Below are 57,671 nucleotides of genomic sequence, written 5' to 3' on the forward strand. Positions count from 1 at the left end.
AACGCTCATTGGTCATCGTTTCAGTGACCAATGGTAAGAGGTGGCAATGCATTGTTTTCATTACTAACGGTTAAATTGACCGCCTGAAACCTTGTAGTAACCTTAGTGTTAGTTTCCATTTCCTAAAGTGCGTTTTCACTGGAAACCATTGTGGAAACCTCACCGTAATCTCACCGTTATCGGCTTAATCCTCCCCGTAACATCCCCGTTTAACCTTACCGTAACCTTACCGTTCAATCACATTATACGGGCCGTAATAGGACCGTTATTTTAGCTTTAGTCATTCATGTTCAGAGTAGATAACCTATTGATTTACTAAGTAACGCATATTTGCGTCACGGTAACTTATTAGCATCTACAGATTGCAACAAAATATCATTTAATGAATATGGGCGACTAATCACCCATATTGCCAATGAGGTATCAAGCAAACCTATTTATTTTTACTTTTTTTCCAAATTATAAAATGAATAATCCCTAAACCACCGTGACCATAAATATAAATCTCAATTAAAATTGTGAGTGATTTATGAATACTTCTAGCCTCTAAAGCAAGTGGTGACTGCTGTAACCATAGAATAAACCATGCAATACCAGACAAAATAACAATTGATAAAGCACCTAACCCTAACCCTTGAACTGTCGCGGCAAGCCCTTTAGGTGAGCTGTCTGGTAGCTTTTTAGCTAAAAGAGAGTTTATATCTTCTTTGATTTGCTTAAAGTCCCCCCAGAGATAGGGATAAAAATATCTAAACCCTCGCTGGTTAAAACATAACACGACTAAAAAGAACGTTAAGAAAAAAAGCACAAAACCTGAAACGATATGAATCCAAGTGAATAAATAAGTCTCGTCAAAAAACGGAACAACTACTGACTTAGTTCCCGTCATCCAATTACTCACAATGATTTGTGATATTACCAAAAGTAGAATTAACGCATGTAAAATTCTTATTTTTTTAGTCTGATAAAGCCCAAAAAAATCCCAAATCGATTTTAATATGCTCACAATGCTTCACCTTTTTTATAATATTTCTCACAGACACAATTTAATAGCTTATAACACTCTTGTTTATGGCTTTAAGTCCTAAGCGTAGAATATTTTATATGAAATATAGTTCACATCTACCAATTAATTACGACCATCCTTTTAAGATGATTACATTTATCGTTATGAGATGTTTTTATTATCAGTATGAAATTAATATTCAGAGGACAAAATTGTCCTGTGGGTATCGCAATGCTTATTTGCATTGTGGTTACTTTTGGTGGTTACCAAAGTGGTTACTTTTATCTCATGGCCATGATTAGAATATTGCCAGCCAGTGACGAGCCTCCAATTTCAGAGCCTCATGACTCCTTAATCTCAAGGAGTCCTATTTAACCGCCTTAAGTACCCTTGATATCAAGGCAACCTATTATCGTTTTGGTGCTGGCTTAGTCCATTGGTAGGTTGGTGCTGTCATTCTCCGTCTGTGACGCTCTTTAGCCTGTATTGTCTGTGCTACACCTGTTCTAATGGCTAACCTATCGCGTCCGTTGAGTGATTGCCCTGCTGGTGAGCTAACTCCATCATAACAGCTTCTATTGCTTCACGTTGTAACATGGCTTTACCTCAAAGGTGTTGTGATTATCGCTATACCTTGATTGTGCTGAATTGGAACAATCAAAGCCCATCATTCCACTAGCATAAAACATGCTGTTTTGCTGCGTACCATTCTGCGTACTTTCCCACAACATCATGATTTTATTTGATTATAACGAAATGCGAGAATTAAACGCATACCTACTGCGTACCTATTTAATTTTGGACGGACTTATAAATTTGTTTGGCGTGATGACAAGTTTTGACAAGTTTTCGACCACAACAATTAACAACATTTACTTTGTTCTCATGTCTGGTTTTGTCAGGTTCTGATGTCAACAATTATCAACATTCAGCGGATAGAGTATCCAGTAAAATATAGCCTTTTCGGTGGATACCAAAACGGATACCTTACAATCACTATAACAACACCATAGTACCACCGTGGTTTATATTAGTACCATTTCGGTACGTTATTACCGTGATTCTTTTTGATGCCAAAATAGCTATACCGTGTTTTTATAGGTTAGCTGTACTGGCTAATATTTAGCTACTATGGCTAAAGGCACTAATTTGTGGTTTTGATATGAGAGCTTCATTTCAAGCCGTCCTCAGCACCAAGGGTAGCATTTCAACTGTCACCCTTTCCGACTATGGCCATAATCACAATCGTTAACCCTCCTCAATTTTGAGGGCACTGTTTCTATTGATAAATACAGGTTCAAAAATGAGCTGATTGATTCTATTGGTAAAATTAGACTGTGCTCAAATTTGAGCTTTGCCATGTATTCAGCTAGTTACAAGGCGCAATAATACGCTTTGCTTGTTTTACAGTAAGTTACTCTAACTTTAAGTTATAGAATTAATCATTAAATCCACCAGCAATTTTACATTTTCTAATCTGTATAACAGTGTTATACACTGATATAATAAGCACTCAATGAATTAATAACGGACTATTATCATGAGTAAATCTAATCTTATTGCCTTTCGTTTACCTGCTGAACTGCAAGCACTGTTTAATGATGCTGTATCGAACTCTGGTACTGATAAAACAGCGTGGATAGTCTCAGCTATCAAAGAGAAGCTAAACCGCCCAGACAGTAATCCTGACGCTCGTATGCTATCGCTAGTAGAACGCCTAGAATCGTCTGTAGCGTCTTTAATTGCTGGTAAGGCAGATATCCCACCGTATACCTATAATGAGTCTGCTGTCGTTTCTGTGGTTAATTTGGTGCTATCAGAGGGCATAGATAACGGGCGGATTATCGCAGAACGAATTAACGAGGCTGGATATCAAACTAAAGGCGGTAAAGCGTGGGATAAGGATATTTATTCAGCGTGGAAGCGTCACAAAGATATTGCAGGTAAGCTAAATTCAATTTAATCATCCTTACCTAAGAATCATAATTAGGTGGCTCAGAGAGTTTAGCTAACTAGTGCTCTTGTTTAGTACGAAATAAAATGACGTGGTAAAGCAAAGAAAAATCAGATGCAAGGTAAGGAAGGCACTTAAACGCTAACTTCCTTGCACACTGTTTGTGACTATAAAATTTCAAAAGACTTCAAAACTTAAGCTCTTCTATATCCTTATATAGAGTTATATCAGAATTATTACCGAGAAGATGATCCCTTATCATTACAGTTATTTCATAAGTATTTTTAATAGCAATAGCCGCTCTATGGTGATTTAAATTAATAGTTAATTGCTTCTGAGTTGGGACTGGGAAACCAGGACGAGCAGATAAGCGTTTATTAGTCATCGAATCAATAACAGAAATAGTACCGTCTATAGCAGAATAAAATTGCTCTTTAGATAAACCATTGTAATAGACAACAAATTCATAAGAAGGATTGGACATAGAAGATACCTATACTGTCATAATACCAGAAATAAAATAGAGCCGTTGTTAATGAAACTCTTTATAATATAATCTGTCCATCACTAAAATGCTAATCATCACCGTACAGAATATAGAGTTCCCAGTATGTACAAAAATTTGTGTTATCGACCCTTGCTAATATTTGTGCATTTCTTTTATTTATTTCGTTTTGCAGAGTGCTCTAGTATTCACTAGTAGTTCATGCTCAAAAAAGAGGTGGCACTGCCTGAAATACGTTAGCAAATGTTAGCATCTGAACGTTATCAAATGTTATCATTCGACCAGTAATAATCTTAGGATTTCTTAAGATTTTGGCATTAGAAAAACGTTAAGAATTACTTGCGCGTTTAGCATCACCCATTGCTTTCTTAATTGCTGGTATTGCGTCTTCATAATTAAAATAGCCGCTAGATGGATGATACAAATAGGCTACTTTAACATTATCATTTAACGCAGGACCCCATTCACCTAACATAGAGCCTAACACTATAACTACATCGGGTTTCAATGATTCTACAACGGCTAAAAACGGTTTTTCTGCTGCTTCCCACATTTCAGCTGTTGGCCTAATTCGCCCTGACTCTCCAACAATACCCTGTACATAATTGTAGAAAGCTACATGTTCCCAAAAATTAGAACGTGTATCTTCTGATAGTTCATCTTCACTATATAGCCCTAATACAGCTTTAGTAATTTTAGTAAAAAACGCATTGGGATGATCTTGGGCGTTATGTTTTACAACATGTTGAGTCCAATCACTATCTGGCTCATCATCATTTTCAGCGTAATGAGACTCACCAAGTATGAGTATTTTTATACCAAACATACTATTTTCGTAATTAGCACCAACCCAAGGATAGAAATTTACATTTTCCATTTTATTTATCACCCTAAAATCAAATAATTCTATCTACATTAGCACTCTCTACGATGTACATAAATCATCATTCCTAACGTGCCCGAAAATCATCATTCTTAGCGTGTCACTAAATCGTCAAAGGTTTATAGTCTCGCACGCGCACGTACTGTTGCATAAATCATCAAAGTTCACGCTGTAGCTTCTCAATGATTGCTTGCCTCACAAACTCCGCACGATTGCCCCTCGTCACTCTATCGGCTCTAATGTGAATATCTACCATATCAATCACTGACTGCTCACACGTCACGATTAGGCGCGTTGTCGGCACATCATTAAAATAACGGTTGGTTTTCTTTTTGATTGTTTTCTGCATATTTCCCCTCGCGCGTACTGGTATCTAAATCATCAAAGTTAACGCTTCAATTCTTCCTGAATATACTTAGCTAAATTGGGTAACGTTTCCTCTACACCTTTTTTCAGGAACTCTTTTTTAGCCGTTGGGCGTTTAAACTTCTGCTTAACTTTCGGGTCATGCACATACGCGGCATAGCTGGCGGAGTAACCAATACGCCCCGTTACTCGTGTGCCATTAACGGTGACTGTTCGAAACTGGCTGTTAATCAATGTTGAGGTATCGATAGGCGTATAGACTGCGGCCTGTGCTCCAGCATCGATAAGAAACCGCTGCATAGCTAAAGACACTCTTTGCTGAACATGGCTAACATAGCGGTCAAAACCACGGCTTCCACCTTTCTTAACAACTTTCATTTTTATCATTGCGGTACTCCAATAAAACTAAAGGGCAGAAATCTGCCCCATTAAAATTAAAAGCTGCCTCTTGCCTTTCTGCCTAACCCATAAGCATGACGTAAAGCATCATCTAATTTCCCACCGTTCATCACTTCATGAATAATTTCATCAAGCGTGATCGTGTTTGTCCTTGGGTCATATTTTGGCTGTCCAAATTCAACCTGAGCACTCGCAACGGTGTTATTCACATTGATAACAACATTAGGCACGCCACCGCCCCCAATATCACGATTAGGAATAACCTTGCCGCCTTCTCCTGGTAAAAGGTAATTTCTCCCTGCGGCTTGAAATATTTCAGGCTTACCACCTTCACCAAATCGATACATTTTATTCGCATCGACCGCGCCACCGTTATAACGTCCACCACCAAAGCCAATCATTGACATCGACGTAGCTTTTCCTGCGGCCTGTGCGGTTGTATAGGCTGATAATCCCGTTCCTGATGCTGCTCCACCTGTTGCGATAGATGCCGCTATTGCTGCAGGTGTCCATGCTGCTAATGCTGCCGCGCCTCCTGCTGTCGCTGCCGCTGCGTTCGCTGCCTGTGAAGCAACGCCAATTGTTTTAGTCAAGATGAAGTTTTTAAGCATCTCCACGCCAACCTGAGCAATGGAATTTACGACACTGTTTAGCATCGTATTGCCTAACGAGCGCAACGCCTCTGACGCATCCATTGAGCCAGTAATTAACCCTGTCAGGACGTTTGAAGCATTACCCGCCAGAGAATCAACCGCTGAAGCCAACATCTCATAGCCTAAGTTTTGCTGTCTCATTAGCTCCCATTGTGCCGCTAATTGCTGCTGTTGATACTCTTTCTCTGCTGCGGTTCTGAGTAGCTGGTATTGCGCATCGGTTGCCGCTTTGGATGCGGTGAACTGGTCATGGCTAATCTGTTGTTTTGCATAGGCTTCATTGAGTATTTGTAGCTCTTGCGCCTTGTATTCTTTCATCATGGCTAACTTCTGAGTATGCTCATTAGCTAATGCCTGAATCGGGTCAAATTTAGCGCGATTTTCCTCAACGTAATTCACTGAGGCATTAATTTTGATATCGGTCATTCCCTGATTAAATGACACCATTGCCTCACGCCCCATACGCTCAAAATCTTCCTTGTTGATGAAGTCCTCATCTAACAAACGTTTGAGGGTTTTCACTTCCTCACCAAAGGTATGCGCCAGTTTTAATTCTGGGGTGATTTCCTGAGCCGCAATAAAATCATTCACGCGCTGATTGAGGTCAAACAGTTCCGCAGCCTCTTTCGAAATAGCCGCTTTTTGTTTCTCTGTTGCCTGTGCCCCTAGTCGCTGAACAGCTTCATAGATTGCCATTTCACGATTAACATCGGCTACGCCACTTTCCAGTAATCCATAACGTTTTTTCAACGTAGCTAACTGCTCACTCTGGCGTTTTATCGCTTCATTCGCTTGGTTGGCGGCTTTAGCGGATTTATTGCCTTTTGATTTACTGCTTAGTGCGGCTTCTTGGGCTTCACGTAATTTGCGTATGGCTTCAATGGCTTTCGGGAGTTCGGCATTGTAGGCGGCAGAACCTTGTTTTAATCCCATTTGCATCAGAAGTAACGAGGAGTTGTATTCATCCAGTGCCGGCTTACCGTCGTTCATGCCAATCGTGAGGGCTTTGGTGCGCTGCTCAATCTCAGTGAGAGAGTTAGCAAGGTTCAAGCTGACTGTTTTATCAAACTCATCCGTTAACTCTTGGATTTTCTGTTTAAATATTTCAGAGTCTTTCACAAAGCCGTCAGCAATTAACGCCTTTTCTAGCTCTTTGATAGCCTGTTCTTTCTTAACGGCTGCCTCGCTGCCTAATTCCAGTGATCGGGCTACTTGTTGGTTAGCATCAATCACGCCTTTAGCTTGGCGTTGGTAAATTAAATCGGCTCTGGTCAGTTCGTCTGTTTGTTGCGCTCTAACCTTAGCAATATCAGCGGCTTTTCTTTGCGATACCGTCCAGCGTCGAATGTTTTGCTCACCTTCTGAAATAAGTAGCTCATACTGCTGCTGTTTCTTTGTGAGTTTTTCAATTTCCTTAACGAAATCATCTAACGAGTATGATGGGCTAACTTCTCCATCTTGCTTTTTAAGATCCTGAATTCCTTTTTCAATTCTGCCAAGTTCTTCTCTATGATTTCGTAGCTTTTCGTTTACAGCTTCAAGACTTTTTTTCTGTCCATCTAGCTCTGTGGTTGTTTCCGCTATCTTCTCGCCTAAGCGGTTAGCGACAACACGAGCCTGTTTTGCTGACAGTTCGTCAATTTTATCAATCCACTGATCTACCCTGTCGTTAAACTCTTTAGTGGCGGTGTCATCGTTCATGGCGTTATATAATGCGTAAACACCTGCGGCAGCTAAAAAGAATACGCCAGTAGGGCCACCTAATAACCCAACCGCGCCCCGTAACCCTTGCATAGCCATAGACTGAGTTTTAGCGGCTTGGGCTGCGCGGTTATTGGCTGCGGTCACTGCGTCCGTTGTGGTCGCTAGTGTGGCTTTCGCTTTTTGCTCTAATGCTAATGCCGCATTTAATTTATGGGTTGCGTTGGCTTCAACTTCTTTCGCTTTAGCGACTTGAGCCTCAACACGCGCAATTTCTTTCCCTGTTGTGGCTAAATGCGTTTTGATTTTGGTTTCTGTGGCGTGTAGGGCGTTGCTGGCTTTGGTGACGCGTTGTAGATTTTCCTCACTCGCTGCCATTTGATAGGTTATTTCGGCATCCTTGAGCTGTACCGCCTGTCGTGCCCTCAGTGACTCTAAATCACGTTGCTTGGCATCATTAGCCGCTTCTAGTGAATAAACGTGCTCTAACGCTGCCTGAGCCGCTTTTAACTCGGCTTGTGCGGATACTGTCAGATTTCTAGCGTTAATGACTTCTTGGGAGGCTGCGGCTTGTAATGCCTGTGCTTTCATTTGAATAGCGCGAGTATGTGAAACCTCGGCTTGTGTGGCGTTAATCGCCCCTTGAGTATGTTGTAAGAGTGAAGAGGTCGCACTGCCAATATTAGAAATATACCCCGCACCTAATAACCCAGAGACATTACTAATTACACCTGTAAAACGCGCATTCGCGCTAGTTGCTCTGTCTGTAGCGGCTGTCGCTGCGCCAATTTGCCCCGTTAACTCGCTCATTTGACGTGATAATCGGTTAATTTCAGGCATTTTTAACGCACTGGAAACGGCCATTGCTGTTTTATCAAAACGGTAAAAGGCTTTCGACGTATCATCAGCCTGTTTACCCATTTCAGCCATTTTCCGCTTTGTTTCTCTAATCGCTTTATTCGCTTCAAGCAAGCTCTCAGTCTCACCATGTATGTCTATTGTATAACCTTCACCGTGATACGTCATAATTGTTCCCTCTAATTAATGCACGGCTGATAAGCCACTGACATTACCGTCACGTAATGCAAAACGTGTCATTTCGCCAATCACGTAAATACACTGATCTGTGATGGAGTATGGCTTAGTGAATACATTCAAATACGGGAGCAATAAATCACAGGCCTTACTCTCAACGTCGAACGACTCACCGCGAGACTTAACGATCGATACCGCATTATCAAATAGCCCTGCCGCCAGCAATTCAGGGATCACCTCGCCTGTAATGCCGTTATAAGTCACTAATGTTGTTCCCGTTTCCGCTTTTAGCCCATCAACATAAATCTGGGCTATGGTACTTGCTAACTGCTGTAACTTTTCCATTAGAACCCCTCACGCTGTAAGGCATCACTTAATAGCCCTTGAATCAATTGGCTAATAGGCGCTCGTTGAATGAAAACATCTTTTTCACCCTGTTTTTCTTTAAATTTTTTAACGCGATCTACTATGTTGCTTTCAATTGACACTGCTTTGAAGGTTCTTTTTGGCTTATCCATGATTATTTATCCACCCTGTTGTTATATACACTACAATTATAATCTAGAGCAAAAAATAAACAATAACATATTGCTATAAATAATTATGAATATAGAAATATTTTCTACTTATATTGATTTTTATGAAATTAAGACAACAAAAAACCGACTCAAGGTCGGCTTTTATTATAGGTAAGAGTTCTAGTTTTTGGGTTTTAGATAATTGGTAAGAATAGCTAATTTTTTATCTTTATTTCTTATCCCAACAGATACAGATGCTTTATAACCGTTATTATCATATTCTGCGGATATATCACTACATCCAATTTTATCTAAACAATCAAAGAAATTATTTTCATCATCAACTCTGGCTGTCTCAGCAGTAGGCTCACCATATATCAACTTTAAGTTATTAGTGACTTTAGTAAACTTATCAATCACATCTTTTTTATCGGTTCTTTCCAGTTCCTCAGAATGTAAGATTTGCACCAGTCCAGCATCAGGTGCAAATATTAAAAATGTAATTCCATCAGTGTTATCTGGCGTATTTTCTAACGTACAAGTAGCTAAACTACATCCTTCACCATCTAAGTTTAACTTTTGGATATCCTCCACCAACTGCCCCCACTTAAAGCCGTAAGGTGCTGGTGGACTGTTATCACATCCCGATAGAAACAAAGCCAATAGAGCCGTTATCATGATTTTTTTCATTTGGTGATCCCTTTAGTTGATAAGGCCAATTATACATAACCGCCTCGGCTTATGCTTTGGCGGCATTTTTCATAATAATTAAATATCTATTTTGTTTTAAATAAAGATAGGACATTGCCAAGTAGAGACGCAAAAAAATCGAACCCTAATGGTATTGCGGCTATTGAAGAATTAGCAGCACCAAAAGAACCAGACGATAAACTCATATCTTTCATCTTTTCTCTCAACTCACTAATATCGCTAATATCATTTTCTTTCATAATGTTATCAAAATCATTCATTGCCATGTTGTAGGCTTTTCGTTTGATTCCAGCATTAACTGGTAATTTATATCTCAACTCTCTTTCAGCTATATGTGGATATACTTTATCTCCAAATTCAGCTAAAAGTGTCCCTCCAATTTGAGCGCCTCTCTCTATCTTGCATGTGGTAAATAGTGTTGTTATGACCGCGACAATTTCACACAAAGTCTCTTTGTCTTGTTTATTCGATGAGTTAATAGCTAAAAAAATCTCTTCACTTTCACTTCGTTTACTTACCTTGCCTAAGTTAACTTGAAGAAAATCCATAACACTTTTCCCATTTTCCTCAAATTTACCTCTTAATACCTCATCGTTCGCTAAGTTTGTGATTATTCGTTCAAACAACTTTAACCCCAACGCACCAAAAGCCATATTAACCATATAAACTCCATTTATGTAATTTCAATCTATTAGATGCATACTGACATGAGTGTAACTTAATTCAAATTTTAACCTATTATTTATTGCTCCATTCCGCCAGCGTTTTCTCTGCTATGGCTTGCTGTTCTGGCGTGATTTCTCCGTTAGGTTGCCCGTACATATCAAACCGATTGCCACCCAAGATAAGAGCTTTTAAATATACCTTACGATTGATATAAGCGTGTAGCCCTTGTTTTATTTGCCCCTCTGGGATATCCAGCCCTCTATCTTTAGCCTCAGCAATCATAGCTTCCTTGATGCCAATCATTAGCGGCTTGGCTTCTGGCTCACTGAATAGCGTCCAATGCTTCGCTATACGGTCGATGCGGTGTTGTTTCTTCTTCGCGTGAACATCTGCCTTATTTTTCTTCTTCGGTTGCTGTGGGGCTTCCTGTGGCGTTTTACGCATTAGCGTTAATGTTGCTCTCTGATCCATGATTACAGCCTCTCTGATATTGTCGATTCTAAGCGTTCTAGTTCAGTGGCTACACTTCGCAGCTCTCGAATAAGCAAAAAAGCGATTGCCTCCTCGCTGCTGAGGCCTTCGGCTTTCAAGCCAGCCAGTGAAGTAATGTAATTTTGTTTCGCTATTTCCGATTGATTTGTCATTTTTTATGCTCTTAATTATTTTTCGTTGCAAGGTGTGAAAAGTTTTATGAGCTAACTGTTCATGTGTTCATAAAAAGTTATTTTCCATATATAACAATTAATTAAGCATGAACACTTCAATGAACACCTATGAAGACTTATGTAGAGTCTACATATCAACAATGAACACTCATGAACACTTAATGAATACTTAAATTTCAAGTGTTCATAAATTACTTATTGATATTTATACCTATTTTTCACTTATGAACACTATGAACAGTTTTACTTAAAACTTTACTTTTACGTTATTTTGTCGGTACTCGTGGTAGCCAGTCCTCGGCTTCCAATTCGTTTAATTCGAGGTTTGTTCTGACCCCCTGAGTAAAGCGATCTTTAATGTATTTTTTTCCTAACTCTTTGAGCGCACCATCGATAGAACGCCCAAAGGTTGTGAGTGTTAATGGGTTCCTGTTGCCGTTCCCTTGCATATAGGCCATATACGCATGATAAAGATACTTTCTCGGTGCAGGTGGTGAGATATTCGCATTCCCCATAAACATGCCTTCAACCCTTTCGAGTGCGACAAGATAGGCGCAAAAATCAATCAATGAGTCAGTTTCACGTTTCACATCAACCGCCTCACCAGAGCCTCTTTGTTCAATCAGTAATTTGTTGGCCGTCTCAGGGTTTGGAAACTCGCGCAGCAAGTCACGGATAATGACAGGAATTTCCGCCTGTATCTTTTCTGGCAGGTTCTTATCTTTTTTATCCTCACTCACCGTTTCATTGAAATGAAAAATAACCCGTCGACGCCCAACGCCATTACTACGCTCAGTAAATTGCATGGGTCTATTACCCGTCATGAATACAACGGATTTCATCACCATAGAAAATTGCTTTTCGTATTTGGGATCAATACCAACTGGATCACCACCCGTAATCGCCTTTAACCCTGCTCCATCCCCAACATATTTAGGCTGGTCAGGGAGTAAAATCAGTTTCTTACCCACAAATTGCGCTCGGCCTCTCGCGTCGTCCAGGGCCTTTAAATCACCGCTTGATGTGTTGTGTTTCCCTGCTAACAACTCAGCGATATGTGCGAATACGCTTTTACCACTGCCGCCTACGCCTGTTGCCTCGATAAACAATTGCCAGTCATGACGATTAGCGAAAACCATATACAATCCAGCCTTGATACGTCTTGCTTTTGCCTCATCTCCTCCCGATACATGAGATAACCATGCGGTAAAGTTTGGCGCGTTATCTTTCAGGTTTTCACCTGCTGCTGGTTCGGTATAGGTGATCCCATTTTGATGTAATAACCAATCGTTAGCGTTGTGAGGTCTAAATTCATGGGTTTTCGTGTTCAATACGCCATTAGTGAAACCGATTAAATCAATGTCAGACTCGCCCATGGGTTCAGCAATGACTTTCAATACATCAATGACACCAGTGATCCGTCTCATACTAAAGTGGGTTTCATTCTCAATAAAAAAGTCAGCCATTTCGCGAGAAAGCTCACTATCTTTAATTGGCTCCCACATCACCCCGCTATAGGTGTATACCGTCAATGACTCTGTGTTAACGGCTAATTGTCCGTATCGCTCAATCAGCAACATAGCCAATTGATTCGGAGCTAATTTGGCAATATCGGTATCAGTATCAATACCGCGCTTTTTCTTTTTAGCCTTAGTGGTATTAATGATGACTGTGTTTGCTTCCTGCATGGCGTTAATCCCCTCATTAAATGCCTGTCTTGATGCCTCAATGCCGTGTGATAGGCGGTAATCATCCCAATCAGCTTTATCCTCGGTAGGAGGTAAAACCGTAATACCATTGACTGCCTTAGCTGCCTTTTCTGCCGCCAGCTTTCCTGTGTTTGATTGGTCGGGTTTAACATCGTTATCCCCTGCAATGATAATTTGGCTCTCTGGGTACTTTGTCCGCATCACCTTAGCCACATGGGTTAAGTTACCCGCATCAATTGCCGCTACGGTGTGCGCTTCTGGTTGGATTAACTGGCATGTCATGGCGGTTGCCAATCCCTCAGCGATAATCACCGTAGAAACGTTTACAGGCTCATTAATGGGGTAATAGCTGCCATTCTTCGCACTATCGAGTAATAGCCGTTTCTCGCCATTAGGTTTAATGGTCTGTGCGGCTGTGATTGTGCCGTCAGCGTCCATCAATGGAATAATTAGCGATCCATCGGCTAACAGGGTCACGGTGGTACTATCAAATCCTTTCGCCTTGAGATACTCAGATTTGCCCTGTTTAGCATTGGCAATAGTGCGGCTGTATCGCGCTGTAAAGCGTTTATGCTTCTCTATCTGCTCGTTAGCTTGGTTCTGGGCTTGCTGTGCTTTCAATGCGTCCTGTTGCGCTTTTACCTCATGGCTACGGTAGGCTGGTGGATTATCTGAACGGGTATCAATTCCAATCATGCCAGCCACTTCATACGCTGCCTCAGTCACGCTGCCACCCAGAACACGCTGAACTAAGTCCAACCCATCCCCCGAGCCGCACTGACTACAAATAAACGTGCCGTTGCCGCCTTTGTCGTCAAATCTAAAACGGTCTTTACCGCCACAATGAGGGCAAGCGGTGTGCGTGTTTAGGGGCACTTCTGCCCCAAGGTTAGATAATATGTTTTGCCATTGGCCATTCGCTTTCAGCTTCACATCACGGATAACATCAATCGGTTTCATCGTCTGCGCCTCCTGCTGGTTCAGCCATTTCATGAGACACACTTAAAATAGACTGATATAACGCTTCACCCTCCAGAGTAAGACGCCCACAATCTACCGCTTTGGTTAATGCTTCCAGTGCGGCCGTTTCGTATTCTTCAAACTGGTCTATTAACGGCTCAATAAAACAAACCTCAGTTAAAAAACAAAGGTACTCAATCGGTGAAATTTGTTGCTTGTTAGTACGGCCTTGGCATGTTTCCGTGTAGGTGTAACATTCCTCAAAGTCATTAGGGCGGCTTTTAAATACAGCAAAAGCAAAGGCTTTCAGCGCATCATCAAGCGAGTTCGCTTTGGTCTTGAATGGAATAATGTTGCTCATTTATTTACCTCCTACCGCTTCGTTCATTTCATCCCTAATCGAATAAACAACAATCAACACCGCCCAGATCATGTTTCTGGTTTCGCCACACTCTTCAGCTTCCAGCCACGTAGAAAGTAAAGTAATTAGCATTAATACTTTTGCTTTGTGCGGCTCTAGTAACATTTCCACTTCGCGTTTCTGTTCCTGATTCATCACTTCACCTCACGCACATAGTTAATTAGGATATCGGTTAAACCGTCACGTTGCGCTTCTCGCATCACTTGCGATTGTGCGTCTTTCTGGGTGGCAGATATCACACGCTTGCTAATACCTAGCGTTAACCCTTTCGGTGTTGTGCCATACCCTGCGATTTGAAACGTTCTCATGAGCGATAATCCCCCATATCCTGAATGTGTAGCTGTGAGGCTTGCTCAATGGCAATTACCATTGGTTTAAGTGCTTTTTTCTCCTTACGACGTAGGTTCATGGCATAACTACCGCGCCTACCGTGACCTTGATAAGAGTCAGCTTCTAAACGGCTAATCAAGTTCTGAGCCTCACCAATTGGCATGGCTTCAAGTTCCGCCAGCGTGGGTATTTGAATGTGTTTAATTTCGGGAAACTCAGAGAATCGGAAATAACTGTTAACCATTGAACGCTGAACCTGCCACGACAAATCATCGGTAAATGGCTTAACCAACATGAGATAACCAGATTCAGCCAATACCATTATTTCAGGCGTGTACTTGGTGATATTTTCATCAAGGTGTGGACGTAATACGTCCTGACCTAACAAAAAGTAATCAACTCCATCAATGAAATGGCGTTTATGCTTGGTGAATGTACGCCTTGCTGTACCTTTCGGGCGTTGGTGTACCTCGTCAATCATGGCAAAGGTGACTACTCGCTTACCTTGATACATGAATGGGCTTAAGCTGGTGGCATTGATAGTGACTTGTCTCATTTCAGCACCTCCGCAAGCCTAGTGATTTCTTTCCCTTGAGCACATACAAGGCGATTAACTGCTCTCAGTAGAAAATGTGTATCTGTATCAGCCTCATTCTCTACAGCCGTTAACAGTGGGATTAACAACGCTTGGAGTTCTTCGTTGATATGCTCGACTTCTTCCAATGTAGATAAGTGACCAACTTTTAATTTAATTGTTTTCATTTGGTCGCCTCCTCGAGGGATTCGCATATTTCTGCGTTGAAGTCATACGCAATAGAAACGAGGTCGATTAACTCACGCGAACAATCGCTACTCACTTGCTCCAAGATAACGGCAAGCAATGAATTGTTTTGCTGTGCCTTATATGCGGCTCTGTCTAATGGAATAGGCTTGCTCATGAGTTCGCCTCCAGTACCACAATTTCCTCTTGAAGAAATGCGCAGACGTCACCGGATAACTTCGCCATAAGAGAAGCTAAAGTAGATATTTCACTGCTTTGTAACTGGTGCGGGTGCGATTCAATGAGTAGATTAATTAACTCAACCTGATGAGCTTTTTCAGCCGCTTGGTGAATAGTGATATCTGCGCTCATACTTCCCCCTCTAATTTTGCGTCTACGGCTTCTGCGTCACTAATACGGTTAATAGCTTCCAACCAGTAATAGAGTTCTTGTTTTTTTGGATCATCAATCTGAGGGAATACCTCACAAAGAATATGAGCCATACCTTTTCGAACCCTAAGTAAACGGTCACGGCTGCGTTCTTCTGAGTGTAAAGGGGTGTTATTGCCTAACATGTCCGTTATTTCAGCTTGAATACGCTGATAGTTATCAGGATATAAACGACTCATAATTAAGCCCTCCCTGCATAGGTGTATTCGTTGCTGAACTGGCTTAATGGAACAATGACAGGACTATCAAAGCCGTCTCGCTGAAAGGTCACACGGTTGAATTGAACCGATAGAACTTTGACGGTTTCGCCATTATTTTTGTGAGTGTAGAAATCATTAGATTGAGGGTTACGCATGATGTTTACCTCCAATAGCAGGTAAGCGACCAGCGAATATCAGCATGTAATCACGTACAAGCATCAGTCTTGCACTGTTCTCGTTCGGTGCTGTAACAGCAATACGGCAAGGTTTAGCGGTGTAATCGCTACGGTTTAACGCGAGGAATAACCATCTGTACGATTGGTTAGGGGTGAGACTAGTCCGCCCTGTGACGGGTGTGTTATGCTTACTCATAGTTACCTCGATAGCTTCGTTATCGGTGGTGATTAGATGCCCCGTTAGTGTTCCACCACTGCGGGGCATTGTTTTTATATAACACTTACCTTTATACTGGTTCGCACCATATACATATAAACTATCATAGTGGTTCGAACCAATGCAAGATGAAAAAGACAAAAAACCATACGACCGTGCAAACAGCACAAGAAGAACAATCCGATTTGATGATGATTTGCTCAAACAAATAGACTCAGTTATTGGTAATGAGCCATTTAGTTCATGGGTTAAGACAGCCTGTCGTAACGAGCTGGAAAGATTAGGTGTTAAGCCTAAAAACTGATATTTGCCATACCAGAGAAGTAAGCTAATATTAATATTCTCACTTGCTCGGTATTTAATATCGACGTTTCCAAGGGTAGCCGATTGGCTGCCCTTTTTTATGGACTCCAAAAACTCAATTATTTTGCCTTTTATGGACTCGCAAAACTCAATTTCTTCATTTTTTGAGATGAACGAATTCAAATAGCGGGATTTCCCGACTTTAGAAAGGTGAGAAAAATCACCTTTAGCAAATGGTGTAAATTCTCCACGTTTTGAGTGACTCAAATTTGAGTAGCGCAAAATATCAGCGGATTTATAACCTGAGAAATATTCCCCAGATTGATTTCCCGTAAATTTTGGTGGTTGATTGGCGTAAATTTTCGCTGATACATCGGCTAAAGTTTTAGCCAGTTGCTGAGCAAATGATTTTGCCGAGCACTGAGCCAAAATATTGACCGAGTAACCAGACGAAAGTTTGTCTGATTGATTGCCAGTAATACCGTAGTTTAAAGCTACAGTATTATTAAGGGTGTAAGTTGAACTTACGTTATTACCTGCCAGTAGGGAATCATTCACTTGGTAGGCAATCATTGCTCCACCTCTACACGTTGTGCTAACCATTTCTGAGACAAGCCGATTAACTTGTCTTTGCGTGCGTGATAGTCCATGCCTAGCTCAATTAACGTTGTATTGGTCTGCTCAAGGTATGAAAGATGCTCTAATTGTGTTTCGCTCATAGCATCACGAGGATTGCCAATAATACCGTTCTGTTTCGCCCATGCCTTAGCCGTAAGCCCACCTAATACAATACGGTTCAGCATGTTTGACTCAGTCGTGTAATGGTGTGGTAGTGTGTTTTTACCTTGCTCCATGCGTGCCAGCTCTAACGCTGAACACATCGGCTTAAAGTAACTAGCCACTTTGAGGCGTGATTTAAGTTGATGGCGTAATTGCTTGGTGATAGTTGGCGCGACTTTGTGTAGTGCTTCCTCACACTTGATAAAGTATTGACGGATTAAGCGGCCTTGTTCGGTACGCTCAACCATTGCTAATTCTTTAGCTGTATTTGTGGTAATCCAGTAATCAGACTCAGGGCGACCAACTTTATTAATTTCCACCCGTTCGGGTGTTAATTGGTCATTAATTGAACCATCACAATTAAAGTAATCAGTATTTTCTATAAATGTATATTGAGCCGTTCTGGATTTAAACCAGCTTGAAAATACACGTCCAACTCCTAACGCTTCATGTAATGAACGAGCACTAACTACGCTAGAAGATAATCCGCCTACTTTAATATGTGAAATAGGTAATAATTCAGCAAAAGATAATTCCTTAATATCGCTAGAGTGGTTTTCAGGGTGAGCGAATCCCTGACCCATTACGGTCATTTTATTTTTCATATTGTTATTTCCTTATTATTCGGTAGGGTACTTCGACAAAATTAATTCAGATTGTGATTTCGATATACCTTCATATCCGCCAGCATTGGCGCGTTGGTTGATGAGGTTAATTACCTTTTGCGCGTCTTTCTGACTGCGAATGCGATAACGGTAATGTGATCCAATGCCGTCTGGGTTCGGTTCGTCAGTACGCTCTAAATTAATATCCAGCTTTCTTTCAAGTTCTGAAAAATAATTACGACCTGATGATAAGCGACAATATTTTAAAATATCGTTTTCGGTAGAACCGTTATAAGCAGATAAAAAATATTTCCATGCTTTGATTTTTTTCGGTGAGTTCTTTGATAGAATAGATGCTGTCGCGTTATCCTGAGAAGCCACCTGTAGCGGGTGGTTTTTCTTTTGCATTAAGCCACCTCTCCAGTACGTGATTCAGCAATCTTATTTGCAATCCATTCATCTACTTCAGATTCAACGAAAGCAACAGAGCGAGTACCTATTTTTACTTGCTGTGGAAAGTCATTTTCTTTAATTAATCTATAAATCCATGCCTTGCTGTAACCTGTGCGTCGCAAAACCTCTGAAAGCCTAATCAGATTATTCATAGAATTTTCCTTAATGTGATATGAAAAGACATGCGAAAACGCCCTATACATAAATGTATAAGGTAGATAACGCATATTATGGTTTATATTTTAGGGTGTTTTAGGGTAGCAACCATATTGTTTAATACGAAATATTATCAACAATAAGTTAACTTTGCGCACACGATGCATGTGCTATGTATGATTATAAAAGAGCGGAACTACAACTACACTCCACAAAGGCGGAGACTTAAATTTCAAAGAACAATTTACTAATTTGAATAGTTACAATTATATTATTCAAGTTAGCTGATTGCCATTAACGACCTGAACTACATACATTTAGTAAACAGCGAAAAATAATTAAGTTATTTACTAAAAGCTCCCGTTTGCAAGGAGCGCAGGTCATTTTTTAAAGAACAAGTAGCTATCCGTACAAATTTTGCTACAAATATTATTTATGTTGAGAAGTCATCAACATGCTAATGAGGTTATCATTAGCCCCCTCAAGACAGCCTAAGGGGAAAATCCATATTTTAAAGAGCTGACAATCTGATATAAAGACTATCAATAAAACTTAAATGCTCTGAGAAGCTCCTCTGAGCGGCTTCACGTTCAGTACAAGCAGGATGTTTACTACATTCTTTAGTTGAAAATATACACCTATGGCGTCTTAGAATGTTTAAACTGCCCTGAGAAGTTGCTCTGGGCATAACCTTGTATGTAAAAGAGCGGCGCACTTTTTCAGCGCAGAGATGTTAAAGAACCAAGTCCACAATGATCTACTGCGGTACTACTAGGTATATTATACTGTAATAATAAACAGTCAAGCTTAAGAAACGAGCAAAGTTTATCACCGCAATTTCATGTGGTCTATTGACGTCTACTATAGTGTACTTTCATTAGATATTAAGATTTATCCTACTAGGATTAAGCCTGAGGAAATTTACAGGTTTAAAAACAAATCACCCACTAGTGGTTATTTTAGACACAAAAAAACCAGACCTTTTATTGTCTGGTTATGTATGTGGCTGCTGGCGGATTAAGCACGTTTAAAATTGCCGTGGACAACATTATCCCCGTTCTCTAATGCCCCCATGTAATCAGCGTACCATTGAAGCATTTCTCTACGGCCATCAATATACTGAGCATGGTTATACGTTCCACGGATAGAGTTTTTATCAACGTGCGCTAACTGTGTCTCAATCCATGCAGTGTTATAGCCTTGTTCGTGTAGGATGGTGCTCATTGTGTGCCTGAATCCGTGACCTGTGGCTCTACCACTGTAGCCCATGCGCCTAATCATCGTATTCAGTGCCATATCTGATATGTGCTTTCTATAATCGATGCGGCTAGGAAATATATATTGATAGCTGCCACTGATTGGATGTATCTGTTTCAGTAAATCAATAACCTGCTCTGATAGTGGCACAATATGCGGTCGGCACATTTTCATTTTTTCAGCTGGTATTTCCCATACCCCAGTATCAAAGTTAATTTCTGACCATTCCGCCTTTCTCAATTCGCCTGGTCGAACTCCAGTTAATATAAGCACCCTTAATGCCACTCTTACAATCTGGCTTCCCATGTACTTATCTATAGAAGAAAGAAACTCTGGTAATTCACTAACTGAAAGATGGGCGTAGTGCTCACGCTTATGTGGTACAAAGGCACTGGCTAAATCTGGCGCAGGGTTATACTCTGCCCTACCAGTAATAATGGCGTACTTCCACACCTCACTGCAACGTTGACGCACTTTCTTTAGCTTCTCGGTTGCTCCGCGCTTTTCCATAATAGAGAGTACTTCGAGTAGTTCCATGGGTTTGATTTCAGCAATCGGGCGATTACCTATATAAGGAAAAACGTCTTTCTCAAATGCGTCCATCATGTCATCACGATAACCAACAGACCAGCGATCCTTTCTTCCCTCATACCATTCAAGGGCAATATTTTTAAAGGTGTTTACACTGTCAATCTTTGAGGCTTGCTTTTGTTCTTTGCGTTGTTGGTTTGGGTCAATTCCATCCGCCAGCAATCTCTTTGCATCATCACGCTTTCTTCTGGCATCAGCTAGTGTAACGGTTGGATAAATTCCAATAGCTAAAAGTTTCTCTTTGCCATCAATTCGGTATTTTAACCGCCAATACTTTCCGCCATTAGTTTTAACCAATAGATACAGTCCACCACCATCAGATAGTTTGTAGTCTTTTTCTTTAGGCTTACTGGAATCAATTTGTTTAACTGTTAGCTTCATTTGGGGGTACTCAAATCATGAGGTATAAATATACCCCCATATGTACCACCTAAAGGGGGTAGTTTTCAATAGACGTTAGTAGACGTTGGAATAATGGGATTTATTTAGAATGCTTGATTTACTTGGGATTAGAAGACTTTGGAAGACGTTACTAGAAGTGAAGATGGCGGAGGAGGAGAGATTCGAACTCTCGGATGGTTTCCCATCGGCGGTTTTCAAGACCGCTGCCTTCAGCCGCTCGGCCACCCCTCCGCAATGACGTGCACTATAAACATCCTCTCATTGGATGTAAACCCCTAATTTGATCATTCGCTTTAAAAATATACGCCTTTCATACTGTTGGGTGAAAATATCGACATTCTAACGACTTTACTTGGGTTATATCTCGATTTTTGCTAAATTTACGTTCTAATTTTATTTGGGTTGAAAAGAGTATGTTGGTTTTTAATAATCAAGAGATAGAAACAGACGCGCAAGGTTACCTGCTTGATAGCCAACAATGGAGCGAAGAATTAATTCCTTTGCTAGCGCAGCAAGAAGATATTGAAATTACCAATGAACACCTAGAGATTATCCGTTTCGTCAGGAACTTCTATTTGGAATTTAATACCTCACCTGCTATTCGCATGTTGGTTAAAGCAGTTTCTCAACAATTTGGCGAAGAAAAAGGCAATAGCCGCTATCTATACCGGCTATTTCCAAAAGGGCCAGCTAAGCAAGCCACTAAACTTGCTGGCCTGCCAAAACCGGTGAAATGTATTTAATTTTTCACTAATAGCGGACACTAAAGTCCGCTATTGGCTCGGTCTTCCAGTTTTCTGTGAAAAAATGGTCTACTTTTGCTCCCGGTGGTCCCCCAGCTTTTAGCCACTCATCAACAAATTCAATATCTTGCTCTGTTCCGTAAACGGCTAGCTTAACACTGCCATCATCTCGGTTACACACAAAACCTTTTATGCCGTTCTGATTAGCCCAATGATAGGTTTGGTAACGAAACCCAACCCCTTGAACACGACCATAAATATAAAAATATCGACCTGATGCAGTCATGTGAGCCTCCGTTGTCAGAGCATAATGTATTGATACCTTCTTTTTAACAGTTGTTTTTTATTCATTGAACAGATAATCTGCTAAATGAGGCACTGCTTTTCATAGTTGCGTATAAAGACAGTGTATTGCGTTATTAATAATTGTCCATATATTAGCTTGAAAACGCGTAGCACTGCCCATATATAGTTTGAAGTATAAGCAAGGCTTTTAGGAGGTCGCTATGATGATCACCAGTAAATATGGAATCGGGCAACAAGTTAGGCACAAACTTCTCGGCTACTTAGGCGTCGTTGTAGATGTTGACGCTGAGTATTCGCTCGAACAACCACATGATGATGATATTGCCGCTAACAGCACACTACGCGATCTACCTTGGTATCATGTTGTTATGGAAGATGACAATGGGGATGCAGTTCATACATATTTGGCTGAAGCTCAAATTACTTATGAAACCGTAGAAGACCATCCAGAACAACCATCAATGGATGAACTAGCGGAATCCATAAGGTCTCAGTTGCAAGCTCCTCGCCTTCGCAACTAACCTTCAAATATCTATATTGTTATTTATGAACGCAACCGTAAAGCAGCTCACTAGCTGCTTTACTTTTTAACGCTAGAAATACTTTATTTTTCAAGACCTAAAGCGGGTATTTCTTGTTTTGGGCATTTATCCATAACAAACTGTAAACCAGCCTGCAAAGCGATTTGCTGTGCTTCTTCGCTAATCACTCCTTTTTGTAACCACAAAACTTTAGCTTTAATTTCCACGGCTTCTCTGGCCACTCCTACCGCAGCTTCTGCATTACGAAACACATCGACCATATCAATAGGCCCTGGTATATCACTAAGCTTTTCGTATACTAGCTGCCCTAACAAAGTTTGACCTGCCAATTTAGGGCTGACAGGAATAACGGTATAGCCTTGATGTAAAAGATATTCCATGACTTCATAACTCGGCCTATTTGCCTTATCACTCGCTCCCACTAAAGCGATTGTCCGGACACGCTTTAAAATTTCAGCAATTTCTTGATCTCTCATCAAAATATCTCCCAAAACCTATAAACTATTCATTAGCATTATGATATATGTTGTATATCTTTGCTCATTCAATTTTTAAAGATGTCTATCTCGCATCTTATTTAAGGGAACATCATGGAATCAACTACCCGTAAAATTACAGCCTCAAAAAATATTGCTTTGGTTGCCCATGACCACTGTAAACCTTCATTATTATCTTGGACTAAGAAAAATAATGAACGGCTTCAAGCTCACAATTTATACGCAACAGGAACTACAGGCAATTTAATCCACCAGCACACTGGGTTGCCTGTTACGAGTATGCTAAGTGGCCCAATGGGGGGAGACCAACAAATAGGCTCAATGATTGCGGAGCAAAAAATTGACCTATTAATTTTCTTCTGGGACCCTCTTAATGCTGTGCCTCATGACCCAGATGTTAAAGCACTACTACGTTTAGCCACCGTTTGGAATATTCCTGTCGCAACCAACTCTGCAACCGCAGATTTTTTAATCACCTCACCCTATTTTGATAATACGATAGACGTCGTTATTCCTGATTACGAAAGCTATTTAACCAAACGAACTAACTAATTCTATCTCTATTAAGCGCCAGAGTATTCTGGCACTTAATAGATCATAATATAGCTTTAAGGTTTCTTTTGTTTTGGAACGCCCAATTGCTTGAGTTCATCGACAAATTCTGACGGTTTTTCTGGGTGATAAAGCAACCAAACTTGCTGCTTAGCCCGTGTTAATGCGACATATAGCAAACGCCTTTCTTCTGCATGGTCAAAATCTTCGGGCTTAGGCAATAATGCTTGCTCAATAACTGATTCGCGCGCAGGCGCAGGGAAACCATCCTTTCCGCTATTCAGACCACAAATTATCACATGATCTGCTTGCTGCCCTTTTGATGCATGAATAGTCATAAACTGAATATTTAATTTTGGCCAACGAGTTTTGGCTTTATCTAAAATATTAGGTTTTAAATAATGGTAGCGGGCTAGTACTAATATCGTTTCATCATCAAGGACATAACCACTCATTTTATCCAATAAGCGTTCCAAGGCATCTTCATAAAGAAGAATAACAGATTTTTTATTCCCTTTAGTTAAACTATTCAATGGCTTATCTAACTGCATAGGGTTTTGTAAAATAAACTGATTTGCAACCTCACCAATGCGTTGGTTAAAACGATAAGTCGTGTCTAAAGCGCAAAGTTCCCCAATACCAAAGTTATGTTCAAACGATGTCGTTAAGTCTAATTCTGCACCACTAAACCGGTAAATGGCTTGCCAATCATCTCCAACCGCAAATAATGTGGTTTGCTTATTCTGCTGACGTAGTGCTTGCAGTAACTTCGCCCTGAGAGGTGAAATATCTTGAAACTCATCAACTAAAATATGTTTCCATGGGCTAATAAAACGTCCTTTTTCTAAAATATTAATGGCTTGATGAATTAATCCAGAAAAATCAATTGCACCTTCATCTTTCAAAGCGCTTTTCCATACTTTCAATAGCGGCGCCATTAAACGAATACGTTTTTGAAAAAGATCTCTTATTTCTTCCGACGTATTATCAATCATGTCCTTCTGGCTACCGCCATGCATACGCATTAAACTTAGCCAACGGTCTAAACGGGCAGTGACTTTAGTGCTAATTTTTTCGTCTTTCCAGAATTCACCGTCTGGAATTTCCCATTGCAACTCTTCAGAAAGCCATTCTCGCCATCCTTTTGCCTGCGCTTTCTTTGCTGAACATTGTTCTCGCCATTCGTTTAATAACAGTGTTTGTCGTTTTTGAGTGTCTGTTTCTAACTCGCTAATCACTGGCGATTTTTTGCTACCTTCACGAATGATATGTAGAGCAAGCGCATGGAAAGTTTTAGCTTCAATATCTTGTTGTAAACGTAAATGAATACGCTCATTCATTTCATCTGCAGCTTTACGGCCAAAAGCCAACAAAAGAATTTGTTCTGGTTTTGCCAAACCTCGCAAGATTAGCCAACCCGCTCTTGCAACTAGGACTGATGTTTTACCACTTCCAGCCCCCGCCAGTACTAATACATTATCCTCACCATTAATCACAGATAAGGACTGTGAATAATTGAGTGGTGATGTTTCTACTTGCTGGAAAAAATCGTGATAACGAACTAATACAGACTCACACCAGTGATCGTTAATTTGTTTTCGGCATTCTTGACCGCTATTCAGCCAATTCAGACATTCGTGATATTGTGCTGCACAATTTTCATATAATGAAATGCGCACCAAAGGCATAGGCAGAGACGAAAAGTTTTGTGATATTTTATCTTTTATTTCAGATAGATGACGTAATGTTAGCCACCTGTCTTGTTGTGTCAATTGTTCAATCGAATTAACTAATTCAGTCAATACACTAGCACTGACTTGACTCATTTCAGTGCTCCATTGTTGCCATTTTTCATTCAAATAATGGTAAAAGCGCTGAGTTTGCTTCCATTCAGTACCATGTAAACGAACAACTTGTTCATTCACAATTTCAAATTCTAACTCCCCCCAAACAATCCCTCTCTTACAACGAAGATCGATAAGTTCATTAAATGGGATAAGATATTGGTGGTTTTCACCACTCACTTCAATACCTGCGTTGAGTAAGCGAACCCGATTGTAGGGATGCTGAGCCAGACGCTGTCCAATCTGTGTTGATTTCAGTTCCATACGTCCTGCACCTGAGAAAATCAATGACAAAAATACGGTTGGCTTGATTCCAAACGGTTTTTTATTCCTTGCAAACAAGCTATCCTATATAGATTAGGGCTTGTCTTACCTTTGAGGTACTTTGTGTTAACACTGCTTACCAGTTATCGTCGTGTGCTATATAACAGCCATTTTTTATATTATATCCGAATATTTATAGCCCTGACAGGCGCAACCTTAGTGCCGTGGTTGTTAAACCAAGAGCCTAAAATCACCATCCCACTGACATTGGGTGTGGTTGCTGCAGCACTAACTGACTTAGATGATAGGCTAACTGGCAGAATAAAAAATTTAATTATTACACTTTTTTGTTTTTTTATTGCATCAGTTTCTATTGAACTACTTTTTCCCTATCCTTTATTTTTCTTTTTTGGCCTCGCATTTTCTACCTGTGGCTTTATTCTTCTTGGCGCTTTAGGGCAGCGATACGCAACCATCGCATTTGGTGCGCTGTTAATTGCCATTTATACCATGCTCGGCGTACCCATTTTTGATACTTGGTACCAACAACCCACATTATTACTCACAGGGGCAATTTGGTATAATATTTTAACCTTGATTGGGCATATCTTATTTCCTGTTAGGCCATTACAAGATGCAATTACCCAATGCTATCAGCAACTTTCAGCTTATCTAGATGCAAAAGCCAACTTATTTGACCCTGACTTAGAAGATGACTACCAACGCTCAGTTTATGATTTAGCATTAGTAAACAGTCATTTGGTCAGTACCATGAACCAAGCAAAAATTGCATTACTGAGTCGGTTAAAAGGAGACCGGGGGCAAAAAGGTACCCGAAATTCGCTACAATACTATTTTGTTGCCCAAGATATTCACGAACGAGCGAGTTCGTCTCATATTCAATATCAACAACTTAGCCGTACTTTACGTCATTGTGATATTTTATTTCGTTTCCAACGCCTATTAACTATGCAAGCGAGAGCCTGCCAGCAAGTTGCTCAATCTGTTTTATGGCGTAAACAATACCAACATAACCCTCGTTTTGAGCGTACTTTCACTTACATTGAAAAATCGCTACAGCTACTAAAACAGCAATCGCCTGAGCTTCATGAAATTAAGGCCCTATATAACTTACTTAAAAACTTAAAAGGAATTGACGTCCAACTGAAAGGCCTAAGCCTTGAGCAGAGTTCATGGCAGCAAAATAATAAGCAAATAGAACAGTTATCTGACGAATCGTTATCAGGTATTAGTGATATTATTTCGCGAGTTAAGCACCATTTAACACCAAAATCCTCTTTATTTCGCCATGCAGTAAGAATGTCAATTCTCCTTTGTACTGGCTATATCATCATACAACTATTTGATATGGAAAGAGGATATTGGATATTACTCACGAGTTTATTTGTATGCCAACCAAACTACAGTGCCACTAAACGGCGCTTAGCCCTTCGCATAATAGGAACTATCGTTGGTATTCTTATTGGCTTACCTTTGCTGAATTTAATCCCTTCAATGGAAGGGCAACTTACGCTAATCGTTATTTCTGGTTTACTGTTTTTTATGTTTCGCAGTAGTCAATATGCCCAAGCAACATTATTTATCACACTTCTCGTTTTGTTTTGTTTTAACCTACTGGGCGAGGGGTTTGATGTTGCACTTCCACGGATCATTGACACATTAATTGGTTGTTTTATTGCATTACTTGCAGTGAGTTTTATTTGGCCAGACTGGAAATTCCGCCAACTTCCCCAAGTCATTCAAAAAACTATGGACAGCAACTGTCGCTATTTAGATGCTATTTTACAACAATACTACCAAGGTAAAGACAACCGCCTTGAGTACCGAATTGCACGTAGAGATGCACATAATAATGATGCAGAGTTCGCTTCTATTGTGTCCAATATGGCTTCTGACCCTAAGTCTTATCGAATTACCCAAGAACAGGCTTTTCGCCTACTCTGCTTAAACCATACCTTACTCAGTTATATTTCTGCATTAGGTGCACATCGTGAAAAAATGCAAAATGAAGGTAACCTTTCATTACTCAACGACGCAATTTGCTATGTTGAATCGTCGTTACAAATCACCACCATTGACCCACTAGTTATTGATAAAAAATCAGATGAGCTTCGCCATAGTTTATTAAACCGAATAGATAACATTTCAACTAGTGATGACGAAAAAACGTTACTTATCATGGAACAAACTAAGTTATTACTCGAATTAATCCCTGAGATAAAACAGATAATTCGAACCATTAGTGCATCATAAATATACCGATGAGCGGGTATTAAAACTCTAAATACCCGCCCATTTCATATCGCGTAATGTAATATTAATTCTAATAATAACAGTCGCTTTCCGCAGGTTTAGGCTGACGTCAACTCAAAACTATTATACCAAGCAATTAACTCTTGTTTGATATCCTTGGGTAAAACAGCACTATGACACCCTTCTATTGCAGCAGCTAAGCCAATGAGTAACTTAATACTTGGGTTATTCCTACCATGTTTTTTTAGCTTCATAAAACAAGCCTTTGCCCCCATCATACGCAGCTCATCAACATGCGATACCCCGATTTTCCCTAGTGCGCGCTCAACCGACATATTCATATTAGGCAAATCTTTTATACGCATAGTCATTGATTGCTTTTGTTTTAATTCCTCGATAGCTGAACGGTACGCCAACTCAATATATTGGAGAAACAAGGACTCGTCATGCCAAACTTGTTCCGAAAGTAGATAGTAGCGCATTTCTAATGGAATGCCTTTTTTACTATAAACTAACCGATTAAACCCTAACGCTTCAAAGTGACTTCTTGCCACTAAGCAGCCACGCAAATAAAAACAACCATCGAGTACCAACCCTACAATGGCATCATCGACTAATAGACAAAATCCACCAAAATGATTTTTACGTTTTAGCTCGCCAAACTGACTTAACAAACGAGATAAATAAAAAATTTTTTCTTCTTCTAACAACATTACCAAACTCCTTTTTGGGTATGCTCAATTTTCATCCTTGAGAAAAATAATTTTATAACTTCTTTTTTTACAGATAATTACGCATAACTAATTTTGAGAGCTTCCATAAAAAATGCCAAGAAGAATGCAGAAAAAAACAACAAAGTTGCGAAGCGCTTTGAAAAAATAGTCTTGATATTGGATGGATATACAGTTACTGTATGTTCATACAGCATTGTAACGAGGTAAATTATGAGCATCTATTCTTGGAACAACTCAACAGAACATTCTCTTAATAATTACGCACAATCAATCCCTGCGACAGGGCTTACTAACAGCTCTATGCAACAAGGTATGGTGAGCGAGCTTGTTTACGATGAAAAACACCCTATTATGGATTACATTTTGTTGCCAATGCTTCGCCAGTTTGGGGTTCAATCACGCTGGTTGCTCTGGTTAAGCCCTAATAAGAAACTCAGTAAGCATTGGTTAGAACAATCAGGAATACCAACTCATAAAGTTATGCAATTAAACCATATGGAAGATATCACTACGATTGGCGCCATGGAAAAAGCACTAAGAAGTGGTAATTACAGTGTGGTTTTAGGGTGGCTACCTGAAATAAGCGAGCAAGATTTTGTTCGCTTGCAATACGCAGCTCAAGAAGGCCGTTCTATCGGTTTAATTATGCGCCCACAGAAAACGTTTAATATGATTAATACACTAGCAGGACAGCCAAACCACTTAAAAATTCATTCAAATCATTACCACTAGCCAAGATTAAGAATTTTCTTACTAAATTTAACCTTTAGAAATATTTTCCTCTAAAGTTAAATTAAATGTATTGTAGATCAATCAGATAGATAAAAAATAATCATTACAGAAAATATACATATCTCTCTGATTTATACACTAAAAAAATACTTTTTTTAACGATTATTGCTCACTCTACTTGTATCTTTTTAAGTTCGTTGTAGACTTTAGCTTGTTCGGCTTATGGCATTATTTTTTTACTTTTATTATTTTTTTGTAGATAATGTCTGCGAAACCTAGCAAGTAAATTAAACCAATGGCATATAATAAGGCTCAGCGAAGCCAAGCCAATATTGGATGATAACGAGGCGTAAAAATGAAAAAAACAGCTATCGCAGTAGCAGTGGCAGTAGCAGCTTTTGCAACCGTTGCACAAGCAGCTCCAAAAGATAACACTTGGTATACCGGTGCTAAATTAGGTTGGTCTCACTATGAAGACACTAGCCTGAATCCAGCAAAAACTGGTACAGACTATGCAGGTTGGGGCACTGTTGGTAACAGCACTGACCGTGACACAATCGGTGCAGGTGCCTACGCTGGTTACCAATATAACCAATACTTAGGCTTCGAGCTTGGCTATGATTGGTTCGGTAAAATGAAATACAAAGGCGCTGGTAACAGCGGTGACCTGAAATCTATGGGTGTTTCATTAACTACCAAATTAAGCTATCCAATCATGGATGACTTAGATGTTTACACTCGTTTAGGTGGTATGGTTTACCGTACAGAAGCTAAAGCTCACCAAAATGGCCAACGTTTCAAAGAAACTGACACTGGCGTTGCACCTGTATACGCATTAGGTCTTGAGTATGCAATCACTCCAGAGTGGGCTACTCGTTTAGACTACCAATGGGTTAGCAACTTAGGTGATAAAGACAACATCGGTACTCGTCCAGACAACGGCATGCTGAGCGTTGGTGTTGCATACCGTTTCGGTCAAGCTGATGCTCCAGTTGTTGCTCCAGCTCCAGTTGTTGAGCCAGCAGCTCCAGTTGTTGAAAACAAACGTTTCACACTGCGTTCAGACGTTCTGTTTAACTTCAACAAAGCATCTCTGAAACCAGAAGGTCAGCAAGCTCTGAATGAACTGTACAACGAACTGAGCAGCATCGACCCAACTCAAGGTCGCGTACTGGTAGTTGGTTTCACTGACCGTATCGGTTCACAAAACTACAACCTGCCACTGTCACAGAAACGTGCTCAGTCAGTAGTTGACTACTTAGTATCTAAAGGCGTTCCAGCTAGCGCAATCGCTGCAGAAGGCCGTGGTAAAGAAGATCCAGTAACTGGTAACAAATGTGACAACGTTAAAGGCCGTGCAGCTCTGATCGAGTGTTTAGCGCCAGATCGTCGCGTTGAAATCGAAATCCAAGGTACAACTGAAGTTGTAACTCAGCCAGGTGCTTAATTCTTAGCCCTAGTTTGAATTTCGAACTGAAATACAAAAACCCCAATTAATATTGGGGTTTTTTATTACTAAAAATAATAGACACGATACAAAAATTCATTTTTAAAATTAAACTTCCCGCAGTCATGTCATATAGCTTGAATTACCAGCACGGATCCTCACAGATCTTCTTTAATTATCTTTTTCCTTTGGTGTTCCAAGGATCGCTTGCAAATCTTGTTTTAATGAGCTCATTTGGCTTTCATATTTATCTTTGTGTTCCGCATCTTCAATCAACTGAATAATAGTTTCAGACAACGTTTTATTACGCTTCACAGCAAGATTAGACAAACGCTGCCATACTGAAAAATTTAAATCTATTGATTTCTTACGTGTATGTGGATGCTCGGCATTGAAATGACGCTTACGCCTCGCCCGAATACTCTGTTTCATTCGGTTATCAAGCTCTGGATTCATATGCTGAGTGATCCACTTTAGTACATCAACCGGTCTATTTTCCATTTTTAGCAGCAAGTCTATGGCTTCTTTTTCTGCGCTTCTTTCTATATAGCGGGTAATTGCTTCGCCACCTCTTGCTTTATTGACGAGGTATTCCCATTTCCAGCCACATTCAAGATTTTCAAGCTGCTGATATTTCATAATTTTTCCTGAAGAAAATTGAACCTATTTTTATATTAGCAAGATTATAAACAAAATACTCATGCAGATATTCGATTTAGTGGAATATTCACTTTTTCAATAAAGAAGGTAAGCCTACCTTGTAAAAATAGTGTACAATCCGCCCCTATCTGTTAACAAATTAATAAAACTGCATGTCCACATTTGAATACATACTCGTCATCTATGGGATTGGCGGTGTATGCGCAATGCTATTTACCCTACTCGTAACAAAAGATCCAAACTTTTTTATGCGCCTACTGAGCGCCATACTTATTGGCTTAACTTGGCCAATGACACTACCCATTGTATTTATGTTTTCGTTATTCTAGTCGATAATTCAACAATTATTGCTGCAAGATTGCCTATCAAAGGCTAATATAACAAGCTTGCCCATTGGGTAATGAATTAGCCTGAAATTTGTTTATAAAACAAACAATGCTATTTAGCAAATTTATTAAATAAACCTTTTTCAGGCATATACGCCCAGCTTACTGGCAGGCATTTTATTTATAACTCTATTAATAGCAGATAATTATAGTGATCAGTCAAGAACTAACATGGCAAGGCCTAATTCCTAACTTATCGTCATTTCAGACGAAATTTGTATCTTCAGAAACGTTGACCCCTGCAATTTTATCAGACATTCAGCCTAGGCTATCTGATGGCATACAACATTTTGTTGATGAATTTGCCCAAACGCGCTTTATGTTTATCAAGTCTGATGAAAGTGAGACATATCTTAGCCTTTATGCTAATGCAATTACCCCATTACTGGCAGAGATAAATACTATTGATGGTGACTATCAATTATCTGAAGATAACCGCGTTTTCCAGTGGGAAAATGGTGTTACAAGCCGTTTTTCTTCTCGTGATAAAATCGCTTACCGTAATTGGATAGAACCCGAACAATTATTTGGCTATGTTACCCCTTCCTTGAATTTAGTCCCAGGCTTACTTCACCAAATCAATGGTGGCATATTAGTTATCGCTGCTAGCACATTAATTAATCAACCTTTAATGTGGGCTCGCCTAAAAAATATGGTTAACCGTCAACAGCTTGAATGGCTACCTTATTCGGATAATCAACCTTTACCCATTGAAATTGAGCCACAGCCTTTAGAACTTAAAGTCATAATTGTTGGTGACCGACTCGCTCTAGAAGAATTTGAATTTACATCACCAGAGCTATTTAGCTGCGCTATTTATGGCGAATATGAGCCTGTTATGTTCTTCGAAGATGAAGAACAATTGACCTTATGGATGCGTTATATTAAATCCATTATTGATTCAAATAAATTACCGAATATTTCCCCTGATGGGTGGCTTCCTTTTATCCAACAAGCTGTACGTTACTGTGAGGATAAATTTAATCTTCCTCTTGATAATCTTTGGTTAGTTCGCTCCCTTGTAGATGCCAGCCATTACCATGTCAACCATTTGCTCACTCAAGAGTCATTTAATCAAGCTAACGAAAATCGCCAATGGCGCCATAGTTTCCTAGCAGAACGTACTCAAGATGATATTTTGCAAGAACAGATCTTTGTTAAAACCGAAGGCGAAGTTATCGGCCAAGTTAATGGTTTATCTGTTTTGCAATACCCAGGGCACCCTGACGCTATTGGTGAGCCTTCTCGGATCACCTGTGTCGCACATTTAGGTGATGGCGAATTCACTGACGTAGAACGCAAAGCAGAGCTAGGTGGTAATATCCATGCCAAAGGCATGATGATCATGCAGGCCTATTTAAATTACGAGCTTAAATTAGAGCAACCTCAACCTTTCTCAGCCTCTATCGTCTTTGAGCAATCTTATGGTGAAGTTGATGGTGATAGCGCATCACTCGCAGAGCTGTGCGCTTTAATTAGTGCATTAGCACTACAGCCTATTGACCAGCAAATTGCTATCACTGGTGCGGTTGACCAATTTGGCTATGTCCAACCTATTGGTGGGGTGAATGAGAAAATTGAAGGTTTCTTTGATATCTGTGAAAAACGCGGGTTAACTGGCAACCAAGGTGTCATCATCCCAATGGCAAATGTCCGCCATTTATGCACCAAATCTGCTGTCGTTGAAGCCGTAAAAGAAGGCCAATTCCATATTTGGCCTGTTGAACATGTCGCCCAAGCCATTACTTTACTCACTAAACAACCTTACTTTGAACAACAAGCTGAAGAGGAAAATGTACACCTGTTAGCTTTAATTCAAGAACGCATTAATCAAGCAAATTCACCGGATAAGGCTAGACTTCCTTGGTTCTTAAAATGGATGAGTTAAGTAAAGATTGCGTAAAAAATAGCAGATCGGAGTTGTTCAGCGTACAAGTGTAAGCTATCCTGTACCCCTACACATAATAAAGGCTATCTTAAGAACATGGTTGATAAACGCGGATCCTACACAAAAGATGATTTAATTGCTTCTGGTAAAGGCGAATTATTTGGAGAAAATGGTCCTCCACTGCCATCAGGAAACATGTTGATGATGGATCGCATCGTCAGTATGACTGAAGATGGTGGCACATTTAATAAAGGTTATGTGGAAGCTGAACTGGATATTAATCCAGACCTTTGGTTCTTTGGCTGCCACTTTACAAACGACCCTGTCATGCCTGGCTGTTTAGGCCTAGATGCAATGTGGCAGTTAGTTGGCTTCTATCTTGGCTGGCTTGGCGGTGAAGGAAAAGGACGTGCTTTAGGCGTTGGCGAAGTTAAATTTACAGGCCAAGTCCTCCCTACTGCGAAGAAAGTCACTTACCGCATCAGCTTTAAACGCGTGATCAACCGTAAGCTGATCATGGGGTTAGCAGACGGTGAAGTCTTAGTTGATGGTAAATTAATTTATACTGCAACAGACTTAAAAGTGGGTCTTTTTAAAGACACGAGCGCATTCTAAGCTTTGAAATGCAAACCTCCGCAATGGCGGAGGTTCTTAAATTGATTGATATCTTTAACTTAAAAACCCGAAAATACTCAAATAAACGAGTACAGGCTATTTAACCTAAAAGATTAAAAGAATGTGGGGTTACACTACCGCTATGGTTCGATCCTCCATCGCCTTTCGCCAACCACCTAGCCAATGCGACCGAGCATCTACTGCTTGATATGGGCATAGTTCTTTAGAGCGCCCTGCTAAACCTGCTTGATAACCTCTTGATAAAGCTCTTTCTAAACGGTCTCGCTTCTGTCTTTTCATGCCTTACTTCCCTCATCATTTAAATGGAAAAGAAAACAGCACCTACTATTTTTTAATAGGTACACTATAGAAATAGCGCCCGTTGATAAAAAAATCAAGTAAAGATTTTCATATATTTGTCATAAATAGCATAAATGTGACTTGTATGTGGCAATTAATATAATCTATTGATTTTAATCATAAATAAAAATATCCTTTTATTTATCATCATATTAGATAACAAAAGAATTTATCATTCACTAATATATAAATTAAAAAGATATCTATATTTAATAAAAATAATAATGCACCTAAAATATATAAACTATATATATTAAAGGTGCATTTAATATAAAATACTTAGGTAATAACTAGTATTTACCTATCTCTTTCGCAATACTCTCAGCCACTTGCTGCCAGCCCATCGATAACGTACGGACCAACTCCGGGTAACCATCTTCATTTTGATCTAATTGCACATCAAAATTACGGCGGATCACGTTGTTATTATGAGAGTAAGTCCAAAAGCCTTGAACTAATACTTTACCGTCATACCGCCCATTAAAGGCCGTTAAAGTGATATCGAGCGTATCCGGCGAGTTCTGTAATGGCTGCAAAGAAACTAGTTTTTCAGGTAATGCCGCAGATAATTCTCTCACCATCGACTGCCCAAGCTGTTGTTCTAATGGGCTAGCCCATAAGTGTGTACTCGCATTGGTATAACTGACATCTGTCGTTTGGTAAGTAATACCATTTGACGTCAATACATCCGATAACATGATGCGCTGTAACCATACTTGGCCTTTATCCATCACCTCTGCAGATTGTGTCTGAGGAGTTTTCATTGGCAATTGATAGTACTTTTTCTCAGGAGTACTACTACAAGCCGCCAATAATAAAACAAATATCGATAATAAATATCTCATTATTTTTTCACTCCTTTAGGCTCAACATCCTTCGTTGGCTCAGCTTCAAAAACTAATGCGTTACTCTTATTATTTAAAGTACGTAAAAGTGGCTGAACTTCTCTCAATACTTGGTCTAAACGCTGCATGTTATCCACCATTTTATTATAGGCTGGTGAACCAGGTTGGAAACCTTGCATTGCACGGTTCATTTCTTGCAGTGTTTTTTGCAAGTCATGAGGTAAATTTTGGAACTCTTTACTCGCCATCACTTTGTTGAGCTGTGCCAACATGGCATTAGCTTCTTTAACAACTTTCTGCCCTTCTGCCAATGTTTGTGTGGTTTGATTAAGCATTGGTTCAATTGGCATATTGTTAATTTTATCCAACACTGCAATGACTTTTTGTTGAATTTGCGCTAACCCTGCACTGGTTGTCGGGATAATTTTATAGCCAGCAACTACAGTTGGGCCTTTATAAGGCTCTGCATTTTGCACAAAATCCAAATCAACAAATAATGCGCCAGTTAGCAAGTTTCCTGATTTTAATGATGCCCTTAAGCCATCTTTCAAGGCTAAATTTAATTCATTTTTCAAATTAAAATTCTTACCGACATCTTTAGAGAAACGCTCTGGCTCAATGTGAATCAAAACCGGAATTCTAAAGTCATTATCCAGTGATTGGTCTAAACCTTCCGTATAAAAAGGCACTTGTGCAACGGTACCTAAACGAATACCACGGAACTCTACTGGCGCTCCGGGTTGCAGGCCTCGCACTGAGTCTGAGAAAAACAAAACAAAATCTTGATACTGCGTATACAAGGAATTTTGAATACTACTTTGGTTATCAAAGAGTTGGAATTCAGTATTTTCCTTCACATTTGCACCTGGAACCCACCCTGTTGGAACATCAAAACTCACACCACCGGTCAGTAATGTGGCTATTGAGCCCATTTCAACGTGAACACCTTGGGATGACATATCAAAAGCAATACCGCTGTCTTTCCAGAAACGTACATTTGAACTAATCAATTTATCATAAGGCGCATTGATAAATAATTGGTAGCGCATATCACGCTTGTCCATATCAAAGTCACTGGTTTCAACAGAACCAACTCGGTAACCACGGAATAATACTGGGTCACCTGGGTTTAGTTGCCCTGCCTTATCGCTCACCAATACAACACGAATTCCCTTAGCATCTGGTGATGCAAGAGGCGGAGTATCCAATAAGGTGAACTCGAAATGTTCTTTTGCCGCTAACCCCGGTTGAAGCTCAATGTAAGCACCTGAAAGTAATGTGCCAAGCCCAGTGACGCCATCACGCCCAATTGTCGGTTTTACAATCCAAAACGCGGAATCGGTACGCAACAATTCTTTCATTTCATTATTCAAGCGCGCTTTAATAATCACTCGACTAAAGTTGTCATCAAGTGTCACGCTTTCTACAACGCCAATATCAACGCTGCGACTTTTAATTTTCGTTTTACCCGCTTCTATTCCTTCAGCATTGTAAGTGATTAATGTCACTTCAGGGCCTTGGTTGCTAAAGTGGTAAAATAAAACCCAAGCACCAAGCAAGAGCGTCACTATTGGGATCACCCATACAGGCGACCAACTTTTTAGCTTGCTAATTTTGGCATTGGCCTGCGGTGTTTCTTTTTCAGTCACCCGATGACTCCTTCTTGTTCAACAGTATTTACTGCATTTTTTCTTTCACAGCGATCCCAAGTTAATCTAGGGTCAAAGGTCATCGCTGCAAACATTGTGAGAATAACAACCACACCAAAGAAAATAATCCCCATCGCAGGGACAATATTCATCAACTGCCCCATTTGAACCAAAGAGGCTAAAATAGTGATAACAAATACATCTATCATTGACCAACGACCAACATATTCCACCAACTCATAAATAAAATGCATACGATGTGGGTCACGATTACCGTACCCCTTGGAATCTAGGCAAAGCCATGCAATTCCTATCATTTTCAATGTAGGCACCATGATACTGGCCACAAAAATCACCATGGCAACAGGATATGACCCGTCTTCCCACAACAAAATGACTCCGTCAATAATGGTCGAGTTTAATGCGGTTCCCAACGTATTTGTGGTCATCATTGGTAGTACGTTAGCAGGGATATACAACATAATTGATGTCACTAAAAGTGCCAAAGTCCATTGTAAACTTTGGTTTTTCCGTACACTACCATGGGAGTGACAACGTGGGCATTTTGATTGTTCGGCAGGTAAAATCGCCGTACACACAAGACATAAACGTACATCTTGTTTAATACCCGTCTGGCCCACGATTAACGGCTTATCTAATTTCGGAGCCGCTTCAATTCGGTTCCATAGCCAGTGACGATCTAAGCATTGAAAAGCCCTTACTTGCAGCATGCAGTACGCGCAATAAGGTAAAAAGCTTAACCCGATGCCAATATCGCCGTAAGCTATCAATTTAACAAAACTGACTAAGACCCCCGCTAGAAAGATCTCAGCCATACACCACGCTTTCATTTGGAACAGTATACGGGTGATCACCACTTTAATACCTTTAGGAATATGAACTTGCAACCCTAAAAGGATAATGGTGACCATACAAAATGCAGGAATAATCAATGAAAAGAATAGAAAAAATAGTGCCAGACCGCTATAACGCGTGGTTGCTATAATTTCAATGATTTGGAATAGTGAAATTTCATTTTCAATCCCTGCGGCGCCCATCTTAACAAAAGGGAACAAGCAGGCAACAAACAGCATAATTAATGCACTGAATGCATATGCTGCCGGCTGCTTATACGGATATCGCCACTTTGAGACCAATGTGGTTTCGCAGCGTGGACACGTTGCCTTGCTCCCTTGTTCCAACTCAGGAACTGCAACCAACATGTCACACTGAGGACAAAGCACATGTTCATGAGACGCATGGTTGCACAAAGTGTATTTGCTCCTTTAATTAAAACGTAATTAGCCGTTCTTCAGCAATTCAAGCTCTTGCCAACGGTCAAATGCTTGCTCTAGTTCAGCTTCTTTTGCTGCTAGCTGACTCAGCGTTTTTTCTGTTACATCATGTGGTTGATTGAAAAAATCGGCATCACCAACTTGAGTTTGCAATGTTTCAATTTCACTTTCAAGTTGTTCCAATTTTGCTGGCAATTGTTCCAATTCACGTAATAAATTATAACTGAGCTTATTTGACCGTTTTACCGCTTCTTTCGGCTTCGTTGGTTTATCTTGGCCAGTCACTTTACCTGTTTGTTCTGATTTCAAACTCACGGTTTGTGCTTTTTGTTGTTGAGCATCATAATACCCACCAGCAAAACGGTTAATGACCCCATTACCTTCGAAGATCCAACATTCTGTCACACTGTTATCAACAAACTCTCGGTCATGGCTAACCAACAAAACCGTTCCTTGGTAACCATCAACTAGCTCTTCGAGTAACTCTAAAGTTTCGACATCAAGGTCGTTAGTCGGTTCATCGAGGATCAATAAGTTACTTGGTTTTAGGAATAAACGCGCAAGCAACAAGCGGTTACGCTCACCACCAGAAAGCGCCCTAACAGGAGTCATCGCACGTTTTGGTGGAAACATAAAGTCTTGTAAGTAGCCTAAAACATGGCGTGGCTTGCCATTGACCATGACTTCTTGTTTGCCTTCCGCCAAGTTATCCATCACGGTTTTATCTGGGTCCAATGCCGCACGGTGCTGGTCGAAATAAGCAACTTCCAACTTAGTCCCACAATGAACTCGTCCGCTATCTGCTTGTAAATCTCCTAGCATTAAGCGCAATAATGTTGTTTTACCACAACCGTTTGGCCCAACTAGCGCGATTTTATCGCCACGTAATACTTGAGCTGAAAAATCTTTTACCAGTACTTTATTATCAATCTGGTAATTCACATTTTCCATTTCGAACACAATTTTGCCAGAACGGGCTGCTTCACCCACTTGCATTTTCGCTGTGCCCATCACTTCACGACGCTCTGAACGCTCTACGCGTAGCGCTTTCAGCGCACGAACACGACCTTCGTTACGAGTACGTCGCGCTTTAATACCTTGGCGGATCCACGTCTCTTCTTGGGCTAATTTACGGTCGAATTCTGCATTTTGCATCTCTTCAACACGCAATGCTTCTTCTTTATTCACCAAGTAGTCATCATAATTACCCGGCCAAGAAGACAGCTGCCCACGGTCTAAATCAATAATACGTGTTGCCATATTACGGATAAACGAACGGTCATGGGAGATAAATACGATGCTGCCTTGGAAATCTTTTAGGAAGTTTTCCAGCCAAAGAATTGTTTCTATATCTAAGTGGTTGGTTGGCTCATCTAAAAATAGTACTCTTGGGTTACTCACTAACGCACGGCCCAAAGCGGCTTTACGAAGCCAACCGCCTGATAGTGAAGACAGTTCTGCATCCGCAGGTAAACCGAGTTTTTTCAGCACATCACTGATACGAGAGTCCAGCAACCATAAATTACGATTATCTAACACCTCTTGTAATTCAGCTAATTTATTTAGATTCTTTTCACTCGGGTCGGTTTCGACCTCTTTTGCAACATGGTGATAATCTTTGAGGTACTGAGCCTGTTCTGCAACACCTTCAGCCACAAAATCAAAAATAGTGCCTTCAATATTACGCGGTGGGTCTTGCTGCAAGCGTGCAACAACTAAATCTTGCTCATAAACCAATTGGCCATCATCTAACGGCTGTTCTTTCGTTAACACACGCATTAACGTTGATTTACCCGCACCATTGCGACCAACCAAACATACACGTTCGTTATCTTCGATATGAATTTCGGTATTATCCAGTAATGGGGCATCACTAAACGAAAGGTATGCACCCGACAAATTAATTAAAGCCATTGATTCTATCCTTACTCTGCGTGGCTAATTAGCCAGCAGTTATGTATTTGGCGGTTACGAGCAAAATCTTCTGACAGTGTTTTCGCTGTGATTTCTTGTGCTTGTAATCCTAATTCTTTAATTGCTTCAAGATCCATTTTAAAACCGCGTTTGTTATTAGAAAACATTACGGTTCCACCACGGCGTAATAACCGCTTTAGGTGGGTAATCAATTGGATATGATCTCGTTGTACGTCAAACGTACCATCCATGCGTTTTGAATTTGAAAATGTTGGGGGATCAATAAAGATCAAATCAAATTGTTCCCGGCTATTCGCCAGCCAACTCAAGCAATCCGCTTGAATTAAACGATGTTGGCGACCTGTTAGCCCATTCGCTTGTAGGTTTTTCTCAGCCCACTCAAGATAAGTGCGTGACATATCTACGGAAGTGGTGCTTTTCGCGCCGCCAAGCCCTGCATGCACAGTGGCAGTGCCGGTGTAACAGAACAAGTTTAAGAAATCGGCATCTTTACTCATCTGGCCTAACATTTTACGGGCAATACGATGGTCAAGAAATAACCCTGTATCCAGATAGTCCGTCAAATTCACCAACATTTTCGCATTGTATTCTTGCACTAAAAAGAAATCGTCTTTTTGCGCTAATTTCTCATACTGCTGCTTGCCTTTTTGGCGCTGGCGCGTTTTTAACACTAGCTGATTCGATGTCAGTTCTAATACATTCATTGTTGCAGTGATCACATCAAATAGGCGTTGACGAGCTTTGCGTTCATCAACGGTTTTCGGTGGCGCGTATTCTTGGATCACCACTTTATCGCCATAAATATCAACCGCAACATTGTATTCAGGTAAATCAGCATCATAAACACGGTAACTATCAATGCCTTGTTGTTTTGCCCATTTACTTAATTTCTTGATATTTTTACGTAAACGATTTGCAAAATCAGGTGAAATTTCCGCTATCGTTTCTGATGGCGTAGCCGCTAGCTGGTAGTTTTTCTGGACACAATCTAAAGGACCATTCTTAGCTTTAAATTCACGCTCTGAACGCAGTTGCAAACAGCTGAGTAACTCAGGAGAAGCACTAAAAATCGATAAACGCCAACCAGGGAAGCGTGCCTTCACGATCCGCCCTAACTGGCTATGTAGCGCAATTAAAGCAGGCTCACTTTCTAAACGCTCCCCATAAGGGGGATTGCTAATAATCGTGCCTAACGCATCGGCCTTAACTGGGTTTTCCAATGCAGCGGCATCACCTTGCTTAAAGGTGATTAAATCTTGTAACCCTGCACGGCGCGCGTTCGCACGAGCCATTTCCAGTACGCGCTTATCGATATCAAAACCATAAAAACGCGATGTCGTTTCTTTCAAACCTTGGCGGAAACGCACTTGCGCTTCCGTGGTTAGTTCACGCCAAAGTTCCGCGTTAAATTTCGACCATGCATAAAAGCCCCAATGCGTACGGTGTAACCCGGGGGCTTTATCTGTTGCCATCATTGCGGCTTCAATTAACAAGGTTCCTGAACCGCACATTGGGTCGACCAAGGGTGTTCCTTGCTGCCAACCTGAACGGTTGATAATTGCTGCCGCCAGAGTCTCTTTTAAGGGCGCTTGACCTGCCAAATCACGGTAGCCACGAATATGTAATGAATCACCACTTAAATCGAGTGCTACACTGGCTTTTTCTTTATTAAGGTAGACGTTGATGCGGATATCCGCTTGCTGGCGAGCGACATCAGGACGTTGGTCTAGCTTGCGTACGAAGCTGTCTACGATAGCATCTTTCACTTTCAATGCACCGTATTGGCTGTTGCTAATTTCTTCGTTAGTCCCTGTAAAATGAACAACAAAGGTATCATTGACGGAGAAAATCTCACTCCAGTCGATTGCTTGTACACCGAGGTACAAATCTAAGTCACTGTAGACGTCAAAATCATTCAGTGGCAATAAAATACGCGATGCCAGCCGACTCCACAGTAGGCTTTGGTACATCACACGTTCGTCGGCCTGAAAATAGACACCCCCTTGGGCCACTTTGCATTGGCTAGCGCCAAGCGATTCTAATTCCGTTTTCAGTAGTTCTTCAAGGCCGCGAGCTGTGCTGGCAAACAGAGAATTCATAGTATTTATTACCAATTTGGATGAAAAATTGTTGCGCATTATAGCTAATCTTATGCAGTTGTCATAAAGTTGCTACGCACAATTATAAGGATTAAAAAATGATAACGCTTTCGCGCCTTTACACACACCCAGTTAAATCTATGCGAGGAGTTCGTTTATCCCACGCCTTCGCTGATATTAGCGGTTTGACTTTTGATCGTAATTTTATGGTAACCACGCTGGAAGGTAAATTTATTACGGCGAGAAAATATCCACAAATGTTACTTTTTACACCGGTAATGCTCAATAATGGTCTTCACTTGCGAGCACCAAATGGCGAAAGTGCGACGGTATTGTATCAGGACTTTGATGATAAGCAGAGCCCTACTGAAGTTTGGGGCAATCATTTTCATGCACTTATTGCACCTGAAGCGATAAATAGCTGGTTAAGTACCTTTTTTGACGAACCGGTACAACTACGCTGGCTAAGCCCGCAGCTTTCTCGTCGCGTCAAAGAACACCAAGATGTACCGATGTCTTTTGCTGACGGCTACCCTTTCTTACTGATCAACGAAGCTTCTGTCCAAGAACTGCAACGCCGTTGCCCTGCCAGTATTAAATTAGAACAGTTTCGTGGCAACTTAATTATTACAGGCGCCAAGCCTTTTGAAGAAGATACATGGAAAACCATTCAAATTGGTGATGTCATCTTTACATTAGATAGGCCATGTAGCCGATGCATTTTAACTACTGTTAGCCCAGAGAAAGGGATCAAACATCCCCACAGTGAGCCACTTGCGACATTACAAACCTTCCGTTCAGATGAAACAGGGGATGTCGATTTTGGCCAAAATGTGATTATTAAAAATACCGGTGTTATTCGTGTTGGCGATACTCTGACGGTATTAGAAACTAAACCAGCAAAACAGTATTTAGTTCAAGAGCGGGAAAGTGACCTAGCAGCTAATAGTTTAAATACTCAAGCCAATAAGGTCAGTTTAGTTTTTGAAGAAACAGAATATACCGGTGATAACCAAAATGTGATCCTGGAGCAATTAGAATCCAATGGTTTAACTATCCCTTATTCATGTCGAGCTGGCATCTGTGGTCGCTGTAAAATTAAGCTTATTTCTGGGGAGGTCACCCCGTTAAAACAAAGCGCCATTAAAGAAAACGGTTATATACTCGCCTGTAGTTGTATCCCGAAAACATCCGTTAAATTAGCGTTTAATTAAGCGTTGATTTTGCTTTTTAACACCATCAAAGTTTCAATTCTACGATGGTGTTAAACGCTCAAAACTAGATTAATTAGCAAAAAAACTTTTGTTTCACTATTCTTTTTTGATCTCTAGCGATCATTTAAATAGCATTACCGTATAATTGACGTTTCACTTTAGATGAATATTCAAGCATGCGATCGTTCATGATCTTAATTGGATCGCAAAATCGTAAAGTTCGATCGGGTAATTCTAAAATTGGTTCCGCTAATAAACATAAACTCGCAGAAGGGCCAGCCTCAGCAATAATAAATGTGGAATAATGGTTCGTATTTTCTAAACACACTTGAATTATTTGCCCCTGCTTAGGCTCATTAATATAGTGAAATGAAGAAAAGTACCAACTCTTTGGCATCTGTGGCTTTAAAAAACGAAAAGCAACTAAACTATTTAAGACTAATTCAGCTCTTTCTTCTTGAGTAATATTTAGCCTTTTAGCCTGCTCATCAAATAAATAATATTCACCTGCATCTTCGATACTAAAAGGCATCTCATTACGAGCAAAAACCGTTAGCATCTTAGCAGGAAAACATGAGCGAAATATCATGCCGTTGGCGAGATCTAACATCACCCTATTATGGTCATGATCAAAATACCAACGCCAATGATCATCAGGTTTAATATTCATAAACGACCCTTTAGCGATTTACCGGTAAATAAAGTAGAAATGATCTCTATAATGATCCTTTCTAAATTTACTCTAAGGCTATTTTTATATGCTAAAAATTGGATCTGCTAAATAAGAAGATGCGTTAGAAATAACTGGATAATATTGTTATCTAAATAGCAAATCTACTGAAAATTGAGTTCAACTTGATACAAAAATAGCCACTATTAGCAATATAGTTTAAAAGGGGGAATAAATAAACCCCCTTGATACGTAAATTTACAATTTATTACTAGATATGATTAACAATATCTTTAATTAATTTTGGCCCATGATAAATAAAACCAGAATAAATTTGAATTAAAGAGGCACCCGCTTCCATTTTTTCACGCGCCGCGGTAAGGGAATCAATTCCACCTACTCCAATTATTGGCAGCTTTCCATTTAACTCACGTGAAATAATCTTAATAACTTGTGTACTTTTTAATTGCACAGGACGGCCACTTAACCCACCAGCCTCATTACAATGATTTATCCCTTGAACCAAAGAACGATCTAGCGTGGTATTCGTTGCAATAACGCCATCAATATTATGCCTAACTAGGCTATCTGAAACTTGGATAATTTCCTCTTCAGATAAATCAGGCGCAACCTTTACAGCGACAGGTACATATTTTTGGTGCTGTAATTGTAATTCCAGTTGTTTTGCTTTTATACTACTTAATAAATCATCTAGTGCTTCGCCATATTGTAATGTACGCAAGCCTGGCGTATTTGGTGAGGAAATATTAATAGCAATATAACCTGCATGAGCATAGACCTTATCCATGCAAATTAAATAGTCATCTTTACCTTGTTCAACAGGTGTATCTTTATTTTTACCAATATTGATACCAATGACTCCGCCGTAATTCGATTTTTTAACATTCTCAACAAGGTTATCGACACCTTTATTATTAAAACCCATCCGGTTAATTAAACCTTCTGCTTCTACAAGTCGAAATAACCGCGGTTTGTCATTACCAGACTGTGGACGAGGAGTTACCGTACCAATTTCTATAAACCCAAAACCCATTGCACCAAATGCATCAATACATTCACCATCTTTATCTAAACCCGCGGCGAGCCCTAGTGGGTTTTTAAAGGAAAGCCCCATGCATTGAACGGGTTTAGTGGCAACAGATTGGCGAATAAGACATTGGAAAGGGGAATGGTTCAAACGTTGAAGCTGACGAAAAGTCAATTCATGAGCTTTTTCAGGATCGAGCTGGAACAGTGCCTTGCGGGCAAGATGATATAACATATCCAATAACCTATTTTTACTAGTGCGTTTCAATAAAATAGACATTATGTCGCGCGCCAAAACCCTCGCCAAAGACTGATTGCCGAGTTTTCACTGTGCGAACTATTTTTCGTCGGATAAAACGCGCTATAGATTACCCTATCTCACCGCGCTTTTACCATGAAAAAATCAATAAAAATTCATTTGCCTGGTTTTTTTGGGGGAAAACAACCACTTTATGACAGTTATCTCTCATTTAATATTCCATTATTGTCATAAACAAATAAGCCGCTAAATTAATTTTAGCGGCTTATTAAAACCAATAATTGGTTAGCTATATATAAATCAGCTTTCTAACGCTTTGGTAATTTTTTCAAATAGATCACCAGAAAGGTTATCGAGCGCTTTCAATTGCTCAAGCACTTTGCGCATCTGTGCTTGGCGCTGTTCATCATAACGTTTTAAACGGATCAACGGCTCGATCAGCCTCGAAGCCACTTGCGGGTTACGTGTATTCAGATCGACTAAAATTTCATACAGGAATTGGTAACCACTGCTATCTTTCGCATGGAAATTAACGGGATTCCCTGCTGTGAAAGCACCGACAAGTGAGCGAACACGGTTCGGGTTACTCATACTAAATGAGCGGTGATTCAATAATGCACGTACATTGGCAAGCGCTTCTTTTGCAGGGTTCGCCCCTTGCAATGTAAACCACTTATCCATGACTAACCCGTCATGGTGCCAACGCTCATCAAAGTCTGCCATTAACTGTTCTTTACAAGCTAACTGTGATTCATTTGCTGCGGTCAATGCGGCCAGCGAATCCGTCATGTTATCGGCAGATTGGTATTGTTCCTGCACTAATTTGTTCGCCAGCTCACTATCATCACCCGCAGCTAAATATTGCAGGCAAATATTACGCAATGAACGTTTAGCAATATCTTGGTGATCAACACGATAGCCATCAATATTAATGGAGCGATAAACGGTGAGAAGCTCATCATGCATTTCTACTGCTAAATGATGATGGATAAAATTCACCACTTCGTGGATCGCTACCGGGTCAATAACCGTAAATAATTCTGCAAGCTCATTTTCGGAAGGCAACGTTAAGATCAAGGCGACTAACGCAGGGTCAATCGAATCACTTAATAATACACCGCGAAAAGCATCAACTACTGGCTCAGGTAAAACTAAAGCCTCACCATTTTGATAGTGAGCCACGTTAATTTTTACATAATTATTAATGAGTTGCTGAGCAGCATCCCAACGAGCAAATTCATTGCTTGCATGCTGCATCAAGAAAGCTAATTGCTCATCTGTGTAGTTGTAATCTAATTTTACAGGGGCTGAAAACTCACGCAATAAGGAGGGAACTGGGCGACTTGTCACCTCATCAAAAACAAACGTTTGAGTTTCTTGCGTAATGTTTAGCACTGAATTTACCACACTACCATCACGTTTTAGCGTAATAATTCCACCTTGCTCATCATAGAGCTCAATATCCAATGGGATATGTAATGGCAGCTTTTCAGCTTGATCCGCTGTAGCTGGTGTCATTTGGCTAACATGTAGCGTATATTGCTGTTTTTCTGGTGAATATTCATCACGCACAGTTAAAACTGGCGTCCCTGATTGGCTATACCAACGACGAAATAGTGATAAATCAACATTTGACGCATCTTCCATCGCCTGCACAAAATCGTCACAGGTTGCCGCACTGCCATCATGGCGATGAACATAAAGTTGTATTCCCGCTTGGAACATTTCCTCACCGAGCAGCGTATGGATCATGCGAATGACTTCAGACCCTTTTTCATACACTGTTAAAGTATAGAAATTGTTCATTTCGATGACTTTGTCAGGACGGATTGGATGCGCCATTGGGCTTGCATCTTCAGCAAACTGGGCTGAACGCATCACTTTAACATTGTTGATACGGTTAACAGAGCGAGAGCCTAAATCAGAGCTAAATTCTTGATCGCGGAAAACAGTTAACCCTTCTTTTAAGCTCAATTGGAACCAGTCACGGCAAGTGATACGGTTACCAGTCCAGTTATGGAAGTATTCGTGACCAATCACAGATTCGATATTCAGATAGTCTTTATCCGTCGCTGTCTCACTTTTAGCTAAAACATATTTAGAGTTAAAGACATTCAAACCTTTATTTTCCATGGCTCCCATGTTGAAGAAATCAACGGCAACAATCATATAGATATCAAGGTCATACTCTAAACCAAAGCGTTCTTCATCCCATTTCATGGCATTTTTCAGGGACTGCATTGCCCATGGTGCACGGTCTAAATTACCTTTATCGACAAAAAGTTCTAATGCAACTTCACGGCCACTACGAGTGACAAATATGTCTTTTAAAACGTCAAAATCGCCTGCAACTAAGGCAAATAAATAACTTGGTTTTGGGAATGGGTCTTCCCATTTCACCCAATGGCGGCCGTCTTCTAACTCACCTTCTGCGATACGGTTACCATTTGATAATAAATAAGGATAACGTGATTTATCCGCTGTAATTGTGGTGGTATAGCGAGCCAGCACATCTGGTCGGTCTTGGTAATAGGTAATATGGCGGAAACCTTCCGCTTCACATTGTGTGCATAACGCCTCACCTGAAACATATAGCCCTTCTAACGCTGTATTTTTTTCAGGGCTAATTTCATTCACAATCCGCAGTGTAAAAGATTCAGGTAATGATTCAATAATCAATTTACCTTCAGATTCTTTATAGTTTTTCCACGCTTTGCCATCGACTTCAATACTGACTAGTGATAAATCTTCGCCATTGAGTTCAAGTGTTGATGACTGAGAGTTAAGGCGTTTTACCTTGCTTATTGCGGTAACGACTGTCTTCACTGGGTCAAGATTAAAATCGAGGTCAATTTCTGTAATTGTGTAATCAGGTGCTTGATAATCCTGACGATATTTCGCTTGTCTTAGCTGGGTCATAAGTAACCTTTTAATTCGTTATATTCAATATCGTACTGCTTTATTACTTATACAATACTATAAGCCACAATAATGTGAATGGATTTGAGAAACATTTTCATCAAAAAATGTTATCTATTTTTATGGCAATGTTAGCTTTGTATGTCACACCCTGCTTAACTTTGTTAAAAATTCGTTTGTTTGTTGGTGCTATAGTACTATTAAATATTTTATAGCGTGTTAGTATCTTTTCGTGATTAATGCTTTTTGTCTATTTCTATGGAACATAATACGAATAAAACGTATTTATTTGATTTTATAGTAATACAAAAAGGCAATGCGCGAATTTAGGTTGCCGTGCTCCTTGAAACCAAGTGGTAGAATAACACTTCTATCTTTTGCTAAAGTGGGTATACTTTTGCAACTTTAACGATTTAGCTAACGACTATTGCTGCTTTTATCTCATTGTGACTTTTTGAAAAATCAAACAGTTTTCAAGGGAAACAAGAGTATAAATGAATAGCATTAGTGGTAAAGATAAGCTCCGCGAGGATGTTTGCGTGCCATGAATTTAGACGCTACACCAATTATTACATCACTGCTTGATACCGATGCTTACAAGCTTCATATGCAGCAGGCCGTTTTCCACCGTTACCACCAGGTACCGGTTGTCGCTGAGTTCCGCTGTCGTAGCAGTGAGATCTTAGGTGCTTACGCCAATGAAATCAGGCAACAAATTCAGTTGATGGCTAACTTATCACTTTCTGATAATGAACTGAATTTTCTCCGCCGCTTACCTTTCTTCCAAGAAGACTATCTTACGTGGTTAAAATCATTCCGCTTTAACCCTGAACAAGTCGTTGTCAGTACCACCGACGAAGGCCAATTGGCTATTCGCATTAGTGGGCCTTGGCGTGAAGTGATCATGTGGGAGGTACCACTCCTTGCATTGGTCAGTGAAATCATCCAAAAAGATAGGCACCCAAACATTCATCCTGATGATGCTGTTCAGCAACTTAAAAAGCTGTTAAATGTTTTTTATCAACAAGCTGATGAGCACCAACTCGACTTGTCTAATTTTAAGCTAATGGACTTCGGGACACGCCGCCGTTTTTCCTACGATGTGCAATCCGCCATTGTTTCGATGCTTAAACAAGAATTTCCTTATCTTGTGGGGACTAGCAATTACAAACTTGCTCACGAGTTAAACTTAGCCCCTGTTGGCACACAAGCCCATGAGTGGTTCCAAGCCCACCAGCAAATCAGCCCTGAATTGGCAAATAGCCAACGCGAGGCATTGCAGAGCTGGCTAGATGAATACCCTAATCACTTAGGTGTCGCATTAACTGACTGTATCACCATGGATGCCTTTTTGCGTGATTTTGATGCTAACTTTGCGAACCGCTACCAAGGGTTGCGTCATGATTCAGGGGACCCGATCGAATGGGGCGAAAAAGCCATTGCTCATTACCAAAAATTGGGTATCGACCCTATGAGCAAAACACTGGTGTTCTCTGACAGCTTAGACTTACAAAAAGCACTTGAATTATATCGTTATTTCCACCAACGGATTAACCTTGTTTTTGGTATCGGCACTCGTCTAACCTGCAATATTCCCAATGTTACACCGCTAAATATTGTGATCAAATTGGTAGAGTGCAATGGTAAGCCTGTCGCTAAGCTCTCAGATAGCCCAGGAAAAACCATTTGTGAAGATGATGAGTTCGTCAATCAACTCAGAAAAGCGTTCGACCTCCCTAAAATGGAAAAAGCCAGCTAATTAAGTCGCTTTTCCCTAGCTCTGAGTAAGAATTTGCACTTTTCTTGCCCAGAGCTTCAAAACCCCCTTTTTCTTTTATTCACTTACTATTACTATAGCTTTTAAGCTCAATAACCACGCTTCGCTTCAACAGAAATGTTTTATCGCGATTTTTTACTTGTTTCCTAATAAATGGCAAGTAACATAGAGCTTTGGCCCCTGAAAAATGGGATTTCGTTAATATCCCTACTTTAACTATTTTAATCGCCATAAACCGATGACATTTTTTGAATAATATTCATAGATATAAGCGGTCGAATGGATTTAAAACAATTTGAATTACATCCTAAATAATTCGAGTTGTAGGAAGGCGGCAAACAAAGTGAGCCCTAGGAGCATACATAAGTATGTGACTAGGGTCGGTTTGTGAAGCCAACGCATCTACGGCTCGAAGTATGACGGATTGAGATAGTCGAAGTAGATATCGTTAAATATGAAGAGAGTGAATTATATGATAGTAGCGCCTGTAGTCGACGTACTGCAAGGCCGAGTGGCGGTAGGCACAGAAGTCACCGTTCAAGGCTGGGTACGTACAAGGAGAGATTCAAATGCTGGTTTTTCTTTCCTCGCCGTTTATGACGGTTCTTGCTTTAATCCGTTACAGGCTATCATTAATAATAATTTACCGAATTATAATGACGAAGTCCTGCACCTAACAACGGGTTGTTCTGTTGAAGTTACGGGTACCGTAAAAGAATCCCCAGGCCAAGGTCAATCATTTGAGCTTGAAGCCACTGCTGTAAAAGTTGTTGGTTGGGTTGAAGACCCTGACACCTACCCAATGGCAGCGAAGCGTCATAGTGTTGAGTTTTTACGTGAAGCCGCACACTTGCGCCCACGTACTAACTTAATTGGTGCCGTTGCACGTGTGCGTCATACTTTAGCGCAAGCTATCCACCGTTTCTTTGATGAGCAAGGCTACTTCTGGGTTTCAACTCCAGTGATCACTGCCTCAGACACCGAAGGCGCGGGGGAAATGTTCCGTGTTTCTACATTGGATTACAATAACCTGCCACGTGATGACAAAGGTGAAGTCGATTTCAGCGAAGATTTCTTTGGTCGCGAAGCTTTCTTAACCGTTTCAGGCCAACTGAACGGTGAAGCCTATGCAACAGCGATTAGCAAAGTTTACACTTTCGGCCCAACCTTCCGTGCTGAAAACTCAAATACTAGCCGTCACTTAGCTGAATTCTGGATGGTCGAACCTGAAGTGGCATTTGCTTCTTTAGATGATGTCGCAGGCCTTGCAGAAAAAATGCTGAAATTCGCCTTCAAAGCCGCTCTTGAAGAACGCCGTGATGACTTAGAATTCTTTGCACAACGTGTTGATAAAGACGTTATCAACCGCTTAGAAAGCTTTGTTAACTCAGACTTTGCACAAGTTGATTACACGGATGCCATTAAAATCCTAGAAACTTGTGGTCAAAAATTCGAAAACCCAGTTTATTGGGGTGTCGATATGTCGTCTGAGCACGAGCGTTACCTTGCTGAGCAACACTTTAAAGCCCCTGTGGTTGTGAAAAACTACCCGAAAGACATCAAAGCTTTCTATATGCGCCTCAATGAAGATGGCAAAACTGTTGCTGCGATGGATGTATTAGCACCGGGTATTGGTGAAATCATCGGTGGCTCACAGCGTGAAGAACGTCTTGATATGCTAGATGCCCGCCTTGAAGAAATGGGTATGAATAAAGAAGATTACTGGTGGTACCGTGATCTGCGCCGTTATGGTACCGTTCCTCACTCAGGTTTCGGCCTTGGTTTTGAGCGTTTAGTGGCTTACGTCACTGGTGTGGGTAACGTACGTGAAGTGATTCCATTCCCACGTACCCCAAGAAATGCAGCGTTCTAATAACTGCTTTTCTATGTTAACACCTTAATATACGGGCCAACTAATGTTGGCCCGTTACTTTTCAGTCCTAATATGCTTTCACTATACAACTATCTCATCTTGTTACATCAAATTACAGCCACATGATAACCAGGTCACAATTTTTACGTTATCACCTTATTATTCTCCGTAAACAGCCAGCAATCTGCTACCGCTAAGAATAATCTGCTTTTTAATCTCGCTATTCTCTTTTTACTGGTCATAAATAACCGTTTTACATTCGCTAAACTGCTCAAAAAAAACTCAATTTGTCTTTTGAAAAAGTTCCCTAATTTTTGTAATATTTTTTAAACTGGTACGATGAGTGATTATTTATTGATCTATTTTTTACATTTTGAAACATCTAGTTACCATTTGTTTCAGAATCTTTGATTTTGTAGCACTTTGAGGGTAGATAATTTTATTTAGCAATGGAACACTGGTCGCCGACATAGACGACACTAATCTCTCACAAATAGTTCCAATTATTTTTTGCGAATTATTTTTGGCAGTGGCAGGTGTCCGAATAACACCAATGAGGGTAATAATAATGATGAAACGCAATATTCTTGCAATGGTTATCCCAGCTCTGTTAGCTGCTGGTGCAGCAAACGCAGCTGAAGTATACAACAAAGACGGCAACAAATTAGACGTTTACGGTAAAGTTGACGTTCGTCACTACTTTGCTGACAACAAAAAAGTGACCAGCACTGATCGTGCTAAAAGCCAAGATGGTGATGACTCACGTGTTCGTTTAGGTCTGAAAGGTGATACTCAAATCACTGATCAACTGACTGGTTTTGGTCGTTTCGAGTGGGAAACTAAAACTAACAAAACTGAAGGCAATAACGACAATAAAAATCGTTTAGCTTACGCGGGTCTGAAATTTGCTGATTTCGGTTCAATCGATTACGGCCGTAACTACGGTGTTATCTATGACACGAACGCATGGACCGACGTTATGCCTTTATGGGGCGGCGACACTATGGCTCAGTCTGACACATTCATGACTAGCCGTAACCGTAACCTGTTAACTTACCGTAACAACAATGCTTTCGGTTATGTTGATGGCCTGAGCTTCGCTCTGCAATATCAAGGTAAAAATGGCGACCAGAATAAATCTGGCGGTAAAGAAGCCTGGGAAAACAATGGCGATGGCTATGGTTTATCTTTAGCTTATGACTTAGGTTGGGGTGTAACTCTGGGTGGTGGTTATTCAAACTCAGCTCGCACAGCATCACAAAAAGTTTCTGAAGCAGATGGCAAGCGTGCACAAGCTTGGAACGTTGGCGGTAAATTCGACGCTAACAATGTTTACTTAGCAGCTATGTACGGTCAAACACTAAACACTACACACTATGGTGTTGATGATGAAATTGCTAACAAAACTGAAAACGTTGAGTTAGTTGCACAATACCTATTCGACTTCGGCCTGAAACCATCTTTAGGTTATAACCAATCTAAAGGTAAATCATTACGTAATGGTGATGCAGGTAATAATGACCTAGTTAAATATATTTCTGTAGGTTCTTACTACTACTTCAACAAAAACATGTCTGCAGTTGTTGATTACAAAATCAATCTGTTAGATAAAAATGACTTTACTAAATCAGCTGGTATCAGCACTGATAACGTAGTTGGTTTAGGCCTGATCTACCAATTCTAATTATCAGTTAACTGATAAACTAGAAAACGGTAACATGTTTTTGCAAGCAGCGCTTCGGCGCTGCTTTTTTATTTCGCTCTCCCCGCCTCAAACTACCTCCTCCTAAAAACTCCCAAATTATCGGTAAGACAGACTGATTCACCGCCTTTATAGATATTTATGGTTAGATTACATGCAATTCCTACCTAGTTCACAAGATCTCGCCGATTTTTTGTAAAACGGTTGGCAAAAAGCCTTTATCACGTTACCCTGAGAACTCGACTCGTTCGACTAAACCCGTTTTCAGCTACACCCGCGAGTTTCGTATGGTATGGGCAGATTACAAGCAAGGATAGCCAACCGCATTCTCACTTATGCCTTCATACCTTAGGAACTGTGTGGGTACCACTACAGAGCTTTGGAATCGACAACATGTTTGAAAAAATTACTTCTGCCCCTGCTGACCCAATCTTAGGTCTTGCTGATAGTTTCCGTGCTGATCCCCGCGATAATAAAATCAACTTAGGTATTGGCGTCTATAAAGACGAATCAGGGAAAACCCCTGTGCTTGATACCGTTAAAAAAGCAGAAAAATTCCTGCTGGATAACGAAAACACCAAAAACTATCTTGCGATTAGCGGAATGCCAGAGTTCGGCCGTGTAACACAAGAACTGTTATTCGGTGCACAACATGAAATTGTCACCTCAAAACGTGCACGTACAGCGCAAGCACCCGGCGGTACTGGTGCCCTGCGTATCGCAGCTGATTTTATTGCGAAGCAAACTAATGCAAAACGCGTTTGGATCAGCAACCCAACTTGGCCTAATCACAAAAATATTTTTGAAGCGGCTGGCTTAGAAGTGCTGACCTACAATTACTATGATGCAGCCAACCACGGTATGGATTTCGACGGTATGCTTAACAGCCTGTCATCCGCTGTTGCTGGCGATGTGATTGTTCTACACGGTTGCTGCCATAACCCAACGGGTATTGACCCAACTGCTGAGCAATGGACAAAGCTGGCGGCATTATGTGCGGAAAAAGGTTTATTGCCGGTTTTTGACTTTGCTTACCAAGGTTTCGCAAAAGGCTTAGATGAAGATGCCGAAGGCCTGCGTATTTTCACCAAAAACAACCCTGAAATGATTGTGGCGAGCTCATTCTCTAAAAACTTCGGTCTATACAATGAGCGTGTTGGTGCTTGTACAATCATTGCCAAAGACAGTGACAACGCAGAGCGTGCATTTAGTCAAGCGAAAGCGGTTATTCGTGCCAACTACTCAAACCCACCAGCGCACGGTGCTGCAGTGGTAACAACCATCCTTTCTGATGACGTATTAAAAGCTGAGTGGATCCAAGAGTTAACCGCAATGCGTGAGCGTATTAAACGCATGCGCCAACTGTTAGTGAAAACATTGGAAGAAAAAGGCGCTAAACAGGACTTTAGCTTCATTATCAACCAAAACGGTATGTTCTCCTTCAGTGGCCTAACAAAAGAGCAGGTAGAGCGTCTACGTAGCGAATTTGGTATCTATGCCGTAAGCTCTGGCCGTATTAACGTGGCAGGCTTAACATTAGAGAACATGGTTCCATTATGTGATGCCATCGTTAAAGTGCTGTAATCATTACATAGCACATGCTATCTAATACAAAAGGCACCTGACTAGGTGCCTTTTACGTCAAACTGTTAACCACTTAAAAATCAATTACCAAACAGGTAACTCATCTTGTAAGAAAGGATTTGTTTTCCGCTCAAAACCGAGATTAGACATCGGCCCATGACCAGGAATAAATTGATAATCATCGCCAAGCGGTAATACTTTGTTTTTAATTGATGAAATTAAATCTTGATGATTACCTCGTGGGAAGTCACTACGACCAACACCACCTTTGAATAATACATCACCCATGGAAATTAATTTATCAGCATGGTTCACAAAAATAATATGACCGGGCGTATGGCCAGGACAATGCAGTACATCAAATGTAATATTGCCACAAGTCACCTTGTCCCCTTCTTCTAACCAGTAATCTGGTGTGAAGTCAGGGCATTCGCCTATATAAAACATTGCATTTTGCTCTGCGAGGTTTTCAATCCAAAAGGCGTCTTCTTTTTGTGGACCATAAATAGGCACTGAAAAGTGCTTAGAAAGGGTAGCCGATGCACCGATATGATCAGAATGACCATGCGTTAACAGAATTTTAGTTAACTTCAGCCCAAGGTTTTCAATAGCAGAAATTAACTTCTCTGCTTCTCCACCGGGGTCAACAACAACTGCATCTAACGTATTTTCATCCCAAATAACTTGGCAGTTTTGCATAAACGGTGTTACTGGGATAATAGTATATTTCATCGAGCAATTACTCCATAATCTGTGTCACCTATGCACAGATTACCATGTTCTTGCAGGCCCTGTATCAATATGTATAAAATTGCTTCGAGGATAATAACCAACACCACCTGCTTTCATTTTCAGCGCAGCTTTACGGATATTACTCAATTGTAACCCTTCGATATGGAAATCCATCGCCTGCCCGCGTGTGTGGTAGCTTTTCTTTGCCACCCCAGAACTTTTACTACGTAATTTATTATTAGTCTCTAAAGAACGATAACCAGAGATCAGTTGGACAGGTTTGTTTGTTCCCATCATCATTTGTAATAAATAGATTTGGTCAAACAGTTTTGGGTCAATAGTTTTCACTTTGTCGCAACGGTAGTCACGGAAAAAATGATTTAAACGTGCTAGTTCAGACTTATTATAACGGCGCCCGTCAAAAAATTCGGTTTTTAACGATTCGCCTGTATTAATATTTTGAAAACGCAAAATCCGTGGTCGAGGGGTCGTCATTGCAGCAAAGACATGGCTTGGTAATAAACTAAGGCCAATCGTTGCAGCCCCAATACCTAGCCACTTTCTGCGGGATTGATCAATTATATCCATAGGTGATAGCTCAGACTCTAATAATTTCAGTATTAATCGATAAAATTTTGGCAACCTATTGAGTCTAGCAAATCATGCTTAGCTTTAATGTATAATTATGTAAAGATATGCATACTTAACAGGAATTTTATTGCAGTTTTCGTCAGTAATAGAGTTTTGTCACTCAAACTGCTCGAAACATGCAATCTTAGACACAAAATATGCTGCCTTTATCAAAGTAAGTAAAATAGCCATAGCTGAATAACTATAAAGCAATGGAATAAACAGGATAAAAACGGAGAATAGAGGAAACGTCACGGAATGAAAATTTACGAAGAACTATGTTCAGGCCGTTAATACGTAAAATAATTAAGGGGAGAAAACTCCCCCTTATAAATTAAAACTCACAATTAGTGTAAAATCTTTTTCAACATTGGCAAATATTTATCTGCATTATCAATAGAATTATCATACTGATAAATATCTGCTCGATATTGTGGCTGTTGGTCTTTATCTACCCAAGCCGTTTGGTAGTACAGAAAAACGGGGATTCTATCTGGTATATTCACATACCGTGTTGACCCCTCTTTCAATGCACCGTCAATTCGTTTTTGTTCCCAACCTGCATCACCTAACAAAATACTGGCTAACTCACTTGCTTTATTCACACGCACACATCCAGAGCTTATTGCACGTGCATTACGATTAAACAAACTATGGTTTGGTGTATCGTGTAAATAAATCGCATCTGAACTCGGCATATTAAACTTATAGCGCCCTAATGAGTTAGTTGGGCCAGGAGCTTGTCGAATTCGATATGGGAAATTA

Annotated in this window: 58 protein-coding genes, 1 tRNA gene and 1 pseudogene (1 of these 60 running past the window's edge); 15 read left to right on the top strand and 45 right to left on the bottom strand. The window is 40.4% G+C overall.

What is annotated here, in order from left to right:
- Window positions 1–433: 433 nt before the first annotated feature.
- Window positions 434–1,006 carry a cytochrome b/b6 domain-containing protein gene (locus PZ638_RS13895; protein ID WP_102139341.1) on the bottom strand — a complete coding sequence of 191 codons (573 nt, stop codon included), beginning with the start codon at window positions 1,004–1,006 and terminating at the stop codon, window positions 434–436.
- 409 nt (window positions 1,007–1,415) lie between these two features.
- Window positions 1,416–1,603 (bottom strand): annotated as a pseudogene (locus PZ638_RS13900) (hypothetical protein).
- A 943-nt stretch (window positions 1,604–2,546) separates the two neighbouring features.
- Between PZ638_RS13900 and PZ638_RS13905 the strand changes: the two are divergent.
- Window positions 2,547–2,969, top strand: coding sequence for a hypothetical protein (locus tag PZ638_RS13905; RefSeq protein WP_272674311.1), 423 nt, complete (start codon window positions 2,547–2,549; stop codon window positions 2,967–2,969).
- 178 nt (window positions 2,970–3,147) lie between these two features.
- On the opposite strand, the gene PZ638_RS13910 is transcribed toward PZ638_RS13905, so the two are convergent.
- From PZ638_RS13910 to PZ638_RS14040, 26 genes are all read right to left on the bottom strand, one after another.
- Complete coding sequence (locus PZ638_RS13910) at window positions 3,148–3,444, bottom strand: hypothetical protein (RefSeq protein WP_272674312.1); 297 nt, start codon at window positions 3,442–3,444, stop codon at window positions 3,148–3,150.
- Between the two features lie 349 nt (window positions 3,445–3,793).
- Window positions 3,794–4,342 carry a hypothetical protein gene (locus tag PZ638_RS13915; protein WP_272674314.1) on the bottom strand — a complete coding sequence of 183 codons (549 nt, stop codon included), beginning with the start codon at window positions 4,340–4,342 and terminating at the stop codon, window positions 3,794–3,796.
- Between the two features lie 163 nt (window positions 4,343–4,505).
- A complete protein-coding gene (locus tag PZ638_RS13920; protein ID WP_004255159.1) occupies window positions 4,506–4,697 on the bottom strand; it encodes a hypothetical protein in 192 nt (63 codons plus the stop codon).
- 38 nt (window positions 4,698–4,735) lie between these two features.
- Window positions 4,736–5,101: an HK97 gp10 family phage protein gene (locus PZ638_RS13925; RefSeq protein WP_272674315.1), complete on the bottom strand. Its 366-nt coding sequence runs from the start codon at window positions 5,099–5,101 to the stop codon at window positions 4,736–4,738.
- 47 nt (window positions 5,102–5,148) lie between these two features.
- A complete protein-coding gene (locus tag PZ638_RS13930; RefSeq protein ID WP_272674317.1) occupies window positions 5,149–8,493 on the bottom strand; it encodes a coiled-coil domain-containing protein in 3,345 nt (1,114 codons plus the stop codon).
- 15 nt (window positions 8,494–8,508) lie between these two features.
- On the bottom strand, window positions 8,509–8,847 hold the full coding sequence (locus PZ638_RS13935; protein ID WP_004906508.1) for a hypothetical protein: 339 nt from the start codon (window positions 8,845–8,847) through the stop codon (window positions 8,509–8,511).
- Window positions 8,847–9,020: a 3-hydroxybutyryl-CoA dehydrogenase gene (locus tag PZ638_RS13940; protein ID WP_272674319.1), complete on the bottom strand. Its 174-nt coding sequence runs from the start codon at window positions 9,018–9,020 to the stop codon at window positions 8,847–8,849. The genes PZ638_RS13935 and PZ638_RS13940 overlap by 1 nt, the downstream gene beginning before the upstream one ends.
- Before the next feature lie 180 nt (window positions 9,021–9,200).
- Window positions 9,201–9,710, bottom strand: coding sequence for a hypothetical protein (locus tag PZ638_RS13945; RefSeq protein WP_272674320.1), 510 nt, complete (start codon window positions 9,708–9,710; stop codon window positions 9,201–9,203).
- An 86-nt stretch (window positions 9,711–9,796) separates the two neighbouring features.
- On the bottom strand, window positions 9,797–10,393 hold the full coding sequence (locus PZ638_RS13950) for a hypothetical protein (RefSeq protein WP_272674321.1): 597 nt from the start codon (window positions 10,391–10,393) through the stop codon (window positions 9,797–9,799).
- 76 nt (window positions 10,394–10,469) lie between these two features.
- The gene (locus PZ638_RS13955; RefSeq protein WP_272674322.1) at window positions 10,470–10,868 is read right to left on the bottom strand and encodes a ProQ/FINO family protein; all 399 of its coding nucleotides are present in this window, start codon (window positions 10,866–10,868) and stop codon (window positions 10,470–10,472) included.
- A gap of 460 nt (window positions 10,869–11,328) precedes the next feature.
- Complete coding sequence (locus PZ638_RS13960; protein ID WP_311972578.1) at window positions 11,329–13,764, bottom strand: primase-like DNA-binding domain-containing protein; 2,436 nt, start codon at window positions 13,762–13,764, stop codon at window positions 11,329–11,331.
- On the bottom strand, window positions 13,718–14,092 hold the full coding sequence (locus PZ638_RS13965; protein WP_181489823.1) for a hypothetical protein: 375 nt from the start codon (window positions 14,090–14,092) through the stop codon (window positions 13,718–13,720). Before PZ638_RS13965 ends, PZ638_RS13960 begins: the two co-directional genes overlap by 47 nt.
- Window positions 14,093–14,287 (bottom strand): hypothetical protein, encoded by a 195-nt coding sequence (locus PZ638_RS13970; protein ID WP_102139353.1) that lies wholly within the window; start codon window positions 14,285–14,287, stop codon window positions 14,093–14,095. It lies immediately after the preceding gene.
- Window positions 14,287–14,460, bottom strand: coding sequence for a hypothetical protein (locus tag PZ638_RS13975; RefSeq protein ID WP_272674325.1), 174 nt, complete (start codon window positions 14,458–14,460; stop codon window positions 14,287–14,289). Before PZ638_RS13975 ends, PZ638_RS13970 begins: the two co-directional genes overlap by 1 nt.
- On the bottom strand, window positions 14,457–15,038 hold the full coding sequence (locus PZ638_RS13980; protein WP_272674326.1) for an ORF6N domain-containing protein: 582 nt from the start codon (window positions 15,036–15,038) through the stop codon (window positions 14,457–14,459). The genes PZ638_RS13975 and PZ638_RS13980 overlap by 4 nt, the downstream gene beginning before the upstream one ends.
- Complete coding sequence (locus PZ638_RS13985; protein ID WP_181489827.1) at window positions 15,035–15,244, bottom strand: hypothetical protein; 210 nt, start codon at window positions 15,242–15,244, stop codon at window positions 15,035–15,037. Before PZ638_RS13985 ends, PZ638_RS13980 begins: the two co-directional genes overlap by 4 nt.
- Complete coding sequence (locus PZ638_RS13990) at window positions 15,241–15,420, bottom strand: hypothetical protein (protein ID WP_004255431.1); 180 nt, start codon at window positions 15,418–15,420, stop codon at window positions 15,241–15,243. Before PZ638_RS13990 ends, PZ638_RS13985 begins: the two co-directional genes overlap by 4 nt.
- Window positions 15,417–15,614, bottom strand: a complete 198-nt coding sequence (locus PZ638_RS13995) for a hypothetical protein (RefSeq protein WP_272674328.1) — start codon at window positions 15,612–15,614, stop codon at window positions 15,417–15,419. Before PZ638_RS13995 ends, PZ638_RS13990 begins: the two co-directional genes overlap by 4 nt.
- Complete coding sequence (locus PZ638_RS14000; RefSeq protein ID WP_272674329.1) at window positions 15,611–15,871, bottom strand: hypothetical protein; 261 nt, start codon at window positions 15,869–15,871, stop codon at window positions 15,611–15,613. Before PZ638_RS14000 ends, PZ638_RS13995 begins: the two co-directional genes overlap by 4 nt.
- Before the next feature lie 2 nt (window positions 15,872–15,873).
- Entirely contained in the window at window positions 15,874–16,047 is a 174-nt protein-coding gene (locus tag PZ638_RS14005; RefSeq protein WP_210844486.1) for a DUF4222 domain-containing protein, read from the bottom strand.
- The gene (locus PZ638_RS21310) at window positions 16,040–17,161 is read right to left on the bottom strand and encodes a host cell division inhibitor Icd-like protein (RefSeq protein ID WP_422662164.1); all 1,122 of its coding nucleotides are present in this window, start codon (window positions 17,159–17,161) and stop codon (window positions 16,040–16,042) included. The genes PZ638_RS14005 and PZ638_RS21310 overlap by 8 nt, the downstream gene beginning before the upstream one ends.
- On the bottom strand, window positions 17,158–17,973 hold the full coding sequence (locus PZ638_RS14020) for an antA/AntB antirepressor family protein (RefSeq protein WP_272674330.1): 816 nt from the start codon (window positions 17,971–17,973) through the stop codon (window positions 17,158–17,160). The genes PZ638_RS21310 and PZ638_RS14020 overlap by 4 nt, the downstream gene beginning before the upstream one ends.
- A 15-nt stretch (window positions 17,974–17,988) precedes the next feature.
- Window positions 17,989–18,381, bottom strand: a complete 393-nt coding sequence (locus PZ638_RS14025) for a hypothetical protein (protein WP_272674331.1) — start codon at window positions 18,379–18,381, stop codon at window positions 17,989–17,991.
- Window positions 18,381–18,578, bottom strand: coding sequence for a helix-turn-helix transcriptional regulator (locus PZ638_RS14030; protein WP_272579636.1), 198 nt, complete (start codon window positions 18,576–18,578; stop codon window positions 18,381–18,383). Before PZ638_RS14030 ends, PZ638_RS14025 begins: the two co-directional genes overlap by 1 nt.
- A gap of 1,021 nt (window positions 18,579–19,599) precedes the next feature.
- A complete protein-coding gene (locus tag PZ638_RS14035; protein ID WP_272674333.1) occupies window positions 19,600–20,811 on the bottom strand; it encodes a tyrosine-type recombinase/integrase in 1,212 nt (403 codons plus the stop codon).
- A 164-nt stretch (window positions 20,812–20,975) separates the two neighbouring features.
- Window positions 20,976–21,063: transfer RNA gene (locus PZ638_RS14040), tRNA-Ser, on the bottom strand.
- A gap of 182 nt (window positions 21,064–21,245) precedes the next feature.
- On the opposite strand from PZ638_RS14040, the gene PZ638_RS14045 reads away from it, so the two are divergent.
- A complete protein-coding gene (locus tag PZ638_RS14045) occupies window positions 21,246–21,575 on the top strand; it encodes a TusE/DsrC/DsvC family sulfur relay protein (protein ID WP_004256090.1) in 330 nt (109 codons plus the stop codon).
- A 7-nt stretch (window positions 21,576–21,582) separates the two neighbouring features.
- Here PZ638_RS14045 and PZ638_RS14050 read toward each other — a convergent pair whose 3' ends face one another.
- A complete protein-coding gene (locus PZ638_RS14050; RefSeq protein ID WP_004256093.1) occupies window positions 21,583–21,861 on the bottom strand; it encodes an acylphosphatase in 279 nt (92 codons plus the stop codon).
- A 220-nt stretch (window positions 21,862–22,081) separates the two neighbouring features.
- On the opposite strand from PZ638_RS14050, the gene hspQ reads away from it, so the two are divergent.
- A complete protein-coding gene (gene hspQ / locus PZ638_RS14055; RefSeq protein ID WP_004256095.1) occupies window positions 22,082–22,402 on the top strand; it encodes a heat shock protein HspQ in 321 nt (106 codons plus the stop codon).
- A gap of 83 nt (window positions 22,403–22,485) precedes the next feature.
- Here hspQ and PZ638_RS14060 read toward each other — a convergent pair whose 3' ends face one another.
- Window positions 22,486–22,899 carry a CoA-binding protein gene (locus tag PZ638_RS14060; RefSeq protein WP_004256099.1) on the bottom strand — a complete coding sequence of 138 codons (414 nt, stop codon included), beginning with the start codon at window positions 22,897–22,899 and terminating at the stop codon, window positions 22,486–22,488.
- A gap of 114 nt (window positions 22,900–23,013) precedes the next feature.
- On the opposite strand from PZ638_RS14060, the gene PZ638_RS14065 reads away from it, so the two are divergent.
- Window positions 23,014–23,472 carry a methylglyoxal synthase gene (locus PZ638_RS14065; protein WP_004256102.1) on the top strand — a complete coding sequence of 153 codons (459 nt, stop codon included), beginning with the start codon at window positions 23,014–23,016 and terminating at the stop codon, window positions 23,470–23,472.
- A 56-nt stretch (window positions 23,473–23,528) separates the two neighbouring features.
- On the opposite strand, the gene helD is transcribed toward PZ638_RS14065, so the two are convergent.
- Window positions 23,529–25,580: a DNA helicase IV gene (gene helD / locus PZ638_RS14070; RefSeq protein ID WP_112308202.1), complete on the bottom strand. Its 2,052-nt coding sequence runs from the start codon at window positions 25,578–25,580 to the stop codon at window positions 23,529–23,531.
- Between the two features lie 123 nt (window positions 25,581–25,703).
- Between helD and yccS the strand changes: the two genes are divergently transcribed.
- Window positions 25,704–27,854: a YccS family putative transporter gene (gene yccS, locus PZ638_RS14075; protein WP_140170768.1), complete on the top strand. Its 2,151-nt coding sequence runs from the start codon at window positions 25,704–25,706 to the stop codon at window positions 27,852–27,854.
- Window positions 27,855–27,952: 98 nt separating this feature from the next.
- On the opposite strand, the gene PZ638_RS14080 is transcribed toward yccS, so the two are convergent.
- Window positions 27,953–28,567, bottom strand: a complete 615-nt coding sequence (locus PZ638_RS14080; RefSeq protein WP_136134709.1) for a TfoX/Sxy family DNA transformation protein — start codon at window positions 28,565–28,567, stop codon at window positions 27,953–27,955.
- Between the two features lie 231 nt (window positions 28,568–28,798).
- On the opposite strand from PZ638_RS14080, the gene sulA reads away from it, so the two are divergent.
- Together sulA and ompA are read left to right on the top strand one after the other, a co-directional pair.
- On the top strand, window positions 28,799–29,320 hold the full coding sequence (gene sulA, locus PZ638_RS14085) for an SOS-induced cell division inhibitor SulA (RefSeq protein WP_036957904.1): 522 nt from the start codon (window positions 28,799–28,801) through the stop codon (window positions 29,318–29,320).
- Window positions 29,321–29,675: 355 nt separating this feature from the next.
- Complete coding sequence (ompA, locus tag PZ638_RS14090; protein ID WP_004256113.1) at window positions 29,676–30,767, top strand: porin OmpA; 1,092 nt, start codon at window positions 29,676–29,678, stop codon at window positions 30,765–30,767.
- Between the two features lie 171 nt (window positions 30,768–30,938).
- Here the strand turns inward: ompA and matP are convergent, their stop codons facing one another.
- Entirely contained in the window at window positions 30,939–31,406 is a 468-nt protein-coding gene (gene matP, locus PZ638_RS14095; RefSeq protein WP_004256123.1) for a macrodomain Ter protein MatP, read from the bottom strand.
- A gap of 227 nt (window positions 31,407–31,633) precedes the next feature.
- Between matP and PZ638_RS14100 the strand changes: the two genes are divergently transcribed.
- From PZ638_RS14100 to fabA, 3 genes are all read left to right on the top strand, one after another.
- Window positions 31,634–31,756, top strand: a complete 123-nt coding sequence (locus tag PZ638_RS14100) for a GhoT/OrtT family toxin (protein ID WP_004256125.1) — start codon at window positions 31,634–31,636, stop codon at window positions 31,754–31,756.
- Between the two features lie 208 nt (window positions 31,757–31,964).
- Entirely contained in the window at window positions 31,965–33,701 is a 1,737-nt protein-coding gene (locus tag PZ638_RS14105; protein WP_094960706.1) for an AAA family ATPase, read from the top strand.
- A gap of 96 nt (window positions 33,702–33,797) precedes the next feature.
- Complete coding sequence (gene fabA, locus PZ638_RS14110; RefSeq protein WP_004256129.1) at window positions 33,798–34,316, top strand: bifunctional 3-hydroxydecanoyl-ACP dehydratase/trans-2-decenoyl-ACP isomerase; 519 nt, start codon at window positions 33,798–33,800, stop codon at window positions 34,314–34,316.
- A gap of 129 nt (window positions 34,317–34,445) precedes the next feature.
- On the opposite strand, the gene rmf is transcribed toward fabA, so the two are convergent.
- From rmf to rlmKL, 6 genes are all read right to left on the bottom strand, one after another.
- Window positions 34,446–34,616, bottom strand: coding sequence for a ribosome modulation factor (rmf, locus tag PZ638_RS14115; RefSeq protein ID WP_004256131.1), 171 nt, complete (start codon window positions 34,614–34,616; stop codon window positions 34,446–34,448).
- A 350-nt stretch (window positions 34,617–34,966) separates the two neighbouring features.
- A complete protein-coding gene (gene pqiC / locus PZ638_RS14120) occupies window positions 34,967–35,521 on the bottom strand; it encodes a membrane integrity-associated transporter subunit PqiC (protein WP_096864217.1) in 555 nt (184 codons plus the stop codon).
- Window positions 35,521–37,170 (bottom strand): intermembrane transport protein PqiB, encoded by a 1,650-nt coding sequence (gene pqiB / locus PZ638_RS14125; RefSeq protein WP_004256135.1) that lies wholly within the window; start codon window positions 37,168–37,170, stop codon window positions 35,521–35,523. Before pqiB ends, pqiC begins: the two co-directional genes overlap by 1 nt.
- Entirely contained in the window at window positions 37,167–38,393 is a 1,227-nt protein-coding gene (gene pqiA, locus PZ638_RS14130; RefSeq protein WP_004256137.1) for a membrane integrity-associated transporter subunit PqiA, read from the bottom strand. The genes pqiB and pqiA overlap by 4 nt, the downstream gene beginning before the upstream one ends.
- A 78-nt stretch (window positions 38,394–38,471) precedes the next feature.
- Window positions 38,472–40,379 carry an ABC transporter ATP-binding protein gene (locus tag PZ638_RS14135; protein ID WP_272674334.1) on the bottom strand — a complete coding sequence of 636 codons (1,908 nt, stop codon included), beginning with the start codon at window positions 40,377–40,379 and terminating at the stop codon, window positions 38,472–38,474.
- An 11-nt stretch (window positions 40,380–40,390) separates the two neighbouring features.
- A complete protein-coding gene (gene rlmKL / locus PZ638_RS14140) occupies window positions 40,391–42,499 on the bottom strand; it encodes a bifunctional 23S rRNA (guanine(2069)-N(7))-methyltransferase RlmK/23S rRNA (guanine(2445)-N(2))-methyltransferase RlmL (RefSeq protein WP_275612123.1) in 2,109 nt (702 codons plus the stop codon).
- Between the two features lie 98 nt (window positions 42,500–42,597).
- Here rlmKL and PZ638_RS14145 point away from each other — a divergent pair, with 98 nt between their 5' ends.
- Window positions 42,598–43,713 carry a YcbX family protein gene (locus tag PZ638_RS14145; RefSeq protein ID WP_094960704.1) on the top strand — a complete coding sequence of 372 codons (1,116 nt, stop codon included), beginning with the start codon at window positions 42,598–42,600 and terminating at the stop codon, window positions 43,711–43,713.
- 124 nt (window positions 43,714–43,837) lie between these two features.
- On the opposite strand, the gene PZ638_RS14150 is transcribed toward PZ638_RS14145, so the two are convergent.
- The 3 genes from PZ638_RS14150 to pepN form a co-directional block, all read right to left on the bottom strand.
- Window positions 43,838–44,383, bottom strand: coding sequence for a cell division protein ZapC (locus tag PZ638_RS14150; RefSeq protein WP_004256145.1), 546 nt, complete (start codon window positions 44,381–44,383; stop codon window positions 43,838–43,840).
- Between the two features lie 271 nt (window positions 44,384–44,654).
- Window positions 44,655–45,665, bottom strand: coding sequence for a quinone-dependent dihydroorotate dehydrogenase (gene pyrD / locus PZ638_RS14155; RefSeq protein ID WP_036958164.1), 1,011 nt, complete (start codon window positions 45,663–45,665; stop codon window positions 44,655–44,657).
- A 324-nt stretch (window positions 45,666–45,989) separates the two neighbouring features.
- The gene (pepN, locus tag PZ638_RS14160; RefSeq protein WP_272674335.1) at window positions 45,990–48,608 is read right to left on the bottom strand and encodes an aminopeptidase N; all 2,619 of its coding nucleotides are present in this window, start codon (window positions 48,606–48,608) and stop codon (window positions 45,990–45,992) included.
- Between the two features lie 544 nt (window positions 48,609–49,152).
- Here pepN and pncB point away from each other — a divergent pair.
- The 4 genes from pncB to PZ638_RS14180 all read left to right on the top strand — a co-directional run bounded on the left by pncB (window position 49,153) and on the right by PZ638_RS14180 (window position 55,544).
- On the top strand, window positions 49,153–50,367 hold the full coding sequence (gene pncB / locus PZ638_RS14165; RefSeq protein ID WP_272674338.1) for a nicotinate phosphoribosyltransferase: 1,215 nt from the start codon (window positions 49,153–49,155) through the stop codon (window positions 50,365–50,367).
- Between the two features lie 490 nt (window positions 50,368–50,857).
- Complete coding sequence (gene asnS / locus PZ638_RS14170; protein ID WP_036957910.1) at window positions 50,858–52,258, top strand: asparagine--tRNA ligase; 1,401 nt, start codon at window positions 50,858–50,860, stop codon at window positions 52,256–52,258.
- 568 nt (window positions 52,259–52,826) lie between these two features.
- The gene (locus PZ638_RS14175; RefSeq protein ID WP_272666691.1) at window positions 52,827–53,942 is read left to right on the top strand and encodes a porin; all 1,116 of its coding nucleotides are present in this window, start codon (window positions 52,827–52,829) and stop codon (window positions 53,940–53,942) included.
- A gap of 411 nt (window positions 53,943–54,353) precedes the next feature.
- Window positions 54,354–55,544, top strand: coding sequence for an amino acid aminotransferase (locus PZ638_RS14180; RefSeq protein WP_094960698.1), 1,191 nt, complete (start codon window positions 54,354–54,356; stop codon window positions 55,542–55,544).
- An 84-nt stretch (window positions 55,545–55,628) separates the two neighbouring features.
- On the opposite strand, the gene PZ638_RS14185 is transcribed toward PZ638_RS14180, so the two are convergent.
- The 3 genes from PZ638_RS14185 to ldtD form a co-directional block, all read right to left on the bottom strand.
- Window positions 55,629–56,276 carry an MBL fold metallo-hydrolase gene (locus PZ638_RS14185; protein WP_004256171.1) on the bottom strand — a complete coding sequence of 216 codons (648 nt, stop codon included), beginning with the start codon at window positions 56,274–56,276 and terminating at the stop codon, window positions 55,629–55,631.
- 39 nt (window positions 56,277–56,315) lie between these two features.
- The gene (gene mepK, locus PZ638_RS14190; RefSeq protein WP_004256173.1) at window positions 56,316–56,864 is read right to left on the bottom strand and encodes a peptidoglycan L,D-endopeptidase MepK; all 549 of its coding nucleotides are present in this window, start codon (window positions 56,862–56,864) and stop codon (window positions 56,316–56,318) included.
- A 389-nt stretch (window positions 56,865–57,253) separates the two neighbouring features.
- On the bottom strand, window positions 57,254–57,671 hold the 3' end of the coding sequence (gene ldtD, locus PZ638_RS14195) for a L,D-transpeptidase (RefSeq protein WP_164455821.1). 1,334 nt of this gene lie beyond the right edge of the window; 418 of the gene's 1,752 nt are visible here — the last part of the coding sequence; its start codon lies off the right edge, out of view; the stop codon is at window positions 57,254–57,256.

The sequence above is a fragment of the Providencia hangzhouensis genome (genome assembly GCF_029193595.2).
Classification (GTDB): Bacteria; Pseudomonadota; Gammaproteobacteria; order Enterobacterales; family Enterobacteriaceae; genus Providencia; species Providencia hangzhouensis.

Bases quoted from the DNA above. Each gene is read 5' to 3' on its own strand.
- PZ638_RS14050 (WP_004256093.1), bottom strand. From the start codon at position 21,861: ATGACTGCATCAGGTCGATATTTTTATATTTATGGTCGTGTTCAAGGG.
- PZ638_RS14030 (WP_272579636.1), bottom strand. From the start codon at position 18,578: ATGAATAATCTGATTAGGCTTTCAGAGGTTTTGCGACGCACAGGTTAC.
- rmf (WP_004256131.1), bottom strand. From the start codon at position 34,616: ATGAAAAGACAGAAGCGAGACCGTTTAGAAAGAGCTTTATCAAGAGGT.
- pepN (WP_272674335.1), bottom strand. From the start codon at position 48,608: ATGACCCAGCTAAGACAAGCGAAATATCGTCAGGATTATCAAGCACCT.
- PZ638_RS14035 (WP_272674333.1), bottom strand. From the start codon at position 20,811: ATGAAGCTAACAGTTAAACAAATTGATTCCAGTAAGCCTAAAGAAAAA.
- PZ638_RS13910 (WP_272674312.1), bottom strand. From the start codon at position 3,444: ATGTCCAATCCTTCTTATGAATTTGTTGTCTATTACAATGGTTTATCT.
- PZ638_RS13985 (WP_181489827.1), bottom strand. From the start codon at position 15,244: ATGAAAACAATTAAATTAAAAGTTGGTCACTTATCTACATTGGAAGAA.
- asnS (WP_036957910.1), top strand. From the start codon at position 50,858: ATGATAGTAGCGCCTGTAGTCGACGTACTGCAAGGCCGAGTGGCGGTA.
- PZ638_RS14175 (WP_272666691.1), top strand. From the start codon at position 52,827: ATGATGAAACGCAATATTCTTGCAATGGTTATCCCAGCTCTGTTAGCT.
- PZ638_RS14045 (WP_004256090.1), top strand. From the start codon at position 21,246: ATGTTGGTTTTTAATAATCAAGAGATAGAAACAGACGCGCAAGGTTAC.
- PZ638_RS13920 (WP_004255159.1), bottom strand. From the start codon at position 4,697: ATGCAGAAAACAATCAAAAAGAAAACCAACCGTTATTTTAATGATGTG.
- PZ638_RS13930 (WP_272674317.1), bottom strand. From the start codon at position 8,493: ATGACGTATCACGGTGAAGGTTATACAATAGACATACATGGTGAGACT.
- PZ638_RS13980 (WP_272674326.1), bottom strand. From the start codon at position 15,038: ATGAGACAAGTCACTATCAATGCCACCAGCTTAAGCCCATTCATGTAT.
- PZ638_RS14150 (WP_004256145.1), bottom strand. From the start codon at position 44,383: ATGAATATTAAACCTGATGATCATTGGCGTTGGTATTTTGATCATGAC.
- PZ638_RS13940 (WP_272674319.1), bottom strand. From the start codon at position 9,020: ATGGATAAGCCAAAAAGAACCTTCAAAGCAGTGTCAATTGAAAGCAAC.
- PZ638_RS14145 (WP_094960704.1), top strand. From the start codon at position 42,598: ATGATAACGCTTTCGCGCCTTTACACACACCCAGTTAAATCTATGCGA.
- PZ638_RS14005 (WP_210844486.1), bottom strand. From the start codon at position 16,047: ATGCGTAACCCTCAATCTAATGATTTCTACACTCACAAAAATAATGGC.
- PZ638_RS14180 (WP_094960698.1), top strand. From the start codon at position 54,354: ATGTTTGAAAAAATTACTTCTGCCCCTGCTGACCCAATCTTAGGTCTT.
- PZ638_RS14100 (WP_004256125.1), top strand. From the start codon at position 31,634: ATGCTATTTACCCTACTCGTAACAAAAGATCCAAACTTTTTTATGCGC.
- PZ638_RS13915 (WP_272674314.1), bottom strand. From the start codon at position 4,342: ATGGAAAATGTAAATTTCTATCCTTGGGTTGGTGCTAATTACGAAAAT.
- matP (WP_004256123.1), bottom strand. From the start codon at position 31,406: ATGAAATATCAGCAGCTTGAAAATCTTGAATGTGGCTGGAAATGGGAA.
- PZ638_RS14185 (WP_004256171.1), bottom strand. From the start codon at position 56,276: ATGAAATATACTATTATCCCAGTAACACCGTTTATGCAAAACTGCCAA.
- PZ638_RS13925 (WP_272674315.1), bottom strand. From the start codon at position 5,101: ATGATAAAAATGAAAGTTGTTAAGAAAGGTGGAAGCCGTGGTTTTGAC.
- PZ638_RS14135 (WP_272674334.1), bottom strand. From the start codon at position 40,379: ATGGCTTTAATTAATTTGTCGGGTGCATACCTTTCGTTTAGTGATGCC.
- hspQ (WP_004256095.1), top strand. From the start codon at position 22,082: ATGATGATCACCAGTAAATATGGAATCGGGCAACAAGTTAGGCACAAA.
- PZ638_RS13905 (WP_272674311.1), top strand. From the start codon at position 2,547: ATGAGTAAATCTAATCTTATTGCCTTTCGTTTACCTGCTGAACTGCAA.
- pncB (WP_272674338.1), top strand. From the start codon at position 49,153: ATGAATTTAGACGCTACACCAATTATTACATCACTGCTTGATACCGAT.
- PZ638_RS13995 (WP_272674328.1), bottom strand. From the start codon at position 15,614: ATGAGCGCAGATATCACTATTCACCAAGCGGCTGAAAAAGCTCATCAG.
- pyrD (WP_036958164.1), bottom strand. From the start codon at position 45,665: ATGTTATATCATCTTGCCCGCAAGGCACTGTTCCAGCTCGATCCTGAA.
- helD (WP_112308202.1), bottom strand. From the start codon at position 25,580: ATGGAACTGAAATCAACACAGATTGGACAGCGTCTGGCTCAGCATCCC.
- PZ638_RS13975 (WP_272674325.1), bottom strand. From the start codon at position 14,460: ATGAGAACGTTTCAAATCGCAGGGTATGGCACAACACCGAAAGGGTTA.
- PZ638_RS13935 (WP_004906508.1), bottom strand. From the start codon at position 8,847: ATGGAAAAGTTACAGCAGTTAGCAAGTACCATAGCCCAGATTTATGTT.
- PZ638_RS14060 (WP_004256099.1), bottom strand. From the start codon at position 22,899: ATGAGAGATCAAGAAATTGCTGAAATTTTAAAGCGTGTCCGGACAATC.
- PZ638_RS14000 (WP_272674329.1), bottom strand. From the start codon at position 15,871: ATGAGTCGTTTATATCCTGATAACTATCAGCGTATTCAAGCTGAAATA.
- ompA (WP_004256113.1), top strand. From the start codon at position 29,676: ATGAAAAAAACAGCTATCGCAGTAGCAGTGGCAGTAGCAGCTTTTGCA.
- PZ638_RS13945 (WP_272674320.1), bottom strand. From the start codon at position 9,710: ATGAAAAAAATCATGATAACGGCTCTATTGGCTTTGTTTCTATCGGGA.
- fabA (WP_004256129.1), top strand. From the start codon at position 33,798: ATGGTTGATAAACGCGGATCCTACACAAAAGATGATTTAATTGCTTCT.
- PZ638_RS13950 (WP_272674321.1), bottom strand. From the start codon at position 10,393: ATGGTTAATATGGCTTTTGGTGCGTTGGGGTTAAAGTTGTTTGAACGA.
- PZ638_RS21310 (WP_422662164.1), bottom strand. From the start codon at position 17,161: ATGATTGCCTACCAAGTGAATGATTCCCTACTGGCAGGTAATAACGTA.
- PZ638_RS13990 (WP_004255431.1), bottom strand. From the start codon at position 15,420: ATGAGCAAGCCTATTCCATTAGACAGAGCCGCATATAAGGCACAGCAA.
- PZ638_RS13955 (WP_272674322.1), bottom strand. From the start codon at position 10,868: ATGGATCAGAGAGCAACATTAACGCTAATGCGTAAAACGCCACAGGAA.
- PZ638_RS14025 (WP_272674331.1), bottom strand. From the start codon at position 18,381: ATGCAAAAGAAAAACCACCCGCTACAGGTGGCTTCTCAGGATAACGCG.
- mepK (WP_004256173.1), bottom strand. From the start codon at position 56,864: ATGGATATAATTGATCAATCCCGCAGAAAGTGGCTAGGTATTGGGGCT.
- PZ638_RS14020 (WP_272674330.1), bottom strand. From the start codon at position 17,973: ATGAAAAATAAAATGACCGTAATGGGTCAGGGATTCGCTCACCCTGAA.
- pqiA (WP_004256137.1), bottom strand. From the start codon at position 38,393: ATGTTGGTTGCAGTTCCTGAGTTGGAACAAGGGAGCAAGGCAACGTGT.
- PZ638_RS14080 (WP_136134709.1), bottom strand. From the start codon at position 28,567: ATGTTGTTAGAAGAAGAAAAAATTTTTTATTTATCTCGTTTGTTAAGT.
- sulA (WP_036957904.1), top strand. From the start codon at position 28,799: ATGAGCATCTATTCTTGGAACAACTCAACAGAACATTCTCTTAATAAT.
- PZ638_RS13960 (WP_311972578.1), bottom strand. From the start codon at position 13,764: ATGAAATGGCTGAACCAGCAGGAGGCGCAGACGATGAAACCGATTGAT.
- PZ638_RS13965 (WP_181489823.1), bottom strand. From the start codon at position 14,092: ATGAGCAACATTATTCCATTCAAGACCAAAGCGAACTCGCTTGATGAT.
- PZ638_RS14065 (WP_004256102.1), top strand. From the start codon at position 23,014: ATGGAATCAACTACCCGTAAAATTACAGCCTCAAAAAATATTGCTTTG.
- PZ638_RS13970 (WP_102139353.1), bottom strand. From the start codon at position 14,287: ATGAATCAGGAACAGAAACGCGAAGTGGAAATGTTACTAGAGCCGCAC.
- pqiC (WP_096864217.1), bottom strand. From the start codon at position 35,521: ATGAGATATTTATTATCGATATTTGTTTTATTATTGGCGGCTTGTAGT.
- rlmKL (WP_275612123.1), bottom strand. From the start codon at position 42,499: ATGAATTCTCTGTTTGCCAGCACAGCTCGCGGCCTTGAAGAACTACTG.